Here is a 57,074-nt window from a genome sequence, read left to right as displayed (position 1 = left end):
CGCAATCGGGTGACACCCGTCGTGGGGCGGTGGGGGGACGCGGGGTCAGGAGGCGCGGCTCGGTGCTTCCCGTCGGTCCCGTCGTCCGCCACGATGGGGGCATGACCGCCGCCCCCGCCTCCGTCACCGCCGCGACCGCCTCCGTCACCGCCGCGACCGCCTCCGTCACGGCCCCGACCGCGTCCGTCACGGCCGTCTGCCGGGTGTCGGCCCTGCTGCCCGACTCGGGCACGATCGGCGTGACCGCCATCGACAAGCGCCCCGTGGACGGGCCCGTCCACGTGCGCCCCCTCGGCCTCCGCGCCGACGTGCAGGCCGACCGCAAGCACCACGGCGGGATCGACCAGGCGGTGTACGCCTTCGCCGACGAGGACGCCGTCCACTTCGCCGAGCTGCTCGGCCGCGAGGTGGTGCCGGGGCTGTTCGGCGAGAACCTGCGGACGTCCGGGGTCGACGTCACCGGCGCGGTGATCGGCGAACGCTGGGCCGTGGGCGGCACCCTCGTGCTCGAGGTCACGAAGCCTCGCGTCCCGTGCGGCACGTTCGCCCGCCGACTCGGCGAGGCCATGTGGGTCAAGCGGTTCTACGCCGAGGGTCGCCCCGGCACCTACCTGCGGGTGGTGAAGGCGGGGCCCGTCCAGGCGGGTGACGGCGTCACGGTGCTGTCACGACCGTCGCACGGGGTGACGATCGGCGAGGCCTTCACGGGGCTCCGGCCCGACCGGGCCGAGGCCCTCCTCGCAGCCGTCGACGGACCCGACCGCCTGAGGCTCACCGACGAGGTCCGGGGCTTCGCCGAGAAGGCCCTGCGAGGGCGCGTCCCCGCCTGAGCGCCGGCACGCACGCTCCACTAGCCTCGACCGAGAGGGCCCGGACGGGGCCCGCGCCAGAGGAGGCACCCATGTTCGAAGCCGAGAACATCCGCGACTGGATCGGCATGCCGGTCGTCGACCCCGACGGCGACAAGGTCGGCTCGCTCGAGAGCATCTACTTCGACACCGCCGCCGACCAGCCCGCCTTCGCCACCGTGACCGCCGGACTGCTCGGCCGCTCGCGCCTGGTCTTCGTGCCGCTGCAGGGTGCCGTCGTCGCCCCCAAGCACCTCAAGGTGCAGTTCGCGAAGAAGCTCGTCAAGGACGCCCCGTCGATCGAGACCGACGGCGAGCTCGAGGCAGCCCGCGAGCCCGCCGTGTTCGAGCACTACGGCCTCGTGTACCAGACCGGCGCGGCCGGCGAACGCCGCCTCGGCCGCCGCTGACCGCCGCCGCTCCCGACCGCGAAGGGCCCCGCCGCATCGGCGGGGCCCTTCGGCGTCCGCTCGGGCGATGGTGCGCGCACGAGTGCAGAACGTGCAAAAATCAGGAGGCGCGGGTCGGTGACCCGCGCCTCCTGCGTCGTGCGCCCGCCCCGACGCCGCCGCCACGTGCTCCGGCCTCGTGCCGCCCCTCCCCCCTTGCCTCGCTCCCGTCGCCTCGCCTCACGCCCCCTTCGCCTCGCCTCACGGCCCGTGCCGCTGCCCGAAAGGCCACCCCATGACCCACGCCCCCGCCCCGACCGGCGCCACGTCGCCGTCCTCCCCCGGAGCGGGCCCCGGCCAGCCCGCCGGGGTGCCGCGTCACGCCTGGTACGCCCTCGTCGCCCTGCTCCTCGGCATGTTCATCGCCCTGCTCGACACGACGATCGTCAACGTCGCCCTGCCGACGATCCGCACGACGCTCGACGCCTCGGAGTCGACCCTGTCGTGGATCATCTCGGGGTACGCCCTCGCCTTCGGCCTCGCGTTGATCCCCGCCGGGCGCATCGGCGACCGCATCGGCCACAAGTGGGTCTACTTCACGGGAGTCCTGCTCTTCACGCTGGCGTCGCTCGCCTGTGGCCTCGCCCAGGACGACACCCAGCTCGTGGTGTTCCGCGTCGTGCAGGGCCTCGCCGGCGGCATCTTCGTGCCGGCCGTCACGGCGTTCATCCAGTTGCTGTTCCCCGGTCGCTCGCGGGGCAAGGCCTTCGCCATCATGGGCGCCGTCATCGGCGTCTCGTCGGCGCTCGGTCCGATCATCGGCGGCCTGATCATCCAGGCCTTCGGCGACGAGAACGGGTGGCGTCTCGTCTTCTACGTCAACCTGCCGTTCGGCATCATCACCCTCGTCGCCGCCGCCGTCCTGCTGCCCAAGCGCGACGAGTCGGTGCCCCGTCCCGACCGCGGGCTCGACTGGATCGGCCTCGTGCTGGTCTCGGGCGCCTTCGTCGCCCTGCTCGTCCCGCTGATCCAGGGGCAGGACGAGGGCTGGCCGCTCTGGACCTACCTGACCATCGCCGCCGGCGTCGTGCTGCTCGCCCTGTTCGGCCTGTGGGAGGTCGCGTACACGAAGCGCGGCAAGACCCCCCTCGTACCGCCGAAGCTGTTCGCGCACCCGTCGTTCACCGGTGGCGTCGTGCTCGCGCTCGTCTACTTCGCGGCCTTCACGAGCATCTTCTTCACGATCTCGCTGCTCTGGCAGTCGGGGCTCGGCCACAGTGCATTGGCCTCGGGCGCCGTGGCGATCCCGTTCGCGGTGGGCAGCATCATCAGCTCGTCGCAGAGCAACCGCATCGCCGCCCGGCTCGGTCGCGGCGTGCTGATCCTCGGCACGGCCCTCGTCACCATCGGCCTCACCTGGATGTGGCTCGTGCTCGTCACGGTCGACGCCTCCGACCTGACCAACTGGATGCTGCTGGTCCCGCTGCTGCTCGCCGGCCTCGGCAACGGCTTCTTCATCGCGCCGAACGTCCAGTTCATCGTCGCGACGGTCGACCGGCAGGACGCCGGCTCGGCCAGCGCCGTCATCTCGGCGATCCAGCGCATCGGGTCGGCCGTGGGCATCGCGATCATCGGCAGCGTGCTCTTCGGCACGCTGACCATCTCGGGCCGCACGCCGGCCGACGTCGCCACCGGCTTCACCGACGCGGCGGCCCACGCCATGCTCGTCAGCGCGATCTTCGCCCTGGCCTCGTTCGTGCTCGTGTTCGCCCTGCCGCGTCGCGTCCCGCAGCAGCGCGGATAGCGCCGTCCGGGCGCCGCCACGCGCGGGTGGGGCCGGGATGCGAACCCGGCCCCCTCGTTCGGGCGGCACCAAGGAAGGTGAGGCACACTGCAACGATGCCCTCAGCCCTGCCGACCACAGAGCCGACCGTCCGCCCCGTCTCGACGACCCGTCGAGACCGGGTGCTGCCGCTCGACGGCCTGCGCACGCTGGCCATCGCCCTCGTCGTGCTCTACCACCTGCACGTGCCGGGCTTCGGCAGCGGGTTCGTGGGCGTCAACGTCTTCTTCGTTCTGTCGGGCTACCTGATCACGACGTTGCTGCTGCGCGAGCACGCGTCGACGGGACGCATCCGGCTCGGCCGGTTCTGGGTCCGCCGCCTGCTGCGGCTCTACCCGACGCTGCTCGCCGTCGTCGTGGTGGGCGTCTCGCTGTGGTGGCTCGTGGGTGACTACCAGGGCTCGACCCTCGGCCCGGTCGGTGCCGCCCTGATCGCCCTCACCTACACCGGCAACGTCGCCCGGGCGTTCTTCGACACCTCGCAGGGCGTCTTCGCGCCGATGTGGAGCCTGTCGATGGAAGAGCAGTTCTACCTCGTCTGGCCGCCGGTGCTGGTGCTGCTGCTCGCCGTCGCGGTCAGGCGCAAGGCCCTGGTCGCCGGCCTCTCGGTGGTCGTGGTCGCCTCGGCCGTCGCCACCTGGTTCCTCTACGACCGCCCCTCGGGCGGTGCGACCCCCGACATCTACTTCAGCCCCGTCCTCAACGTGGCCCCCCTGCTGATGGGCTGCGTGCTCGCGGTCGTCCTGCGGTCCGACCGCGTGCGGGCAGCCCTCGCCGGCCGCTGGGGAGCCCTCGCCACCTGGCTCGGAGTCGCCGGGGTCGTGGGGTCGCTCTTCGTCATCGGATCGGGGTGGCAGCAGAGCGTCCTCACCTTCGCGGTCGCGTTGCCCGCCGTGGGCCTGGCCTCGATGCTCCTGATCGGTGGTCTCGTCACGGCGTCGTCCCCCGTCGCCTGGGTGCTGTCCCTGGCACCGGTCGCCTGGTTCGGACGGGCCGTCTCGTACCCGCTCTACCTCTGGCACGTCGTCTTCATCGCCCTCGTCGAACCGTACGTGCAGGGTGCGCTCGGCATCGTCCTCGTGCTCGCGGCGGCGATCGGCACGTCCGTTCTCTCGCACCACTTCGTGGAGAAACCGGCCCTCGCGCTGAAGGGCCGTTTCGAGCCCCGGGAGCCTCGCCGCGCCTCCTCGACCGTCTCACGCGACCGCGAGCTCACGAACGCCTGACGCCTGACTTCGGGCGCCTGACGCCGGGTGCGGGCGCCTGACGCATGGCGCCTCGCGCCGGGCGGGCCGGGGTCAGAGCCAGCCACGCTCGCGCGCGACCCGGGCGGCGGTGTGCCGCGACGAACTGCCGGTCTTCTGCATCGCCGACGACAGGTAGTTGCGCACCGTGCCGGACGCGAGGTGCAGCCGGGCGCTGATCTCGCGCACCGAGAAGCCGTCGGTCGTCAGTCGCAACGTGTCGAGCTCGCGCTCGGTCAGCGGGCAGTCGTCCATCATCGCCGAGGCCGAGATGTCGGCGTCGATGTAACGGCGGCCGTCGTGCACCTGCACGATCACCCGTTCGAGCTCGTCGGGGTCGACCGACTTCGGCAGGAACCCCCGCACCCCGGCACGGAGGGCACGACGGAGCACGCCGGGGCGGCCGTGACGGGTCAGCAGCACGACCGCCTGCTCGGGTCGTCGACCCAGGATCGCGATCGCCGCGTCGATGCCGTCCATGCCGGGCATCTCGAGGTCGAGCAGCACGACGTCGGGCTCGTGCAGCGCGGCGAGGGCCACGGCCTCGGCACCGTCGGCGGCCTGGGCGACGACGGTGATCGTGTCGCTCAGGTCGAGCAGGGCGGCGATCGATCGACGCAGCAGGGTCTCGTCGTCGGCGAGCAGCACGCGGATCATGCGGACCTCGTGCCGGTCGACGCCCCCGGGGCCGCCGCGGGGGCCGCCCCGGCCCGTGTCGCCGTCGGCCGGGATGCTCCGCCGGCTCCCGTCGCCGTCGCCCTCGCCCTCGCCTCGACCCGGAACCGGCCGTTCTCGAGCCGGGTGGTCACCGTGCCGCCGACCGCGGCGAACCTCTCGCCGAGACGGGCGAGGCCGCTGAGTCCGCGCAGGGGCTCGGGGGCACCGTCGTTGACGACCTCGACCGACTCGGGGCCGAGCACGATGGAGACCCAATCCGCCTGGGCGTGACGCAGCACGTTCGTCGTGGCCTCACGCATGACGTGGCCGAAGAGGTCGTCGGCCGGGTGACCGACGGGAGGGACGCCCGTGACCTCGAGCTCGATGCCCGCCGCCCGGATCAGTTCGGCCGAGTTGGCCAGTTCGCCGGCGAGCGTGAGCGTGCGTTCGCCGTAGGCCAGCCGACGGGTCTCGGCGATCGTCTGCACGATCAGCTGCTCGGCCTCGCGGAGGTGCCGTCGCGCGGCGGCGGGGTCGCGGTCCAGGGTCTTGTCGGCCAGCTGCAGCTGCAGGCGACCGACGTGCAGGGCCTGCCCCTGGATGTCGTGCAGGTCGACCGAGAACCGGTACCGCTCGCGCATCACGGCGAGCTCGGACTGGGTCTCGCGGGCCGCGTCGATCTCGAGGTACAGGTCGAACCCGTACCGGTTCAGCCGACAGATCCCGTAGAGCGACAGCAGGCCGATCACGACCATCGTCGACAGCCCCACGAGCGGTGCGGCCGCGTCGACCTCGACGACCACCACGGGCACGAGCGCCGCGACCACGGCGGCGACGACCCATCGCCAGGAGGCGGACGGGGGCGTCGTCGCCAGGTACCCGACGGTGAGGCCGAAGGGGAAGATCAGCAGGGCGTTGTGCCCGCCGAGCGGGACCGCCAGCCAGACGAGGTACGAGACGACGAGACCGGCGACGGCCAACGGCACGGGTGGGCGGCGTTCCCAGAAGAACGAGTGGGCCGTGACGAGCGCCCCCGCGGCGCCGGAGGCCGCCACCAGCCACCAGGAGGCGCCCTCTGCCACCAGCGTCACGACCAGGACGAGGGTGGTGAAGAGCGCGAGCGCCACGAACGACCACGTGACGTACCGCCGCATGCGCGCGAGCGGGGGCAGGTGGCCGCCCGGTCGAGGACGCACGGCCAGCGGGAGGTGGGGCATGCGACCACGCTAACGGAGGCCGCCGACGCACGGAGGTGCCCGATGTCACGGCCGAGCATGACCGATGTCACACGGCACGGGTGGCACGCCGGCACTACCCGTCGTCCGCCCGGCACGAGATCGTCGAGGTCATGACGAACTCCACCGACACCACGCCCCGACCGGCCGTCGCGCCCGGCTCCGCCGAGCGCGGCGACGCCGTCATCTCGACGCACGGCCTCCGCTGTTCGTACGGCTCGTTCACCGCCGTCGACGGCCTCGACCTGACCGTCCACCGCGGCGAGCTGTACGCGCTCCTCGGCACGAACGGTGCCGGCAAGACCACCACGCTCGAGGTGCTCGAAGGGCATCGCACGGCCGACGCGGGCCGGGTCGAGGTGCTCGGCGGCGATCCGACCGACCGGGGGCGCATCCGACCGCGCATCGGCACGATGTTGCAGGACTCGGGCCTCGCCCCCGAGCTCACCGTGCGCGAGAGCGTCCAGCTGTCGGGCGCCGTCTCGGGTCGCGACGACGACGTCGACCGCGTGCTCGGCCTCGTCGGCGTCGACCACAAGGCCTCGGCCCGGGTCGCACGGCTCTCGGGCGGCGAGCGGCGGCGGGTCGACTTCGCCGCGGCCGTCTGGGGCACGCCCGAGCTGGTCTTCCTCGACGAACCCACCACGGGGCTCGACCCCGCGGCACGGGACGCGCTCTGGGCCGTGGTCGCCGGACTCCGGGAGGCGGGGGTCACCTTCGTCCTGACCACCCACTACCTCGAGGAAGCCGCCGAGAACGCCGACCGCATCGGTCTGATGCACCGCGGGCGCATCCGTCGCGAAGGGACCGTCGCCGACCTCACCGCCGGCAGCACGACCTCCATCCGCTTCGTCGCCCCCGGCCCGCTGGACGGCCTCCCGCTGCAGGTCGCCCGGACCGAGAACGACCTCGTCGTGATCGAGACCGACGACGCCCAGCGCGACCTCGGGGCGTTGCTCGGCTGGGCGACCGACGCCGATCGCCCGTTGGCCCGTCTCACGGTGCACGAGTCGGGACTCGACGACGTGTTCCGCGACCTCGGCCGCGCCTCCTGACCGTCGACCGTCGCCGACTCCGCTCCCCACGCCCATCCCCGAAAGGACATCCCATGACCACCGTGACCCGTCCCTCCCCCACCCGGTCGGCAGGCTCGCGACGTCGTTCCGGCCCGCTCGCCATCGCCCTCGCCGAGCTGCGCATGCTCGTGCGCAACCGCACCGTCGCCCTCTGCGCCCTGCTGCTGCCCCTGGGCTTCGGGGCCCTCACCTACGCCTTCGACTCGTACGGCACGGCCGGCATGCTCGCCGGCGTGCAGATCATCGGCATGGTGGGCCTCGGCGTCTACGTCACCGCGACGACCACCCTCGCGGCCCGTCGACAGTCCCTGTACCTGAAACGGTTGCGCAGCGGGTCCGTCGGCGACGCGGGCATCATCGCCGGGCTCGTGCTGCCCGTCGTGGCGGTCAGCGTCGCGCAACTCGTCATCGTGCTCGGCGTGCTCGCGCTCCGCGAGCCCCCGGTGCACCCCGGGCTGCTGATCGTGGCCGTCCTGATCGCCGAGGCCATGTTCGCCGGCTTCGCCCTGGCCACGGCCGGGTTCAGCAACTCGCCCGAGCACGCCCAGTACACGACCATGCCGCTCTACCTGATCACGCTCGGGGTGGCGATCTGGTGGACGGTCACGGGTGCCGACGACCTGCTCTGGCTCAAGCGCATCCTGCCGGGGGGCGGACTGATGGAACTGATCACCCTCGCCTGGAACGGCGGCGACCTGTCGCTCGTGTCCGTGCTGCTGGCACCGACGCTGGTCTGGGCCGCCCTCGGGGCCCTCGCGGCCACGAAGGCCTTCCGATGGGAACCCCGGCACTGAGCGGCCCCGACCTCGTCCCGAGGGCCGATGCGGCCTCGTCAGGGCCGGCGCGGCCGGGCGACGGCGGGCACGCCCACCGCGACCGACCCGGCCGGGACGTCCTTGGTCACGACCGCGTTGGCCCCGACGACGCTGCCGCTGCCCACGGTGACGCCGCCGAGCACGGCGGCCCCGGCACCGATCATCACGCCGTCACCGACGGTGGGGTGCCGGCGGCCGAGCGCGCCTCCGCGTCCCTTGCCCCCGAGGGTCACTCCGTGGAAGATCGTGCAGTCGTCACCGACGACCGCGGTCTCGCCGATGACGACGCCCATGCCGTGGTCGATGAACAGGCGGGCCCCGAGGCGAGCCCCGGGGTGGATCTCGACGCCGGTCAGCGATCGGACCATCTGCGACAGCAGGCGGGCGGCGAACCGCGAACACAGGAGGCGCGGTGCCGGCCCCGCACGCCACAGTCGGGAGGTCACGCGATGCGCCCACACCGCGTGCAGGCCCGAGTAGACGAGGGCGGTCTCGAGGCGTCCTCGGGCAGCCGGGTCGCGCCTCCGGACGGTGTCGAGGTCCTCCCGGAGGCGTGCGACCAACTGCACCCTAGGCGTCCGCGAGGTCCTGGAACAGCACGGTCGACAGGTAACGCTCTCCGGTGTCGCAGACGATGGCGACGATGCGCTTGCCGGCGTTCTCGGGTCGCTTCGCGATCTCGAGCGCGGCGTGGATGATCGCCCCCGACGAGATGCCCGAGAGGATGCCCTCCTTCGTGGCGAGGTCGCGTGCGACGCGCAGGGCGTCGTCGAGCTGCACGGGGAACACCTCGTCGATCTGCGAGCGGTCGAGCACCTCGGGCACGAAGTTCGCCCCGATGCCCTGGATCTTGTGCGGGCCGGCCTTGCCCTCGCTCAGCAGGGGCGAATCGGCGGGCTCGACCGCGACGACCTTCACACCGGGGACCTTCTCGTGCAGCACCTGACCGACGCCCGTGATGGTGCCGCCGGTCCCGACGCCCGCCACGAAGAAGTCGATCTTCCCGTCGGTGTCGCGCAGGATCTCGGGCGCGGTCGTGCGGCGGTGGATCTCGGCGTTGGCCTGCGTCTCGAACTGCTGGGCCCAGATCGCGTTCTCGGTCTCGGCGGCGATCTGCTTGGCGCGTTCGACGGCGCCCTTCATGCCCTCGGGTCCGGGGGTCAGCACGATCGTCGCGCCGTAGGCCTTCATGACGGTGCGTCGTTCGACGCTCATCGTCTCGGGCATCGTGACGATCACCCGGTAGCCGCGGGCGGCGCCGACCAGGGCCAACGAGATGCCCGTGTTGCCACTCGAGCCCTCGACGATCGTGCCGCCGGGCTTCAGGTCGCCGGAGGCCTCGGCCGCGTCGACGATGGCGACGCCGAGACGGTCCTTCACGCTGGCACCCGGGTTGTAGAACTCGAGCTTGGCCAGCACCTCGGCCCCGCCCTCGGCGGGCAGCGAGTTGAGCTTGACGAGCGGGGTGTTGCCGAAGGCCGAGGTGATGTCGGCGTGGATTCCGGGCATGCGCGGGTCTCTTCCGTGAACGGGGGTCTGTGCGGACGGATCGATGCTCATCTTAGGCAGCCGTCCTGCACCGTCCCCCTGTGTGTCCCCGAGCGACGTGTGCGTCCCCCGCCGCCTGCCACCCCACCGCCGCCGTCCCGCCGCGCCACCCCGCCACCCCGCCACCCCGCCACCCCGCCACGAAGTAAAGATTCCGCCACACAATTCGATGGTGTTGTGTTTACTTCGTGGCGGCGTGCTTCGTGGCGGCGTGCGTCGTTCCGGCGCCGCCCCGCCCCGGCCCCGTCCGGCCCAGCCCGGCCCCGCGCATCGCCCGTCACGACCGACGCCGCAACGGCACACCGAGGTCTCGCATGATCTGCGCGAGTGGCGCGCGCTCGCGGACGTCGTCGGCGTCGCACCGGCCGATGCGCGTCACCTGGCCAGTGCGCATCAGCCGCCTCTCGCGTGCCTTCTCGGCCTTCACCACCGCCGACGGCGTCAGCCCGCCCCGGACCGCCTCGTGGTCGTACTTGACCTTGCCGTCGAACTCGAGCACCGAGCTGCCGAAGACGAAGTCGCACCGCCCCGCGAGTCCCTGTGCGTCGTGGAACTCGACCTGCAGTCCCGGGGGCGGGGCCCCGAGCTCGTGCAACGCGATGCGACAGAGCGATTCGCCTCCGTTCTCGGACCACGGCGAGGCGAAGGCGACCACGCGTCGAGCGGCCTCCGCCCCCCGCGTTCCCGTCGTACTGCCGAGGCGCGCGCCCAGCTCGTGCCGGGCGCCGTTCGCCGCGCGTTCGACCCGGGCTCGATGTTCTTCGTAGCCGTCCTGAGGACGCGGGTCCTGCCAGCCGAAGCACCCTGCCCCGACCGCCGCGCGCCGGAGGACCCCGTCGGTGCACAGCACCCCGTCGGCGAACGAACGACCTCGGGCGATGTCGATCGCCGTCCGCGCCTCGGACGTGGTCAGCACCCCGTCGACCTCGACGACGTCCCCGGCATCCGTCGAGCCCGGATGCCGGACCACGCGCTCGCTCGTCCGCACCCGATCCCGACGGGGGTCCAGGACGTGCACCCGCGTTCCCGCGCCCCGGACGGACGGCAGCCCGTGGACGGCGACGGCCGACTCGTGCGACACGACGGTGCCCGGCGGCAACCCGGCCAGGACGGCGCGCACCCTGACCAGCTGCCGGTGCCGCGCCGAGAGACGCGTCCAGTCCTCGCTGGGCACGTACGCACCGGGATGCACCCGGACGACGAGGCCCCGTCGGGTGTCACGTCTGAGCGCTTCGGCCTCGCGACTGTGGGTGCCGTGGGTCGACACGAAGGTGATGGCGGGCAGCGGTTCCGACGACATGCCCCGAGCGTCGCGCACCCATTCTTGGCCCGCTCGTGCGCGCTCGTGGCCTGTGGAGGCATCACGCCGTCCGATGTCTGTGCCCGAGGTGTCGCCGACACCGCCGCGTGCATCACCCCGCCACGAACTAAACAACCCGCCACACGTTTGCGTGGCGGGTTGTTTACCTCGTGGCGGGGTGCGTCGGCGCGGCGGCCACGGCGCGGCGGCAGCGCAGGAGGCGCGGTGCGGGACTACGCGCCCGTCACCTTCCCGGGGTTGAACACGCTCCCCGGGTCGGCCGAGTCGAACAGCCCCTGCATGACGGCCACGCCCTCGGGCGAGACGTCCTGCGCGAGCCACGGCTGGTGCTCGAGCCCGACGCCGTGGTGGTGCGAGACGGTCGCCCCGGTGTCGATGAACGCCTGCTGGATGGCGTGCTTGACCACGTCGTACTCGGCCTCGGCGTCGTCACCGTGCTCGAAGGCGAAGGTGAAGTACAGGCACGCGCCCGAGTGGTACGAGTGCGACAGGTGGCCCATGATCCAGCCCTGCTTGCCGATGCTGTCGAAGGCCTGGTTCGCCGCGGCGTAGACGCGCGACGACACGAGGCGCAGCTTCGACCAGGGGGCGGCGGTCTCGGAGACGTCCGCCGCGCCTCCGTGGTCCATGAAGAAGTCGCGCAGGTAGGGCGTGTCGAACTTCTTCTGGTCGTAGAGCTTGCCCGGTCCCTTGCCGACGCTCATGCCCTTGTTCGCCTTGACGATCTTGGCGACGGCCTTCTGGGTGTGGGCGACGTGCTCGGGGCTGCCCTCGTAGCCGATGAACGACAGGCACATCGCGTCGACGTCCCAGCCCTTGGCCTTCAGGATGGTCGGCAGCAGGTCGGTGACCTTCTGCGAGATGCCCTTGCCCGGCTTCGACGTGGCGAACGAGAAGGCGGTCTCGTGTGCGTCGCTGACGCGGGTGACCGACGGGCTCACGTCGCTCTCGGCGATGGCCTGCATGGCGGCGAGGCCGTCGTGCCACGACGGGAACAGGTAGGCGAGGATCTCGCGCTTCTCGGGCAGGCGGTGCACCTGGGCGGTGACCTCGGTGATGACGCCGAGACGTCCCTCGCTGCCGATGATCATCTCGCGCAGCGACGGACCCGTCGACGCGCTCGGCACGGCGCGGATCGAGAGCACGCCGCCGGGGCGCACGACCCGCAGCCCCTTGGTGATGTCGGCGATGTCGCCGTACTTGTCGCTCTGCATGCCCGACGAGCGGGTGGCGACCCAGCCGCCCATGGTCGAGTGGGTGAAGCTGTCCGGGAAGTGTCCGAGGGTCCACCCGCGGGCGTTGAGCTGCTCCTCGAGGTCTGGGCCCTGACCGCCGGCCTGGATGCGCGCCAGTCCGCCGTCCTCGTCGATGCCGAGCACCTTGTCGAGCCGGCCCATGTCGAGCGATACGATCGTGCGCTCCTCCGCGGGCAGCGGTTCGAGGCTGCCGACGATGTTGCTGCCGCCGCCGAAGGGGATGAGGACGAGGTCGCTCGCGACGGCCAGGTCGACGATGCGCTGGATCTCGTCCTCGTCGGCCGGGTACACGACGACGTCGGGCACCCGGTCGAGACGTCCGGCGCGGATGCGGATCAGGTCGCGGATGCTCTTGCCGTAGGTGTGGACGACCCGGTCGTGGTCGTCGGTGACGACCTGGCCGTCGCCCACGATCTGCACGAGCGAGTCGAGCACCTCGGTGCCGACCCGGGACGAGGGGACGTCGAGGTCGTCGAACGAGAGGCCGGTGTCGTGCCCCTGGGACAGCTCGACGCCCACGATCTTCTTGACGAAGGGGGCGAAGGCGGGCTTGTCGTCGTGGTGGAAGGCGACGCCCTCGACGCCCCAGCCCCACCACTTCATGTGCTTGACGCCGTCGACGGCAGGACTCTTCTTCTGTTGGACGTCGGTCACGGGCGTTCTCCTTCGAGCGGGTCTGACGGGCCCAGGATGCGGGCGGTGTTGGCGTCCTTCAGACGCAGGATCTCGGTGCGCACGCGCGTCGAGAAGTCGGTGACGGACTCGCCGTCGTGGGGCCGCATCGGGTCGCCGAACGCGACTCCGACGGGCAGTCGGCCGGGCCGGGGCCAGCTGCGGCCGCGCGGTTGGGCGATGTTGGCCCCGATCAGGGCGAGCGGCACGACCGGCACGCCGCAGGCCGAGGCGAGGGCGGCGGCGCCGGGCTTGAAGGCGGCGACGGTGCCGTCCTTCGAGCGGGTGCCCTCGGGGAACACCAGCACGGGGTAGCCGCGCTGCAGCAGCGATCGAGCACTGACGGTGGGCTGCCCCTGGCGCCCGCGGGCGGCCGCCTTGGCCGCGGCACGTCGGCGGGCCGAGCTCTGCGGCGTCGACCCCGCCGACGCACCGGACGAGGAGGCGCGGGTCGCGTCGACCGCGGAGGCCGGGGTCCCCGAGCCCCGCTGCACCGGGAACGCGTTGAAGAACAGTTCGGTCAGCTGACGCCGCCAGGGCACGTCGAAGAAGTAGTCGGCCGCGGCGCCCGTGGCCAGGTAGCGCGCGAGCTTGCGCGGCAGGGCACCGAGGATGAGCGGCGCGTCCAGGTGGCTCGAGTGGTTCGCGACGACGATGAAGCCCCCGGTGAGGCCCTCGACCCGGTCGCGGTCGATGACCGTCACGTCGGTGATCGACCAGATCGTCGGCTTGAGCACCATGCGCTGCGCGACGTAGCGGGCCATCGCGTGTCGCCGCGAGCTGAAGCGGTCGCGGACGTCGCTCGCGACGTCACCGGCACGCTGGGCGACGCCACCGGCCCGCTGGGCGACGTCCCCGGCTCGCTGGGCGACGTCGGCCCTGACGTCGTCGACCCGCTGGGCCACGGCGTCGAGGCGGGCGTGTTCGCGGCGTCGTTCTCCGTCGTCCTTCACGCTCACTGCCCCACCGGCTTGCGGCGGCTCGACGAGATCGCGCCGGACGCGGCCCGGACGGCGCCCTTGGGGGCGTGCCGGACCAATCCCATCAGCACCTTGTACCGAAGCGTGGGCATGGAGATCACCTTGCCTTTGTCGACGTCGCGCAGACAGGCGACCACGAGTTGTTCGGTGCTGAGCCACAGGGCGTTGGGTATGGACGACGACTTTATGCCGGCACGCTGATGGAACTCCGTCCGCACCCAGCCCGGCAGGAGGGCCGTGACGCCCACGCCGGTGCCCTTGAGCTCGACCGAGAGACCCTCGCTGTACGAGGTCACCCACGCCTTGATCGCCGAGTAGCTGCCCATGGCCATCAGCCCCGCGGTGCTCGACACGTTGACGATGCGACCGCGGCCGCGCTCGCGCATGGACCTCGCCGCCGCACCCGAGAGCACGAGCACGGCCCGGCACATGACCTCGAACGCGAGGTCGTGCGCGGCGACGTCGGTGGAGGTCAGCGGGGTGTGCATGCCGAAACCGGCATTGTTCACCAGCAGGTCGACGGGGCGGGTCGGGTCGGCCAGCCGTTCGGCCACCCGGTCGACGTCGCGACGGTCGCCGAGGTCGGCCGCGAGCACCTCGACGTCACGGCCGAGCGCGCGCAGGGCGGTCGCCGTCTCGTCGAGTCGGGTGAGGTCACGAGCGACCAGGACGATGTCCCAGCCGCGCATGGAGAGTTGGCGGGCGAATTCGGCTCCGATGCCGGACGTGCCCCCGGTGACGAGCGCTACAGCCATGCCGCTTACGATACGGTGCTGAGAGCAGACTGCGCGCATCGAGACACGTTCGAGGCCCTTCTCGCCTCGTCCACTTCTGCCCCGGAGGACCCCCTGTCATGACGACCAGAGATGCCCCGCGCGCCGACCCCGACTTCGACATCCGCGAGTTCACCAAGACGGCCCAGGGCAACTGGCGCCCCGACCTCGACCTGTCCGGCTTCGCCGACCGCCCCCTGGGCCCCGACGCCCTGCGCCTCGTCCGCCATCTCGGACGTCTCGAGAGCGCCACGATGGAGAACCTGCGCAACCTCCTGGTGACGGCCACCCACAAGGACACGAGGGTCACCGCGTTCCTCGTGACGTGGGCGTTCGAGAAGTTCTGGCTGGCCGACGCCCTCGACGCCGTCCTCGAGGCCCACGGCGAGCCCCGCAACCGCGACGTGACCGAGGGGCCCAAGCGTCACGCCGCCTCCGAGGCCGTCGAGCGCCGTGGCCCGATCACCCGGGCCCTCCAGGCCATCACCGTCGGGTCCCCCATCGTCGCCGTGCACACGACGACGGGGGCCGTCGACGAATGGGTGCTCCGAGAGGCATACGACCGCCTCGACGAGCTCGCGGCACACCCCACGCTGACCACCGTGATCGACCGTGTGAGGGTCGTGAAGGGTCGTCACGAGCAGTTCTTCGCGAGCGAGGCCGACTGGCGCCTGCGCGACTCGCGCCGGTCGGTGAAGATGACCCGCGCCTCCTTGCTGACGGCCGTCTGGCCGATCGGCGCCGTCGAGCGCGCCGACTCCGAGCGCACCTTCTTCGACGCCACCGTCTTCGGCGGGGCCGAGGGCCACCTGCGCGCCGACCGCGTGGGCGCGCAGGTCGCCGACCTGCCGGGCCTGGACGCCTCCGTCGGGGCGGCCGTGACCAGAAAGCTGACCGCATGAGCTCCACCCCCGGCCTCGCGCTGCCCGACCAGACCCCGGGTGCCACCCGAGTCGACCTCGGCGGCTCGCACGTCCTGCTCACCGGCGGCACCGGCTTCGTCGGCCAGGCGATCCTCGAGCGTCTGCTCTCGTCGCACCCCGGCACGACGGTCACGCTCCTCATCCGACCGAAGGCCGGCACCTCGGCCGAGGGGCGTCTGCGGCACCTGCTGAAGAAGCCGGTCTTCGCCTCGTGGCGCGAGGCCGTCGGGGCCGAGGGCGTCGAGAAGGCCCTCGCCGAGCGGCTCCGGGTGATCGAGAGCGGTCTGGGCGACCTGCCCGACCTGCCCGACGACCTCGACGTCGTCATCCACAGCGCGTCCACGGTGTCGTTCGACCCGCCGATCGACCAGGCCTTCGAGACCAACGTCGGCGGGGCGGTCGGGCTCTACGAGGCCCTGCGGAAGACGGGCACCGACCCGCACGTCGTGCACGTGTCGACCGCCTACGTCGGCGGCATCCGCAAGGGCGTGTTCCCCGAGGCGTCGCTCGGCCACACCGTCGACTGGCGTGTCGAGCGCGCCGCCGCCGCCGACGCCCGCGCCCGGGTCGAGGCCGCCTCCCGCCAGCCCGAGACGCTTCGCACTTTCCTCGCCCAGGGTCGTGCGGCGCACGGCAAGACCGGTCCGCAGGCGGTCGCCACGGCCGCAGAAGACGCCCGCGTCGCCTGGGTCAAGGCCCGTCTCGTCGACTACGGACGCACCCGGGCCGAGACGCTCGGCTGGACCGACGTCTACACGCTGACCAAGGCCTTCGCCGAGCGCGCCGCCGAAGAGCTCTGGGCCGAGGCCGGGCACCGCCTGTCGGTCGTGCGACCGGCGATCGTCGAGAGCGCCCACCGGCACCCCTACCCCGGCTGGATCGACGGCTTCAAGGTCGCCGACCCGCTGATCATGTCGTACGCCCGTGGGCTGCTGCCCGAGTTCCCCGGCGTGCCCGACAGCGTGCTCGACGTGATCCCGGTCGACTACGTCGTCAACGTCATCCTCACCGTCGCGGCGAACCCGGTCGAGGCCGGCAGCCCCCAGTACTTCCACGCCAGCTCGGGCGGCAGCAACCCGTTCTCGATCCTGCGCATGTTCGAGAACCTCAAGGCGTTCTTCACGGCCAACCCGCTGCCCCGCGACGAGCACTCGTCGATCGAGGCGCCGCACTGGAACTTCCCGGGCGTGCGCAAGGTCGAGGGCGCCATCCGCACCGCGAACCGCGTCAACGACGTCCGCGAGGCCGTGCTCACCCGACTGCCGAGCACGCTGCGCACCCGGACGGCGCTGGCCGGGGTCCAGACGCGGCGGGCCGACCTCGAGTCGCTGCAGAGCCTCACCGACCTCTACCGCCACTACGTGCAGTCCGAGATCATCTTCGACGACCGACGCACCCGGGCCCTGCACGCCGGACTCCCCGCGGGCTCGCCCGCGGACATCGGCTTCGACGTGACCGACGTCGACTGGGAGGCCTACTTCCAAGAAGTGCACTTCCCGTCCATCACCTCGATGACCCGGGCGTTCTCGGTGCGACCCGCCGCGTCGGCCGCCGTCGCCGACACGCGGGCCCTGCCGCCGCGCGACGACGTCGTGGCCGTGTTCGACCTCGAGGGCACGGTGCTCGACAGCAACATCGTCGAGCAGTACCTCTGGGTGCGCTCGGCCGGGTTCCGCAAGGCCGCCTGGCCCGGCGAGGTCGCCAGCCTGCTCACCTCGCTGCCGCGCTACCTCCGGGCCGAGGGTCGCGACCGCGGCGAGTTCATCCGTACGTTCTCCCGACGGTACGAGGGCATGCCCGTCGCGCGGCTCTCGGGCGTGGTCCGGTCACGCGGCTACGCCGACACGGTCCTGCGCCACACCCTCCCCGACGCGCTCGCCCGACTGGCCGAGCACCGTGCCGCCGGGCACCGCACGGTCCTGGTCACGGGCTCGATCGACACCCTGACGACTCCCCTGGCACACCTCTTCGACGACGTCGTCGCCAGCACGATGCACCAGCGCAGCGGCGTCTACACGGGTTACCTCGCACAGCCTCCGCTGGTCGACGAGGCCCGCGCCGCCTGGCTGCGCCAGTACGCCCAGGCGAACGACATCGATCTCTCGGGGTCGTACGGTTATGGTGACTCGTTCGCCGACCTCGCCTGGCTCGAGATGGTCGGCCACCCGAACGCGGTCAACCCCGACAGCAATCTGGCACGCGAGGCGCTCCGAAGAAGATGGAGCATCCGCGATTGGACTCGCAGCGGCCCCCACGGCAGAAGCGGCACCAGCACCACGAGCGGCACCAGCAGCACCACAGCGAAAGGAGACGGAGGCAGGGCCTGAGCCCGCGCCTCCTGACATCACATGGCCTTCGACATCGACAAGTTCGCCGCGACCTCCGAACGCCTGAGCTGGGACGACCTCGACCTCGACCACTTCCGGAAGAACCCGCTCTCGGCCGACTCGCTGCGGACGCTGCGCTACATGGCCGACGTCGAGTACCACACGGTCTGCTACACCCGTGACCTGCTCACGACTCCTTCTCACAAAGAGAACGAGATGACCACGTTCATGACGATGTGGAACCGCGAGGAGTTCTGGCACGGCGAGGCCCTCGCCGCGATCCTCGAGGTCCACGGCATCACGGTCGACTACGACCAGCTCCGCGCGAACCGGCTCAAGCTCGGCTGGCGTGAGCGCCTCGACCCGGTCAAGCAGGGTCTGCTCGGCAAGATCGTCGGCTCCGACTTCGTCGCCGTCCACATGTCGTGGGGCGCGGCCAACGAGTACTCGGCCGTGTCGGCGTACAAGCGCATGGCCGAGCTCGAACAGGACCCGGTCCTCGCCGAGTTGCTGAAGCGCATCGCCAAGCAAGAGGCCCGCCACGTCGCGTTCTACGTCTCGCAGGCCCGTGAGCGTCTGCTCGCGAGCAAGAAGGCGCAGAAGCTGACGCGGTTTCTGTTGTCGAAGGTCTGGGCCCCGGTCGGCTCGTCCATCATGGAGGTCGACGACGTCAAGTTCGTCTTCGGCCAGCTGATGAGCGGCGAAGAGGGCCGCAAGGCCGCCGTCAAGCTCGACCAGAACATCTCGAACCTGCCGGGCATGAGCGGTCTGACGATCTTCCAGAAGGCCCTCGACGGCCTGGGCATCCGTGCGGACTCGGTCGGCGGCTCCTCCGCCGGTTCGGTCGCCACGGCGTGAAGACCAGCCACCTGAGGCACTTCCTGGTCGCGGCCGACGTGCTGCACTTCCCGGTGGCGGCCGACAAGCTCGGCATCTCGCGCCAGAAGCTCGAATCGTCGATCGAGGCCCTCGAGCTCGAGTTCGGTGCGAAGCTGTTCGACCGCGACGTCACGCCGTACCGGTTGACCAAGGCCGGCAAGGCGGCGGTGGTCGTCGCCGAGGACGAACTGGCGAGTCCTTCCACCCCGACCCCGCCGCCACCCCCGCCGGCCGGCGGCAAGGCCAAGGCGTCCAAGGGCAAGGGCCGTACGCCCGCCGTCAAGGGCCAGCCCAAGCCGTTCAAGAAGCGCCAGGGCCGCTAGCAACGCCGGAGGCGGGCCGCCCGACCGCCACCGCATCACACCACACCACGAAGTGGACGCGGCACCGCGTTTTCTCCTGGTGCGGTGTCCACTTCGTGGCGGAGTGCGCCTCATGGCGAGATGGTCAGTTCGTGGCGGCGTCGGGCCCGACCGTGGCGAACCAGTCCGCGTACCGCGTGTTCCGTGCCATGCGGCGGGTCTCGTCGGGGGCGTCGTCGTCCCACCACACCGGGCCGCGTTCGCCGAGCGACGTCTTCGCGGCGTCGACCCGGGCCCGGGCGTCCTCGACGGCGGCAGCGTCGTCGGCGGCCAGCGCCGTCTTCTTCGCGCGCCGCGCCTCCATCAGGTCGTGGACCAAGGAGGCGCGGGTCGCCTCGTCGAGGCGAGGATCGGTCCGGCGCCACAGCCGGCCGCGGACCACGAGGTACCGGCCGTCGGGCGTGACCAGGGGTTCGGCGCTCATCCGTCGCGTCGGTGACGCTGCACGAGGGAGTGCAGGAGGGGAAAGCTCCGGGTCACGGTCTGCCAGAGGGTCTCACGGTCGAGGCGATCGTAGTGATGGACGACGAAGTCGCGATTCTTGGCGGCGAGTGAGAACTCGACCTCGTGGAACCTCGTGCCGTCGTACGCGACCAAGCGCTTGCTCAGGTCACCGGCCCGGTTGGCCAGCGCCTCGAACGCCAACGGAAGCGCAGGGTCGCCGTCGAACGCCTCGCGACCACGGGACACGAGCTCGGCCGAGGCCGCCAGGGTCGCGTCGAGGTCGACCAGCCAACGTTCGGCGCGGTCCGGAGAGGGGTTCACACGGGCACCGCTTGTGTCAGGATCTCGCGGTCGGCCTCGGGGTCGAGCCCCCGCCGGGACACGACGTCGACCGGACGCTGGAACACGGCTTCCATGTCGATCTCGAACTGCGCGAAGTCGAAGTAGGTCGCCTCGGCCCCCGGATCGACCAGGAGGTCGATGTCACTGTCGTCGGTCTCGGTCCCGCGAGCGACCGACCCGAAGACGCTGACGGCGTCGATGTGGCTCAGGCCCGCGAGGCGCCGGACGAGACCGGCACGCGAGGTGATCTCGTCCAGCAGCGAAACGCCCTCTCGACCAGACGGGGGACGCTCGGACATCTCGACGAAACGGCTCCACGGCACGATGACGACCTCGGGGCGGCGGTGCGGCCCCACGGCAACGGCCGGACGGTCGGGGTCGAGCCGGAAGTCCCTCATGAGGCGGCTGAAGCCGCTGCGGGCATCAGCCACGGCGAGGACGTCGGCGCTTCGGATGGAGGTCTCCATGGAGACGATGCTAGCGCGGAGCCCCTCATCGTGTACATCTTTCTGTACATCTGCTCTCAGGCCCGCGCGACGGCCTGCCTCGCGAGCTCGCGCTGCACGCTGAGGGCGAGCTCGCGCAGCATGACGAGGTCGACGCTCTCGACCGTGCGGGGCTCGGGGTCGGCGACGCAGAGCGCTCCGATGCGGACGCCCTCGGGGCTCTCGACCGGGTAGCCGGCGTAGAACCGCGCCGGCGCCTCGACGCCGAACCGTTCGTCGGCCCAGGCGTCCTCGACGATGAACGGCTGGCCGCCGGCGACCGTGTGGGCGCAGAACGAGAGCGCCATGGGCAGCTCGCGGTCGCCGCCCCCGGCGAGGGCCTTGTTCCAGTGTCGGTCGGCGGTGACGAGGGAGAACGCGGCCCCGCTCGCGCCGAGCAGGGTCCGCGCCCGTTCGACGATGTCGTCGAAGCGTTCTTCGGGGTCGGTGTCGAGGAGGCCCAATGCCCTGATCGCCTCCACGCGGTCGACCTCGGCCTGAGGGGCGTGCCGGCGCGCCCGGGCCACGCCGCCGCCGGCGGACATCTGCGCGTCGAGCATGGGCGCGAGCATCTCGGCCTGCGCCTCGCCCCAGCGGGCGTACTTGGCGATGAGCTTGTCCCGGTCGTCGTGGCCCGAGAGCGGCGACGGAGGCATGAGCACGTGCACCCGGGGGTGGGTCGAGCAGACGTCCCGGATGGTCTCGTTCAGCTCGGCCGCGTGTCGGTCGACGAGGCCCCCGCCGGCGATGCGGAACACCGTCACCTCGCTGGGCGACTGGACGCCCGTGACGAGCACGGGACTGCTCGCGCCCCCGGTCTCGGTCTCGATGTGCACGAGCAGGTCGACGAACGCGCGCCGCCACTTCGTGACGTCGGTCATGGCGAGGGCGTCGTTGATGCCCGTCACCACGACCACGGCGTCGTAGCGCGTGAGGTCGCGGTGTCCGAGCACCCGGCGGGCGGACACCGTCCCCATCGAGGGGTCGGCCACGACGTCGACGTCGACCCCGCGACCCGTGGCCTGCGAGACCGCCCGCGCGAGGTGACCCGCGAGCCCCAGGTCGTGGCTGCGGACGCCCCACCCGACGGCGGGCCCGCTGCCGAACAGCAGCACGCGATCGGGGCTGACGCCGGGAGCGTGCGTCCGGGCGACGCTCTCGGGCCTGGGCAGCCCCAGGCGTCGGTCGAACCAGCGGTTGCGCTGGCGGATCATCCCGCGCACGAGCGGGCTGACGAAACGGTTCATGCCGGGTTCCTCCCACAGCGGTGGCCTGATCGACGAGGGCTCCGCGTGGTGAGGGCCGAGCGGTGTCCCTCCATGCTCTCGCCCGGGTACCGGGCGGGACAGCCCCAGGTCGGGGGCCGCCGGACGGCGCGTCCGTCAGACCGCGCGGGGGCCGTCCGACCCCGGCGGCGGCTGGGCGAGCAACCGCGCAAGGTCCACGTCGACGAGATCACGGAGGCGCTGGTCGCGTTCGTCGGGATACGCCGGGTCGACCGCCTCGACGGCCGACACCTTCGTGACGATCGCGGCCCCGACGTCGCCCCAGGCCCGGTCGACCGCCGCCGCGACGATGTCGCGCACGAAGTCGTCGTCGGACTGCAGCTCGTCCAGCCGGTCGGCCACGGCCGTGTAGGTCTTCTCCCGGAACCAGAGGGTGTCGTCGTCCCCGCGCCGGTAGTCGTGCTGGTGTCGCGACCGGCCCTTGGCCTTGAGGGCCTTCGCCCGTTCGCCGCCGATCCGTTCGTTCTGCTCGCGTTGTTCCGCCGCGAGGCGACCGAGGATGGTGCGCACGGCCTCGCGGGTGCGCTCGTGGTCGAAGTGCTCGTCGTCGCGGAGGGCACGGATGACGATCGAGTTGGCCACCGAGACGACGGCGGCCGCACGCGAGATGAGCACCCCTTCTGCGACGGCGCGCTCGAGGGCGGCGGGATCGGGCGTCGCCGGCTCGGAGGGGGCCCCGCGCGTCTTGCCGAACTTCATCGCGCCTCTCTCTCGACCGGGTGGGCGCCGGAGCGCCGGGTGACGGACCGACGATGGCCCGACGTCCCATTAAAGACCCACGGCGGGGTCCGTCGCCCCGGGGGGGGGACGACGGACCCCGCCGCGACGGAGACGACGGATCAGGCCGTGGCGGCCAGCGCCGACGAGGTCTCGCGGACGAAGTCGTCGAGGTCGCCGGGGTCACGCGACGTGACGAGCGTGAAGCCCTGCTCGACGTCGGTCACCACCGAACGGTCGACCCAGCTGCCGCCGGCGTTGCGGACGTCGGTCTGCAGCGACGCATAGGAGGTGAGCTCCTTGCCCGTCACGAGGCCGGCCTCGATGAGCGCCCACGGGCCGTGGCAGATCGCCGCGATCGGCTTGCCCGCCGTGGCGAAGGCCTTCACCAGGTCGACGGCGTCGCTCTCGGTGCGGAGGGTGTCCGCGTTGATGGTGCCGCCGGGAACGAGCAGGAGGTCGTGGTCGGCGGCGTCGACCTCGGCGATGGTCGTGTCGGGGCGGACGGTCTGCCCCGGGTCCTTGTCGCCGACGAGCGTCTGGATCGGCTCGGTGGAGACGCCGGCGACGACGACGGTGGCGCCCTGCTCGCGCAGCTTCGCGACGGGGACGACGAGCTCGTCCTGCTCGACGCCGTAGTTGGTGACGATCGCGAGAACGCGGCGTCCGGTGAGTTCGGTGCTTGCCATGGTGATGCTCCTCTCGGGGCCGGTCGGGGCCCGGTGTGCGACGCCTCCCGTCTACGCGGGCGGGCTGGGTCGTGGCTGGCCCGGTGTACCCCACCCGCGCCTCCGGACCGCGGCCCCTCCGGCTCAGCTGGCCAGGAGCGCCCTGGCGGTCCCCTCGTCGAGGATGAGGTCGGTGACCAGGCCCGCGGCGAGCGCACCGCGGACGCTGACCACCTTGGCCTCCCCCGCGACGACGCAGACGCGACGCGGCGTGCGTCGGATGGTCGCCAGGTCGGGCCCGGTCGCGCGCCGGTTGAGCTCGATGTCGGCCGACGAGCCGTCCTCGCGGAAGAACACGGTCGCGACGTCGCCCACCACGTGGTCGTGGGCCAGGCTGTCGTGGTCGCTCTGCTCGAGGTAACCACCCGAGTAGACGTGGCTCGGCACGTGTGCCTCGCGCGAGCCGACGCCGAAGACGACGAGGTCCATGGCGCCCTGCAGCGAGAGGACGCGTCGGGTGCTGCGCTCCCGCCACAGGGCGCTCTTGGTGGCGGGGTCGTCGAAGAACGCGGGCACGGGAAACTGCTGGATCAGGGCGCCGTACGCGTGGCCGAACCGCCGCAGGATCTCGCTGGCGTACTCGATGCCGGTCGTGCGGGTGTTCGCCGCACCGTTGAGCTGGACGAAGACGGTGTTGTGCGTGGTCTTGGGCACCAGGTACCGGCTGACCGCACTGACGGTGGAGCCCCAGGCGACGCCGACGACCATGTTCGAGTCGACGTACTGGGTGAGCGTTCGTGCAGCCGACAGCGCGACCCGGTCGAGCCGGTCGACGTCGCTCGTCTGGTCGGGCACCGGGACCACGTGCGCGACCACGCCGAACCGCCGGTGCAGCCCGTCGCCCACGGCCGTCGGCTGGTCGAGCGGGGACTTGATCTGGATGTCGACGAGGCCCGTCTCGCGTGCTGCCTTCAGGAGGCGCGACACCGACGAGCGGGACGTCTGCAGTTCGTGCGCGATCGCCTCCATCGTGAGGTCCTGCATGTAGTAGAGGTGCGCGGCGCGCAGGGCCTCCTGCGTGCGTTCGGACGTGTCGCCAGCGACCAACGGGACCTCCTTGCACGTTCGTGCAGATACGTTGCACCTTGTGTGCATCGGGACGACGATGAATCTACCGGCCCGCAGGACGAGTCGGTCACCACCACCTGACATCGCATCTCGAAAGAAGCAGTGACCATGTCGAAGAAGACAGACTCGATCCGTCCCAACGTGCAGCGCATCGTCGACCGCCCGACGGCACAGGTGCTCGTCGTCGGCGGTGGCATCAACGGCATCGCGACCTTCCGCGACCTCGCCCTCCAGGGCGTCGACGTCGTGCTCGTCGAACGGGCCGACTACGCGTCCGGCGCGTCCGCCGCGTCGTCCCACATGATCCACGGCGGCATCCGCTACCTCGAGAACGGCGAGTTCCGCCTCGTCCGCGAGAGCGTCGAAGAGCGCAACGGCCTGCTGAAGATCGCCCCGCACTACGTCAAGCCGCTGCAGACCACGATGCCGATCTTCTCGACGTTCAGCGGCATCATGAACGCCCCCTTGCGCATGCTGACGCACAAGCAGCGCTCCACGAAGGAGCGCGGCGCACTGCTGATCAAGGTCGGCATGACCATGTACGACTCGTTCTCGCGTGACGGCGGCTCGGTGCCCCGTCACAAGTTCCTCGGTCGCAAGAAGGCGCTGGCCGAGATGCCGCACCTCAACAAGGCCCTCAAGTACACGGGCACCTACTACGACGCGTCGGTGCACGAGCCCGAGCGCCTCGCGCTCGACGTGCTGAAGGACGGTCTGGCCGCCGGCGACAACGCCCGCAGCGCCAACTACCTCGAGGCCGTCGGGACCGCCGACGGTGGCGTGACCCTGCGCGACGTCGTCAGCGGGACCGAGTTCACGGTGAAGGCCGACGTCGTCATCAACGCGTCGGGCCCCTGGACCGACCTCACCAACAAGGCCTTCGGTGCCGAGTCGCAGTACATGGGCGGCACCAAGGGGTCGCACATCGTCGTCGACAGCCCCGAGTTGCTCGAGGCCACGAACGGTCGCGAGATCTTCTTCGAGAACAACGACGGCCGCATCGTCCTGATCTACCCGCTCAAGGGTCGCGTGCTCATCGGCACGACCGACCTCGAGGCCGACATGGCCGAGCCGGCCGTCTGCACCGAAGAAGAGGTCGACTACTTCTTCGACCTGGTGAAGCACGTCTACCCCGACATCGAGCTCAACCGCGACCACATCGTCTACCGCTACTCGGGCGTCCGCCCCCTGCCCAAGCACGACGACCTCGCCGCGGGTTTCGTGTCGCGCGACTACCGCATCGTCGAGACCGAGGTCGCCGAGCTGCCCGGCACGGCCGTCCTCAGCCTGGTCGGCGGCAAGTGGACCACCTTCCGTGCCCTGTCGGCGCACCTCTCCACCGAGGCGACGACGAAGCTCGGCGTGAAGCGCACGGTCGACACCACCGGCATGGCGATCGGCGGCGGCAAGGGCTTCCCCACCACCGAGGGCGCCCGCACCACCTGGGTCGCGGCCCACGCCGACGGGCTCGACCGTGACCAGGTCGACCGTCTGCTCACCCGGTACGGCACCCGCGCCTCCGACGTCATCGAGGTGCTGCTCGACCAGCCGTCGCAGGCACTCCAGGCCGACTCGACGCTGACCACGGCCGAGATCGCCTACTTCGCCGAGCACGAGGACGCCGTCCACCTGGCCGACGTCGTCCTGCGCCGCACGAACCTCGCGTTCGTCGGGGGCGTCACCATCGAGTTGCTCACCGAGATCGCGGACGTCATGGCCCGCTCGCTCGAATGGACGACCGAGCAGCGCGACGACGAGATCGAGCAGACCCTGACGACCCTGCGCGACTCGCACGGCGTCGAGGTCCACTCGCAGCACGTGCCGGCGGCGACCCCCGCCGCGGCGACGAACTGACGACACCGACCCGATCGAGAAGCCCCGCCCCTCCCTCCGAGGGGCGGGGCTTCGTCGTCGTCGCCGGGGATGTCGTGACCTGACATTGACATGTCGACTTCGCTGCCCATCGGGCAAAATGTGACGTTTCCGTATTAGGATGCTGGCCGGGCACACGCCCGTGAGGATCTAGGAGGCCGCATGCCGATTCCCGTCACTCCCCCTGCCGCCGAACGACAGTTGCTGCGCGACACGGTCCGCAGCCGCATCCGTGACGCGATCATCGACGGCACGCTCGAACCGGGCGAACGCCTGCACGACGACGAGCTGATCGCCTGGCTGCAGGTGTCGCGCACCCCGATCCGCGAGGCACTCGGCGACCTCGTGCGCGCCGGCCTCGTCGAGATGGCGCCGAACCGCTACACGAAGGTCGCGACGCCGAAGGCCGAAGAGGCCGTCCAGGCGGTCCAGACCCTGGGCGTGCTCTTCGGCGGCGCCGTCCGGCTGGCCGTCCCGAACCTGCCGGACGCCGTCAAGCGAGAGATCGTGCGGGCCATCGACGTCTGCCTCGGCGACCTCGACCGTGAAGACGCCCCGGCGTTGAACGCCCACGCCATCGCGCTGTTCTCGACCTACGTCGACCACTGCGGCAATCCGTCACTGGTCAAGGTCTGCACCGACGTCACCGACGGCCTCGCCTACAAACTGCGCGTGCCGAACATCGTGCAGGTGCTGCAGTGGGACTCGATGGCCGACTCGTTCGCCGCCCTGCGCGAGGCGACCGAGGCCGGTGACCCCATCGCCGCCGAACTCGCCGCCGAGGACCTGCACGCCCTGCCCGGCCAGCGCCCCGTCGCCTGAGCGGGCGGGCGCGGCCGACCGAGCGGGCACGGGCGACCGAGCGGGCACGGCCGACCGAGCGGGCACGGCCGACCGTCCCTCGACCCGTCAGACCGCCGTGACGTCGTCGACCTCGCCGACGAGTTCTTCGATGATGTCCTCCAAGAACAGCACGCCGGTGGTGACGCCCTCGGGCGAGACGGATCGGGCGACGTGCGCGCCGACCCGGCGCATCGAGGCCAGGGCGTCCTCGAGGTCGGTGTCGCGGCCCACGGCGCCCAGGCGGCGGATGCGCTTCTCGGGCACGGGTGCCTCGAAGGCCCCGTCGCCGGTGAGGTCCATGACGTCCTTGAGGTGCAGGTAACCCGTGGGCTGGCCGTCTCCGTCGGTGAGCACGTACCGCGAGTATCCCCGGGCCGCCACGGCGCGCTGCACGTCGGCCGGAGTCGACCCCGGCGCCAGGTGCACCATCTCGTCGAGGGGCACCTCGACGTCGCGCACCTTGCGGGTGGTGAACTCGAACGCCGCCGACAGGGTGCCCGACGAGTCCGTCAGCGTGCCCTCGCGGGTCGACTGCTGGACGATCGTGGCGACCTCGTCGAGCGTGTACGAGCTCGTCGCCTCGTCCTTCGGCTCGACCCGGAAGAGCCTCAGCACGCCGTTGGCGATCGCGTTGAGCGACCAGATGACCGGCTTGAACACCGTCGCCACGAAGACGAGCGGGGGCGCCAGGATGAGCGCCGCCCGGTCGGGCACCGAGAACGACAGGTTCTTCGGGATCATCTCGCCGACGACCACGTGCAAGAACGTGACGAGCACGAGCGCCACGACGAACGCGACGACGCCGATCGCCTCGGCCGAGAGGCTGGTGAGACCGAGCGGGATCTCGAGCAGGTGGTGGATCGCCGGCTCCGAGACGTTCAAGATGACCAGCGAGCAGACGGTGATGCCCAACTGGCTGGTGGCCAGCATGAGCGTCGCGTGTTCCATCGCCCACAGGGTCGTCTTCGCGGCCTTGCTGCCGGCCTCGGCACGCGGCTCGATCTGCGATCGGCGTGCCGAGATGACGGCGAACTCGGCGCCGACGAAGAACCCGTTGACGATCAGCAGCACGACCAGCCAGACGATTCCGGGCAGGTACTCGTTCATCGGTCGACCCCTTCGGTCAGCGAGGCGACCACGCGGTCGTGCTCGGTCGTGGGTGCGGCGGCGTCGAGGCCGCCGTCGGGTGGGGCCGGCACGAAACGCAGGCGTTCGAGGCGTCCGTTCGCGACGCGTTCGACCCGCAGGCTGCCGCTGCCGCTCTCGAGGGCGACCTCGTCGCCCACCTCGGGCAGGCGGTCGAGCCGGTCGATGACGAACCCGGCCACCGTCTCGTAGTCGCCGTCGTCGGGCACGCGGATGCCCGCCCGGTCGGCCAGCTCGTCGGGCCGGAGGGCACCGTCGAAGAGCACGGTGCCGGCCTGGCGCACGATGCCCACGCGGGCCCGGTCGTGCTCGTCCTCGAGCTCGCCGACGAGCTCTTCGACGACGTCCTCGAGCGTGACGAGGCCGGCGGTGCCGCCGAACTCGTCACGCACCACGGCCATCTGCAGGCCGCCGTGGCGCAGCAGGCCGAGCAGCGAGTCGGTGCCCATGCTCTCGGGCACGAAGCGCGCCTCCTGCATGAGGGCGGTCGCGACGACGGAGGCGCGCCCGGCGAGCGGGACCGCGAACGCGTGCTTCACGTGCACGACCCCGACGATGTCGTCGCTGTCGTCGCCGATCACGGGGAACCGCGAGAAGCCCGAGGTGAGGGCGGCCTCGACGACGTCGGCGGCCGAGCCGGTCGACGCGATGGTCGTCATGCGGACGCGCGGCGTCATCACCTCGGAGGCGTCGTGCTGCGAGAAGCGCAGGGTACGGCCCAGCAGGGTCGCGTGGTCCTGGTCGAGTTGGCCCTCGAGGGCCGACCGGCGCACGAGCGAACTCAGCTCTTCGGCCGAGCGCGCACCCGACAGCTCTTCTTTGGGCTCGATGCCCATGGCGCGGATGGCCGCGTTGGCGGTGTTGTTGAAGAGCAGGATGAGCGGCTTGAACACCGTGGTGAACGCGGCCTGGAACGGCACGACGAACTTCGCGGTGGCGAGCGGCAGCGCGAGGGCGAAGTTCTTCGGCACGAGCTCGCCGACGACCATCGAGAAGAGGGTGGCGAGCACGATGCCCGCGACGCTGCCGACGACCGGGACGGCCGCGGCGGGCACGCCGAGCGAGCCGAGCGGACCGCTCAGCATCGAACTGATGGCGGGCTCGAAGGTGTACCCGGTCAGCAGGGTGGTCAGCGTGATGCCGAGCTGCGCACCGGAGAGGTGCGTCGAGGTGATGCGCAACGCCTTGATCGTGGGACCGAGGCGTTTCTCGCCCCGGTCGCGCCGCGCCTCCAGCTCGTTCCGGTCGAGGTTGACCAGCGAGAACTCGGACGCGACGAAGAAGCCGGTGCCGACGGTGAGCACGAGGCCGATGCCGACCATGACCCAGTCATTCATGTCGCCCCTCCCCGTCTGTGACGACCGCGCGGGCGGTCAGGCGTGGGAGAGGCCAGGGCATGTGAGAGGGAGGTTCGTCCATGACCGAGAACAGTAAGCAGATCCCCCGACCGATGCCTGAGAACGTGCAGTCGATGCAGTCGACCCGCCCTCGAGCCGAGGAGGCGCGGGTCAGGCCGGAGGGGCCGCCGCCGTCGAGGTGGTCGGCGTGGGGGCCTCCGGCGTCGAGATCGCGGGCGTCGGGATGGTGGGCGTCGGGATGGTCGGCGGCAGGGCGGGCGGAGTGGCCCGCAGGTCGGCCACGCGGTCGGCCGGCTCGGTGCGGGCGAGGAACCCGATGCGCGACTCGCGCACGTGCCAGCCCATCAGCTCGGCGGCCCCGGCCTCGTCGCCGGCGTCGATCGCCGCGAGGATGCGTCGGTGGTCGGGCCAGAGCCGCTTGCCTCGCGAGAAGGTGTCGAGGGCGTACAGCCACTCGATCTTGTTCGACAGCTGGCGCAGCAGGGTGGCCAGGGTGGCGCTCCCGCTCAGCTGCGCCACGCCCACGTGGAACCGGTCGTTGAGCTCGACGAGACGGTCGAGGTCGCCGGCCTCGACGGCGGCGTCCCCGTCGTCGAGCAGCTGGCCGAGCACGCGCCGCGTGCGCCACCAGTCCTCGGGCGGCCGCGGCTCGCCGAACAGCTCGCGGGCCCGCAGGGCGGCGCGTCGCGCGGTCGAGATCTCGAGGGCCTCGCGGACGGCGAAGAGGTCGTCGGCCTCGTCGACCGGGATCGCCGCGACCCGGCTGCCCACGTGCGGCGTCGACTCGACGAACCCCTCGGCCTCGAGCGCCCGCAGCGCCTCACGCACCGGGACGCGCGAGACGCCGTGGCGGCGAGCGACCGACGCCTCGGTGATGCGCGTCCCCGGCACGAGGGCGCCCTCGACGATCTCGCGACGCAGGGCGTCGACGAGGACGACGGGCGTCGGGCCCTCAGAGGGCGAGGCTGGCACCGGGGATGGCTCCCAACAGTTCGGTCGTGTACTCGGCACGGGGCGACAAGAAGATGTCGTCGACGCTACCGCGCTCGACCACGGCGCCCTTGCGCATCACCACCACGTCGTGGGCGATCTGCCTCACGACCGCCAGGTCGTGCGTGATGAACAGGTAGCTGAGGCCGAGCCGACGCTGCAGGTCGCCGAGCAGCTCGAGGATCTGCTCCTGGACGAGCACGTCGAGCGCCGAGACGGCCTCGTCGCAGATGAGCAGCTCGGGCTCGAGCGCCAGCGCCCGGGCGATGGCCACGCGCTGACGCTGCCCGCCGGACAACTCGTTCGGACGGCTCTGCGCGACCGACCGCGGCAGGGCGACCTGGTCGAGCAGCTCGGCGACCCGGTGCCGACGCGAGGCACGGTCGCCGACGCCGAAGATGCGCAACGGCTCGTCGATCAGCCGCTCGACGCTGGAGGTCGGGTCGAGCGAACCGTAGGGGTCCTGGAAGACGGGCTGCACCCGGCGACGCAGCGCGCGACGGGACGCACCGCGGCTCGTCGTGATGCTCTCGCCGTCGATCAAGGCCGACCCGCTCGTCGCCGACTCGAGGCCGAGCACGATGCGGGCCACGGTCGTCTTGCCCGAGCCGGACTCCCCCACGATCGCCGTCGTGGTGCCGCGCGGCACCTCGAACGAGACGTGGTCGACGGCCCGCACCTGCTCGCCACGGCGACCACGGAGGCGGAACTCCTTGACCAGGTCGGTGACGGTCAGGATCGGGTCGACCCGCGCCTCCTTCGCGTCCGTCGCCTCGTCGAGGACGGTCTCGCCGCGACGGAGGGCGGTGGCCGAGGCCAGCGTCGGCGCCGCCGCGACGAGGCGCTTCGTGTACTCGTGCTGCGGGCGACGCAGGATCTGCTCGGGCGTGCCCTGCTCGACGACGCGTCCCTCGAGCATCACGACGATGCGGTCGGTGCGGTCGGCGGCGAGCCCCAGGTCGTGGGTGATGAAGAGCAGGGAGGTGCCACGGCTCTCGACCAGCGTCTGCAGGTGGTTCAGGATCTGCCGCTGCACCGTCACGTCGAGCGCGCTGGTCGGCTCGTCGGCGATGAGCAGCTGCGGCTCCCGTGCCAGGGCGATCGCGATGAGCACGCGCTGGCGCATGCCGCCCGAGAACTCGTGGGGGAACTGCCCCGCCCGGCGCTCGGCCTCGGGGATGCCCGCCTCGCTCATCAGCGCGACGACGCGGCGCTGGACCTCGTCGTGGCCGCGGAGGCCGTGGGTGCGCAGCGCGTCGGCGATCTGCGCGCCGACCTTCATCGACGGGTTCAGGTTGGTCGACGGGTCCTGCGGCACGAGGCCGATCCGGGCGCCGCGCACCTGACGCATGGGGGCCTCGGTCGCCTGCGCGAGGTCGAGGGTGCCGCCGTCGGGCCCCGCCAGCTCGATCGTGCCACCCGTGATGTGACCGGCCCCGGGCAGCAGGCGCAGGATGGCGGCGACCACCGTCGACTTGCCCGAGCCGGACTGGCCGACGATCGCCACCCGCTCGCCCGGCAGGACGTCGAGGTCGACGCCGTGGACGGCGGGGGTGTCGCCGAACGAGACGCGGAGGTCGCGCACGCTCAGCAGGGGGGAGGTCGGGTTCTCAGCGTCCTGCGGCATAGGCCTGGGCTCCTCGGGGGTTGGCGGCGGCGGAGAGCACGCCGGTCTCGGGGTCTCGCGACACGCTGGACAGCCGGCCCAGGGACCAGCCGCCGGCGCGGGTGACGACGTGGCCGCGGGCGACCAGCGCGTCGATGACGTCGTCGCCCAGGCGGTCCTCGACCACGACGCCTCCGGGCTCCCAGGTGCGGGGCCAGAAGCTGCCCGGGAACGACGTGGTGTGCAGGGCCGGGGCGTCGATGGCCTGCTGCGGGGTGTAGCCGCCGACGATCGTGCGCAGCAGGTAGAGCAGCTGCCACTGGTCCTGCTGGTCGCCGCCGGGCGAACCGAGCGCGACGACGGGCTCGCCGTCCTTCAGCACGAGCGTGGGCGTCAGCGTGGTGCGCGGCCGGGTGCCGGGTGCGAGCGTCGACGCCGTGCCCTCGTCGAGCCACGACATCTGCAGCCGGCTGCCGAGGCAGAAGCCGAGCTCGGGGATCGTCGGCGACGACTGCAACCAGCCACCCGACGGGGTCGCCGACACGACGTTGCCCCAGCGGTCGACGACGTCGAGGTGGCAGGTGTCGCCGCGCGTCTCGCCGGTGGGCTCGGTGAACGGCTCGGCCAGACGGTCGGCAGGAGGCGCGGTGGCGGTCGCCGGGGCGTCCTCGGTCGGTACGACGGGTGCGTCGGGTGCGTCGGGTGCGTCGGCTGCGTCGGCTGCGTCGGCGCGAACCGGTGCCCGACCGGGGGCGGCGACGGTGGGCTCGCCGACGCCGGCGGGTGCCTCGCTGAGCGCGGGTGGCAGGTACTCGGTGCGCATCGTGGGCAGGGCGAACGGTTCGCGCCCCGGGACGTCGCCCGGTCGCAGCTCGTGCGACGCCCGCTCGCCGATCAGGGCGCGACGCCGGTCGGCGTAGTCCGCGGACAGCAGGACGTCGAGCGGCACGTCCCCGGGGCCGTACCAGGCCTCGCGATCGGCCATCGCGAGCTTCTGCGCCTCGACGATGGTGTGGGCGCCGTCGGCGGTCGACGGGTCGAGCAGGGCGTCGTCGAGCGGCTCGAGCAGCGCCAGCACCTGCAGCAGGGCGGGACCCTGACCCCAGGCGCCGGTCTTGGCGACGGTGTGGCCGCGGAACTCGATCGTGGTCGCCGGCTCGGTCGTGGCCCGGAAGGCGGCGAGGTCGGCGGCCGTGACCACGCCCGCGTGGTCGGTGCCCGACGAGTGACGGTGCGGAGTGCGGACGAACGCGTCGATCGCCTGCGCGACGTGTCCGCTGCCCCACTCGACCCGCGCCTCCTCGATCTTCGACTCGCGGGACGCGTCGGGGCCGAGGGCCTCGCCCGCCGCGACCAGCTCGTCGAGGACGGCCGCGTAGGCCGGGTTCGTCAGCAGGTCGCCCTCACGCGGCACCTCGCCACCCGGCATCCACTGGGCGGCGGAGGTGGGCCAGTGCTCGGTGAACAGGTCGGCGACGGTCTCGATGGTCGACGCCACGCGCGCCACGATCGGGTGGCCGTCGCGGGCGTAGCCGATCGCGTAGGCCAGGACGTCGGCCAGGGACCAGGTGCCGTGCTCGGCCAGCAGCTTCAGCCAGGCGTCGACGGCACCGGGGACGGCGGCCGCGAGGGCTCCCGACCCGGGGACGAGCTCGAGGCCCTCGGCAAGGTAGTGCTCGCGGGTGGCCCCGGCCGGGGCGGGGCCCTGGCCGACGAGCACGGTCGGCGCGTCGGGGGCCTCGGCCGTCGCGTAGATCGCCGTGAGGTCGCCGCCGGGACCGTTGAGGTGCGGCTCGACGACGTGCAGGACGAAGGCGCCCGCGACGGCCGCGTCGAAGGCGTTGCCGCCGCGCTCGAGGACCGACTGGGCCGAGGCCGTCGCCAGCCAGTGCGTCGACGACGTCATGCCGAAGGTGCCGCGCAGGTCGGGGCGGGTGACGAACTCGTCAGGGGTGGTGTAGGTCACGAGGGGGTCACTTCCGGTCGCTGGCGGTGGGGTCGAGGGCGTCGCGCAGGGCGTCGCCGAACAGGTTGAAGCCGAGGCAGATCACGGCGATCGCGAGACCCGGCACGACGGCCGCGAAGGGCGCCTTGGCCAGGTACTGCTGCGCGTCGCTGAGCATGATGCCGAGACTCGCCGTCGGCGGCTGGATGCCCAGCCCGAGGAACGACAGGAGGGCCTCGCCGATCACGGCGACCGGCATGATGACCGTCGCCTGGACGATGATCGCCGAGACGCAGTTCGGCAGGACGTGCTGGAAGATCACCCGCAGCCCCGAGGCGTCCATGGTCGTCGCGGCGAGGACGAAGTCGGTCGACTTGATGCGGAGCGTCTCGCCGCGCACCACGCGGATCATCGTCGGCACCTGCGCGATGCCGAGGGCGACCACCGCGTTCGTCAGGCTCGGACCGCTGATCGCGGCGAGCGCGACGGCGATGATCAGGAACGGGAACGCCAGCATGACGTCGGTGAGGCGCGAGATCACGCCGTCGAGCCACCGCCAGTAGCCGGCCAGCAACCCGAGCGGCGTGCCGACCACGACGGCCAGCAGCACCGACAGCACGCCGACCTGCAGCGAGACGCGGATGCCGTAGACGGTGCGCGAGAGGATGTCGCGGCCGAGGTCGTCCGTGCCGAGCACGTAACCGACCGTGCCCGGCACCTGGAACGGCAGCTCGAAGTTCACCCGGGTCGGGTCGTACGGGGCGATGAGGGGCGCGGCGAGGCCGGCCACGAGGACGACGAGCAGCATGACGCCGCCCGTGACGCCGAGCTTGTTGCGGACGAGGCCGCGCCAGACGCGTCCCCGCCCCGACCCGAGGCCCGCCCCTGCGGCGGTGGGTGTCTCGATGACGGTCACGATGCGCCTCCTACCCTGATGCGCGGGTTGATGACGGAGTACAGGACGTCCACCGCCAGGTTGATCAGGATGTAACCGACCGTGATGATCAGCACGACGGCCTGGATCACGGGGTAGTCACGGGTGAACACCGAGTCGAGCGTGAGCTTGCCGAAGCCCGGCAGCGCGAAGATGCGCTCCGTCACCACGGCGCCCGAGATCAGGCCGCCGAGTTGCAGGCCGACGATCGTGACGACCACGATCATCGAGTTGCGCAGGCCGTAGCGCATCAGCACCCGCCCGCGCCCGAGCCCCTTGGCCCGCGCGGTGCGCACGTAGTCGGTCTTCATCGTCTCGATCATCGAGGCCCGGGTCTGCCGCATGATGACCGCGGCGAGGCTCGTGCCGAGGATCAGCGCCGGCAGGGTCAGGTGGTAGAACGCGCTCGCCGGGTTCTCGGCCACCGGCACGTAGCCCGACGCCGGGAACAGGCCGAGGCCCGCCGCGAGCCAGAGGATCGCCAGGATGCCGAGCCAGAAGTTCGGCACCGACAGACCGACCAGGGCGGCGGCGTTGGCCATCCACTCGGGCCAGCGTCCGCGGTAGCGCTCGGCGACGACGCCGAGGGCGACGCCCACGACGACCGCCACGACGATGGCGTAGAGGGCGAGCCACAGCGTGACCGGCAGGGTGGCCCCGATCAACTCCGTGACCGGGGTGCCGGTGCGGGTGGACTCACCGAAGTCGCCGCGGACGAAGTTGCCGACGAACCGGCCGTACTGCACCAGCAGCGAGTCGTCGAGGCCGAGGTCGGCCCGGATCGCGGCGACGCGCTCGGGCGTCGCCTCTTCTCCGGCGAGGGCCAGCGCCGGGTCGCCGGGCAGCTGGCGCACGCCCCAGAACACGACGATCGAGGCGATCACGAGCGTGACGGCCGACTGCCAGAGCCGGGTGAACAGGTAACGGGTCATCAGGTCACTCCCCCTCGACGAACGCGGCGTTGCTGAGCCGCACGACGCCGTCGGCGTAGGTGGACACCCCGGCGACCTCGTTCGTCAGCGCGGTCAGGCTGCGGGTGCGGTACAGGTAGATCAGCGGTTCGTCCTCCTGCACCTGCGTCACGGCCTCGCCGTAGAGCGCCGCACGCTCGTCGACGTCGATGGACGCGGCGGCGTCGGCCAGCAGCTCGTCGACCCGGGGGTTGCTGTAGCCCGAGTAGTTGTTGCCGCCACCGGTGCGCAGGAAGTTCACCATGTTGCCGTTCGGGTCGACGCGGCCCGACCAGCCGAGCTGCAGCGCGTCGAAGTCGCCGCGCGACTGGACGTCGAGCAGGGTCGAGTACTCGACCGGGGTGATCGACAGGCGGAACCCACCGTCGGCGACCTGGGCCTGCAACGCCTGGGCGAGGCGCAGCGTGTCGGCGTTGTTGCTGGCCTGGATCTCGATCTCGTAGGGCGTCGTCACCCCCGCCTCGGCGAGGAGGCGCTTCGCCCCCTCGGGGTCGTAGCCCGGGCAGGCGTCGCTGGCATCGGTGGCGAACGGACTCGTCGGCGGGATCGGCGAGCAGGCGGTGTCGTTCCACCCGCCGAACACGCTCTGCACCAGCGCGTCACGGTCGATCGACATGGCCAGCGCCTGACGGACGCGCACGTCGCTCGCCAAGGGGGTGTCGATCTGGACGGGGTCGGTCCCGACGCCGTCCTGGTTGCCGATGTTCACGGTGATGCCCTGGTAGCCGAACGAACCGACCTGCAGCACCGTGAGGCCGTCGTCCGCCATGAGGGAGTCGACGTCCATCGTCGACATCGAGTCGGCGACCTGCACGTCGCCCGCGCGGACGTTCGCCGCACGGATGCTCGCGTCGGTGATGATGCGGTAGGTGATCGAGTCGAGGTGCACGTCCTCGGCGTCGTAGTAGAGCGGGTCGCGCTCGACCGAGATCGAGGTCTGCGGCACGCGGTCGACGAACTTGAAGGGGCCCACGCAGACCGGGGCGTCGCCGAAGTCGTCGCCCTCGGCCTCGAGCGCCGTCGGGGACATGATCATCCCCGCGCGGTCGGCGAGGGCCGCGGTCAGCGGGGCGAAGGGGCGCTCGTAGGTCAGGCGCACCGTGTCGTCGTCGAGGGCCTCGACCCCGGTCACCGGGCCGAGCTCGCTGGCCCGCGACGAGTCGGGCTTGTCGAGGTGACGACGCAGCGTCGTGACGACGGCCTGGGCGTCCAACGGGGTGCCGTCCGCGAACACGGCGTCCGTGCGCACGGGGATGTCGACCGTCAGCCCGCCGTCCGACAGCGTCGGCAGCTCGGTCGCCAGCAGCGGCACGAGGTCACCCTCGGCGTCGATGTCGTACAGCTTCTGGCACACGGTCTCCATGACGTAGCGCGTGTAGAGCGACGACGACGTGGTGGGGTCGAGGGCGTCCGGCTCGGCGGACAGCGCCATGACCAGGTCGCCCCCCTCGACGATGGTCCGGTCGCCGATCGGCGCGGTGGTCACGTCGGTCTTGTCGGGCGGGTTCGTCCCGGCGGGTTGCTGCGGGACGCAGGCCGTCAGGGCGAGCGTCGCGGCAGCGGCGAGGGCCGGCAGCGCGAGGGCCCGGCGCAGGCGGCGACGCCCGGCCGGGGAGCTCGCGGCGCGGGCCGTGCTCGCGGCACGGGCCGGGCTCGCGGCACGGGCCGTGCTCGCGGCGCGGGACGCGCCGGCGCTCGCGGCGCGGGTCGGGCGGGGTGGGCGGGCCATCGGGCCTCCGATGCTCGGGTGGTATCGGTCTGCGCGGCGTGGATTGCATACAATTCTGCCGCAGGCCCCAGTTTTGTATACGAATTGTTTCGCGCGGGTAAAACGTGGCCCCGCCACCGGCTCGTCTCGCCTAGAAACGCACCGCCCGCACCCGCACCCGCACCCGCACCCGCTCCGAGGTCGCACCACGATCGCGTCACGGAACCACACTCGGGGTTGGTTCGACGACTCGGAAGTGGTGCGACCTGAGCGTCACGGCAAGGGCAGCCCTGCTGAGCGGAGGTTCGCGGCCAGGCGGGGTGGGTGCGACAACTCGTCCCAGACCGTTCGCGCGAATCCGTTGACCTCGGGCCGGTTGCGGATGCGGTCCTCTCGGATCTTCTCGTCCACGACGACTTGTCCGAGCGACCGGCCCTTCTTCCACCGCCCTTTCCCGTACTTGATCCGTCCGTCGAATTCGAGCACGACGCCGAACCGGGGCCACCAGAAGTCGACGACGTCGGCGAAGAGGCCGCCGTCTCCCCAGGTGAAACGCTGCTGGAGCACCGGAGGAGGCGCGCCCAGCTCGTGCAGGACGACCCGCGTCAGCGACTCCCCCGGGGATTCGGCCTCGGGCGTCGCGAAGGCGACGGCACGGCGTGCACTCGGCATGCCTCGTGCCGACCCACGTCCGTCGAGGACGTGCCGCACGTCATCCGCGGTGGCGAGCCCCCTCCGCACGAGGGCATCGAGGGCGACCACCGCGTCACGGAACGACGACGTGAGGGCGAGATCGGCTGCTGTTCGAGCCGGAGAGGTGAGGGAAAGTGGAGGGAGCGACCGCACCTCCTCACCGGAGAGCGGTCCCGGGTGCCGCACGACGTTCGCCGTCGTCTGGGTCGTGCGGCGGTCCGGGTCGACGACGTGCACGCGGCTCGGCCACTCACCGAGGGCCGGCAGCTCCCAGCATGCGGCCGCCGACGCATGAGACACCACCATCCGCGAAGCGAGCCGCGGCATGACGGCGAGGACGAGGATCAGGTGGCGATCCCGAGAGGAGGCCCCTCGCCACGCGGCAGCGTCGACGGCTGCCCCACGACGGACCCGGACGAACTCACCCCGCTCGACACCACGACGCACGGCCTCGGACTCCCGCCGCCCGTGCTCGAGCCGGTCGGACCGGATGATGTGGGGCAGATGTTCGATCACAGGGAGAGACTGCCGTCACATGGCGGCCCGCCAGTGGTCGTCCACAGGCAGGGCGACGACGAGGTCACACCACGTCTGCGGCATCGAACCGCCCGACGGGGCAGTTCGATGACTCGACGGTGGTGCGACCTCGTGCAGAGCGGGGCGAAGAAGCCGCGAGGAGGCGAGGAGGCGCGGGGCGGCTACTCGAGGTTGGCGTGACGGGGCCAGAGCTCGTCGGCATCGGCACCCGAGCGCTTCCACAGCGCGTGGAAGACGGCGTCGCCGAGCAGCACGACGGTCTGCTCGAACAGCCCGCCGGCGTACTGCGACGACGCGGCTCCCGAGCGGTCCTGCTTGTCGGCGGCGGGCACCACGAGCACGGCCTCGGCCAGGTCGGCCAGCGGCGAGTCGGCGGCGGTGGTGATGGCGGCCACCCGCGCGCCGGCGTCGACGGCCGTCCGGGCCGCGGCGACGATGCCGGACGTCGTGCCCGAGCCGCTCGCGGTGAGCAGCACGTCCCCGTCGGCGATGGCCGGCGTCGTGACCTCGCCGACGACGTGGACCTCGAGTCCGAGGTGCATCAACCGCATCGCGGTCATGCGGAGGGCGAGACCCGAGCGACCCGCACCGTGGACGAAGACGCGCTCGGCGTCGTCGAGCAGGTCGGCGAAGGCGTCGAGCTGGCCGGACGTGTCGGACGAGTCGTCGCCTCCGGCGTCCGCGTCGAGCACCGCCGAGACGGCGGCGTCGACCTCGTCGGCCACGAGCTCGAGGGCGGTGGCGACGGAACCGTGGTCGTCGTCGGGGGTCGTGCTGTCTGCGGGGGTCACGCGTACCAGCCTGCTCGCCCCGCGCCTCCGGCGTCCAGGTTCGGGCCGGGGGTCCGCGTCGACGGGCTCCGGGCGGCGGTGCGACCAGAAGGGGGGCCACCGTCGACCCGCACTGGGGGCAGCCCGGCTGCCGACCGCTGCCTAGCCTGGGACAGGGGGACGAGACACCGAGAGACACCCGAGGAGCACCACGTGACCAGGACGGTCGACACACCCGCGCACCCGACGCGCAGCTACGAGCGGCTGAGGCCTGCCATGCGCCTGTTCTACCTGTGGACGCTCTCGCGTTCCCGGCACGTGCCCTCGCCACGCGGACGGCCGACCTACCGGGCGGACTCCCCCGACCCCGACACCGTGCTGCTGATCGGCACGGGTCCGACCCACGGCTTCGGCGTGACGAGCCACGAGCAGGCGCTCACCGGTCAGATCGCCAAGGAGACCTCGAAGAGCACCGGTCGCGCCTGCTCGGTCGACTACATCGGCGACGAGATGATGAACGCCGGTTCGGCCCGTTCGTGGATCGGCGACCACGACCTCAGCCTGTACGACACGGTCGTCGTCATGCTCGGCCTCAACGACGCCGTCATGCTCACCCCGCTCGAGGGATGGCAGCGTGACGTGACGACACTCGTCACCGACCTGACCCGCCGCGTCCACCCGACCGCCCGCATCGTGCTGGTCGGCGTGCAGCCCGTGCGCTCGGTCACGCGGTTCGACAACCCGTTCGGATCGGTCGCGGATCGGCACGCCGCCCGCATGAACGAGATCACCGAGCGGATCGCCGCACAGCACCCGTCGGCCTCGTACTTCCGGCTGCCCTCGGGAGAGCTGCAGCCCGGTCGCCCGCACGGCTGCGAGACGATGTACCGGAAGTGGGGCTCCGTGGTCGCCGACCGGGTGGCCCCGACCCTCGACGTCGTGCGCCGCGGCGAGACCGTCGAGCACATCGGACGCACGTCCGTCGCACCCGTCGTGCCCGAGCGGGTCGCCGCCCAGCTCGAGGTGGCCCGACTGGCGGCGTCGGTGGCCGCACCGGCCCCGGTCGACCCGGTCGTCGCGCAGCTGGAGGCCGCGCGGGCGGCCGTCGCCCGACTCGAGGCCGAGCAGGCCCTCGCGCGTCTCGAGGCCGAGCAGGCCGTCGCGGCACGCCCGGCGGACGCACCCGCGTCGGCACGCCCGGCGGACGCACCAGCGCCGGCCCCGGCGGACGCACCCGCGACCGCTCTCGGAACCGGGGCCACCCCGTCGACCGACACCGCGCCTCCTGCCCGTCCGCGTCGGGCCCTCCCCGAGCCGACCTTCGAGTGGTCGGGAGCCGAGAAGCTGGTCGAGCTCGCGAGCAGCGGCGGGTCGGACACCCTGCAGGACCTCGCCCGCCGAGCCGAGAAGGAGTTCGGCGTCGACGTCGCGGTCGTCTCGCTGCTCGACGGCAAAAAGCTCTACTACGCGGTCAACACCGAACTGCTGCCGGTCTCGATCCCCCGCGAGCTGACGTTCTGCGACGTGACCGTCGCGGCCGACGCGCCCGTGATCGTCGAGGACGCCCGCAAGGACGACCGGTTCAAGGACAACCCCTACCTCGACCTCAACCACGGGTACTTCTACGCCGGGCACCCGATCCACTCGTCGTCCGGCGAGGCGATCGGCACCTTCTGCCTGCACAACACGCGGCCCCGCAAGGCGAAGAGCGTGTCGTCCGCGAAGCTGGCCGAGTTCGCCCGGCTCGCCGAACTCGAGCTGCAGAGCTACGAGACGGCCGAGGGCGGTCACGACCTGCCGACGATGTACGAGACCCGGGAGGCGGCGGTCGCGGCGGCCGTGTCGGGTCGCGCACCGCAGGCGGCCGCGCTGGCACGGGGCGTCGCCGACGCCGCGGGCGTCGTCGCCGCGCCCCAGCCCGTGGCCGCGCCCACGACTGCGCCCACGGCTACGGCTGCGGCTGCGGCTGCGGGCACGGTCCCCGTGGTCGCCGCTGCTGCCGCATCCACCCCGGCCCCCACGCGCGTCGGGCGCCACGCCGCCCCCTGACCGCGACCTGCGGGCGAGGACGCACCACGTCCGCGTCGTCGAACCACCCGAGAGCGTGGTTCGACGACGCGACGGTGGTGCGACCGGCACGCCGTCACACCGCCACACCGGCACACCGGCACACCGTCACGCCGTCACGCCGTCACGCCGTCACGCCGTCATGGTCGGTGACGCGCCCTTCCGCTGCTTCAGCCACAGCACGAGCACGAAGCTGAAGATCACGAGCACCATCCACGAGCCGATCTTGCTGGGGTGCACGAGGCTCCAGCCGTCGACCTGCGAGGCGTAGGTCCAGGCACCGAGCAGGGTCGCGGCGTTCTCGGCGATCCAGATGAACAGCCCGATGAGGGCGAACGACACGAGCAGGGGCATGCGGCGGTCGACGCCCCGCACGCGGAAGGTCACCGACCGCCGGGCGATCAGCAGCGCGGCGACGCCGAGCAGCACCCAGCGCAGGTCGGCGATCCAGTGGTTCGTGAAGAAGTTGACGTAGAAGCCGACCGCGACGGCCATGGTCGCCGCCATCGGCACGGGGTCGACGCGGAGGTCCAGCCGGCGCCACGCCTGGCAGATGTAGCTCGCGACCGCCGCGTACATGAAGCCGCTGTAGAGCGGCACGTCCCCCAGGCGCAGCACGCCGGGCTCGGGGTACGACCACGAGCCGATCGCGACCTTGAAGACCTCGAGCCCGAGCCCCAGGACGTGGAAGACGCAGATGACGAGCAGCTCGTCCCGGGTCTCGAGCCGCGTCGCGACGAGGACGACCTGCACGAGCAGGCACCAGATCAGCATCGCGTCGTAGCGCGGCACGCCCACGTCGACCACGCGGGTCAGGGCGAGCCCGGCGAAGATCGCGACGGCGAACGCGCACGAGAGGGCCTGGGCGCGGCCGAAGGCCAGCAGGTCGAGCAAGAACTCTCGCGCCCGGGTGACGCGACCCGGACCGTGGCGCGGGACGACCTCGACTGCGGACACCGTGCCTCCTCGGTTCGTCGTCGGTGCCGGCCGGGTGGCCGCACCGTCGCGCCCCGTGGGTGCGACCTCGTCCACGCTACGAACCCCGAGGAGGCGCGGCGTCCGCCCCGAGAACCACCCGCCTCCTCCGCGGGTCGCGGCCGCGGACACGCGAGAGCCCCCTCGCCGTGGGGCGAGGGGGCTCTCGTGGGGTGCTCGTCGGCGTCCCGCGCTGCGGGTCGCTGGTACGCACCGTCGACGGGCCGGGCGTCAGCCCGTCCGAAGTCGTGCACCGGGCCGGGGCCCGGGACGGTCAGATCTGGTCGTCGTCCACCAGGCCCGCCACGAAGGGGTAGCGGTCGGCCACGTACTCGTGGAGGTCGGGGTGGACGAGGGTGTCGAGCGAGGGAAGTGAGGAGGTCATGGTCGGGCCGTTCAGTCGAGGTCGTCGGTGTCGTCGAGGGCCGTGTCGAAGTACGACACGTGGTCGCCGACCTGGTCGGCGAGGATGCGCTGGGCGAAGGTCACGACGCGCGCCTCAAGCCGACATCGCGTGGGCCGGAGCGGCCACGAGGAAGTCGGCGTAGGTGGGCTCGTCGACCCGGGCGACGGCCGAGACGGCTGCCGAGATGGGGGCGGCGAGGGCGACGGCCGCGACTCGCGCCCGACGACGACGGGGGTAGGTCTCGATGCGGACGGCCGGGACGCGGGGGTCGCGGCGGTAGAGGCCCGCGTCGACGCGACCGGTGGTCGGGCGGGTCGCCGCGGGGCGGGCCGAACCGACCGTGCCCCGGACGAGGGAGACGAGTTGCTCGTGGCCGAGGCCCTGGAGCGAGGTGCTGCTGGTGTTCATGTTCTTCTCATTTCTGGTGACCCTGCGTCGCCTGAGGAACCTGCTGGAACTCCGGCACCGCCCGTGAAGTCGGTGCCCGTACCGCCGTGAACCGGTACGTGCACCACTGTGGCAGGCCGATTGCTAGATGAACTAGCCAGATCGGGAAGAGTGCGCATTGCGGACATGGCTCGGTCCTCGCCTGCGCGATCTGCGTTCTTCTTCGTTTTTCTGCTTTTGTCTTGTTTTCTCTGTGGAAGCGACGTACAGTCGGCCCACGCCGGCAGCACGCGTGCCGGCAGCACCGCGAGACGACGAGGAGGTCGCATGTACGCCACCGAACGGCACGAGTCGATCGCCGAAGCCCTGCGCTCGGCTGGTCGGGTGTCGGTCAGCGATCTCGCCCTGCGTCTCGACGTCACGGCCGAGACGGTCCGCCGAGACCTCGACGCCCTCGAACAGGCGGGCCTGCTCCAGCGCGTGCACGGCGGTGCCGTCGCCGCCGGCCGCTCCAGCGTCAGCGAACTCAGCCTGAGCGAGCGCGAGACCCGGCACAGCCCCGAGAAGACCTCGGTGGCCCAGGCCGCCGCGCACCTCGTGCCGCCGACGTTCACGGGCTCGATCGCCCTCGACGCCGGCACCACCACCGCCGCCGTCGCCGCCGAACTCGCCCGCTGGACGCCGGCGACGCCCGGCACCGTCCTCACCGTCATCACCAACGCCGTCCCGATCGCGGCGCTGCTGCAGCACAGCCCCCACGTCGACCTGCACCTGCTCGGCGGACGCGTCCGCGGGCTGACCAGCGCCGCCGTCGGCACCAGCACGGTCGAGCAGATCCAGGCGCTCCGCCCCGACATCGTCTTCGTCGGCGCGAACGGCGTCAGCGCCGGCTTCGGGCTGTCGACCCCCGACGAGTTCGAGGGCGCCGTCAAGTCGGCGTACGTCCGTGCCGGACGCCGCGTCGTGGCCGTGGTCGACCAGACCAAACACGGCGAGGAGGCGCTGGTGCGGTTCGCTCGCCTGGCCGAGATCGACACCGTGGTCACCGACGCGCCCCCCGCGCCCGACCTGGGCGAGGCCCTCGATCTCGCCGACGTCGAGGTGATCGTCGCATGAGCGCCCCGACCCCCACGCCCCGCCCCGTCGTGGCCCCGATCGACACCGCCCCGCAGCCAGGAGGCAGCCGCATGATCCTCACCGTCACCGCGAACCCCTCGCTCGACCGCACGATCGAGCTGCCGGGCACCCTGCAGCGCGGGGCGGTCCAGCGCTCGGTCAGCACGACCGACGAGCCCGGCGGCAAGGGCGTCAACGTGTCCCGGGCCCTGGCGGCGTCGGGTGCCGAGACCGTGGCCCTGCTGCCCGGCGCCCTCGACGACCCGGTCCTCGTCGCCCTGCGCGAGCGGGGCGTGCCCACCGTCAACCTGCCGATCGGGCAGCGCCTCCGGGCCAACGTCACCCTGACCGAACCCGACGGCACGACCACCAAGATCAACGAGCTCGGCCCCGACCTCGGCTCCCACGTGGACGAACTCACGGCCCTCGTCGTCGAACACGCGGCCCTCGCCTCGTGGCTGGTGCTCGCCGGCTCGCTGCCGCCCGGCCTGCCGACGACCTGGCTGGCCGACGTCGTCCGGGCCGTGCGCGCCTCCTGCGGTGACGCCGCCCCGCGCATCGCGGTCGACTCGTCGGGCGAGCCGTTCGCGGCCCTGATCGCGTCGGGCGTCGGCATCGACCTCGTCAAGCCCAACGCCGACGAGCTCGCCGAGATCGTCGGCGGCGACCCCGAGGCGTACGAGGCCGACCCGGCCTCGGCCGTCGCCGGGGCCCGACGCCTGCGCGAGCTGGGCGTCGAGACCGTGCTGCTCACCCTCGGCAGCGCGGGCGCCCTGTTGATCGACGACGAGGGCTCGTGGTTCGCCGCCGCCCCCGTCATCACCGCCCTGAGCACGGTGGGCGCCGGCGACTCGTCGCTGTCGGGCTACCTGCTCGCCGAGACCGCCGGGGCCCCCGCCCCGGCCCGCCTCGCCCAGGCCGTCGCGTCCGGAGCCGCCGCCGCGGCCCTGCCCGGCAGCATCGTCCCCCGCCTCGACCAGACCTTCCCTGACGACATCGACGTCGTCCCGGTGGCCCCCGCGGCCGTCGGGCACCTCTGAGCAGCGTCGCCCAACCCCAAGGAGCAGAACAGCATGTCATCCCTCATCAGCACCGACCTCGTCGGTCTCGACGAAGACCTGGGCGGCACGTCGACCGACGTCATCCGCGCCCTGGCCGCGCGCGTCGCGGCCTCGGGCCGCGCCGGCTCGGCCGATTCGCTCGCCGACGACGCCATCAAGCGTGAAGCCTCGGTCGGCACCGGCGTCCCCGGCGGCATCGCGATCCCCCACGCGCGGTCGGCCTCGGTCACCGAGCCCACCCTCGCCTTCTCCCGGCTCGCGCGCACGGTCGGCTTCGGTGCCCCCGACGGCGACGCCGACATCGTCTTCATGATCGCGGTGCCCGAGGGCGCCGACGGCGACCACATGACGGTCCTCTCGACGCTCGCCCGCGCCCTCATCCGCGACGACTTCACCGCCGCCCTCCGCGCCGCGAAGACCCCGGCCGACATCGTGCAGCTCGTCGACGACGAGGTCAGCGGCGAGGTCGCCGAGACGCGCGGCGCCACCGCCGCCTCCGCGGCCGGGGCGACCAGCGCCTCCTCGTCCGCGGCCGACGCGACGGGCGACGGCGCGCGGCGCCCGAAGCTGGTCGGCGTCACCGCCTGCCCCACCGGCATCGCCCACACCTTCATGGCCGCCGACGCCCTCGTCGCCGCGGCGAAGCGCCTCGGCGCCGACCTGCAGATCGAGCCGCAGGGCTCGGGCACGGTCACTCCCCTCGATCCGGCCGTCATCGCCGAGGCCGACGCCGTGATCTTCGCCGTCGACGTCGACGTACGCGACCAGGGCCGCTTCGCCGGCAAGCCCGTCGTCCGCGGACCGGTCAAGCGCGGCGTCGACGCTCCCGACGCCATGGTGAAGGAGGCGCTGGCCGCCGCCAAGGACCCGAACGCCGCCCGCGTGGGCGGCACGGCCGGTGCCGCCGGTGCCGCCGCGGGTTCCGCCACCGAGAAGCAGGGCTTCGGCTCGTCGCTCAAGCGCTGGCTGCTGACCGGCGTCTCGTACATGATCCCGTTCGTCGCCGGTGGCGGCCTGCTGCTCGCCCTGGGCTTCCTGCTCTCGGGTTACGAGATCGCCGGCAACGCCGCGACCGTGCTGACCGACTACTCGCTGTTCAACCTGCCGCCCGAGGGCCTGCCGTACTTCCTCGGTGCCGCCGCGTTCCAGATCGGCAACTTGTCGATGGGCTTCCTCGTCGCCGCCCTGGCCGGTTACATCGCCTACGCCATCGCCGATCGACCCGGCATCGCGCCCGGTTTCGTCGCCGGTGCCGTCGCGGTCTTCATGGGGGCCGGCTTCATCGGCGGTCTCGTCGGTGGTCTGCTCGCCGGCTTCGCCGCCTACTGGATCGGCAAGCCCGACGTGCCCCGCTGGCTGCGCGGCCTGATGCCCGTCGTGATCATCCCGCTGCTCGCGTCGATCTTCGCCTCGGGTCTGCTCGTGCTCGTGCTCGGCGGCCCGATCGCCGCCCTGACCGTCGCCCTGACCGACTTCCTCAACGGCCTCAGCGGCACCGGGGCGATCGTCCTCGGCGTCATCCTCGGCCTCATGATGTGCATCGACCTCGGTGGTCCGGTCAACAAGGTCGCCTACTCGTTCGCCGTCGCCGGCCTGTCGGCGGGCTCCATCAGCGACAACCCGGCCCCCCTGATGATCATGGCCGCCGTGATGGGCGCCGGCATGGTGCCGCCGCTGGCCATGGCCCTCGCGTCGACCGTCCTCTACCGCAAGGGCTTCTCGCAGGTCGAGCGCTCCAACGGCACGGCCGCCTGGCTGCTGGGCGCCTCGTTCATCTCCGAAGGCGCGATCCCCTTCGCCGCGGCCGACCCGCTGCGCGTGATCCCCGCCAGCATGGTCGGAGGCGCGGTGACCGGAGCCATCTCGATGGCCGCCGGCGTCACGTCGCAGGCCCCCCACGGTGGCATCTTCGTGTTCTTCGCGATCGGCAACCTGGGCATGTGGGCGTTGGCGATCGTCGCCGGCACCGTCGTGAGCGCGTTCGTGCTCGTCCTGCTGAAGAAGTTCGTCCGCCGGGGTGCGGCCGCCGGGGCCGACGCGTCGGCCGAGGCCGCCGAGGCCGGTTCGGTCGTCGGCCAGCGCAGCCCCGTCGCCGCGTAGCAGCGACGCCGCCCCGCACCGACGCCGTCGAGGCGACCACACGAGGAGGCGCGTTCCGGGAAGTCCCGGAGCGCGCCTCCTCGGCTGTGGACGGGCCGCGGACGGGCGGCCGCGTCCTCTACCCTGGCGTGAGCAACCGATTGGACCCCACGCCGTGACCGACATGAGCCTGAGGCTCCCCACCACCCATTTCCGTGCCGTGTTCGACCTGGGCCAGCGCCCGGCCGCGCAGACGCCGCTGCCGACCGCGCTCGGCAAGCCCAACCTCTACGCCGAGTACGACGACGACGACCTGATCACCGCCCTGTACGTCGGCTACGAGACCGGACAGGTGCACCTCGAGACCACGCCCTCGGGCGACGTCGAGCACCACTTCCACCTCGCGAACGGCGACGACAGCGACCTCAGCCCCTTCGGCGTCGCCGACACGCGGGTGCTCGTCGAGTGGTCGACCCGGCTGATCGTCGACCTGCACCGCCGCATGCCCGACCTGCTCGACGAGGTCGACGAGGCGGCGGCCTGGCACGACGCCGGCTTCGACCTCTACGTCTGCGAGGTCGAGGAACCACGCAAGCTCGACCTGGTCGAGGTCGACATCGAGGGCGAGTTGCTGACCCTGCCCTGGCTCGGCTCGGGTGCCGTCGAACACGACCACATCGAGGGCGACGACCACCCGATCGCGCTGGCCTGGACGCCCCAGGGCGCGTCCGAGGGCGTGCCGATCGCCGAGGCCTGGCTCGACCCCCGGACCGACCAGCCCCGGACGAAGGCCCTGCCCGGCGTCGACTGGGAGGCCGTGGGCTGGGGTCGCGACGAGGTGCTGCCCTGGCTCGAGGCGATCTACATGAACCACCACGTGCTGCCCGACGCGGCCGGCACGATCCTCACGGGCGTGCTCGAACGGCTGGGCGGGATCGACGGCACCGACTAGCCGGGGGGCCTTCGGCCCTCGGCCCTTCGCACCGCGTTTCGTGCACGGCACCGCGTCTCGTCGCGGTGCCGTGCACGAAACGCGGTGCGAAGCGGTGCGGTGCGGTGCGGCCGGGGCTGCCAGGATGGCGCGATGAGCGACTCGCCCGCACCGCGCCTCCTGAACCTGTTGCTCCTCGACGTCACCGACGAGGCCCGCGACGACCCCGCGTTCGAGCGAGAGCTCGACGCCCTGTCCACCTCGGTGGTCGCCGCCGCCGAGCAGGTCGGGTTCACGGTGCGCCGGGTGCCGGCCAACCGGCTCGGCGACGTGCACGCCGCCCTCTCCGAGGCGGACGCGGTGCTCGTCACCGGTGGCGAGGACGTCGACCCGAGCCACTACGGCGGTCCCCTCGACCACCCGGGGCGGGGCCAGACCTTCGCCGACGCCGACCGGGTGCAGATCGAGGTGGTGCGCGGGTCCGTGGAGGCGCGGCTGCCGCTGGTCGGCATCTGTCGCGGCATGCAGGTGGTCGACGTCGCCCTCGGCGGAGACCTCGTGCAGCACCTCGACCACCCGGGCCACGTGAACCCCGACAGCGTCGAGGACAGCATGGTCGACCACCCGGTCCGGCTCGCCGACGGCAGCACGCTCGCGACGATGCTCGGTACGACGTCGCTGGTCGTGCGCAGCTCGCACCACCAGGCGGTGGGGCGCCTGGGCGAGGGGCTGCGCGCGGTCGCCTGGGCCGACGACGGCACGGTCGAGGCCGTCGAGCACGTCACGGCTCCGGTGTGGTGCGTCCAGTGGCACCCCGAGGACCGCGGGGCCACCGGCACGGTGCTGACCGACCTGCTCGTCGCGGCGCGCGACGCCGCCCTGGTTCGTCGAGAGGACGTTTGATCCGCTAACCATGGCTAAGGTGGGTGGCATGCCCCTGATTCCCCCGCCCTCGTGGCCGCGGGTCGAGTACGAGAGCCACCCCTGGGACGACGACGAGGACGCCCCGCTCTCCCGCCGAGCTCGACTGCGGTCACGCGGCCCGTACGAGGCCGCCGTCACCCCGGCCATCGCCGGGGCGGCCGCGCCGAACCTGCCCGCGGACCTCGTGGTCGACTGCGAGGACGCCGTCGCCGAGCTGGCCCGCTTCGACGCCGAGGTGGGCGCGTTCACCGCCCCTTTCGCGGCGATCCTGCTGCGGAGCGAGAGCGCGTCGAGCTCCGAGATCGAGAACCTCACGGCCATGCCCCGTGGCATCGCCCTCGCCGCCCTTGGCCGGAAGGCCGGGACGAACGCCCGGCTCGTCATCGCCAACGCGCACGCGATGGAGGCCGCCGTCGCCCTCGCCGACGACCTCGACGACGCTGCCGTGATCGCGATGCACGCGGCCCTCCTGGGCGACGAGCAACCGCATCACACGGGCCGCTGGCGCGATCAGCAGGTGTGGATCGGCGGCACGGCAACGAGCCCGCACACGGCGGACTTCGTGCCGCCCCGCGCCGAGAGGGTGCCGCGAGCCATGGACGACGTGCTCGCCTTCGCCCGTCGTGACGACCTGCCGGCCCTCGTGCACGTCGCGCTGACCCACGCGCAGTTCGAGACCATCCACCCCTTCCCCGACGGCAACGGCCGGACGGGTCGCGCGATCGTCCACTCGATGCTGAGACGGCTGGGCGTCATGCGTCAGGTGACGGTGCCGGTCTCGGCCGGCCTCCTGCGGGACGCCTCGGGGTACTTCGACGCACTCGGGGCGTATCGCGACGGCGACGTCGAGCCGATCGTCCGCGCCTTCACCCGCGCGACCGTCGAGGCGGTCGACAACGGCCGTTCCCTCGTGATCGACCTGACCCGGCTCCGCCTGCAGTGGGACGAACTCACGACCGCCCGCGCGGGGTCGGTCGGTCGACGTCTGCTCGACGTGCTGCAACGCCAGCCCGTCGTCGACGTGCCGTCGGTCGCCCGCGAACTCGGGGTCGCGACGAACAACGCCCGGGCCGGCATCGAACGACTCGTCGACGACGGCATCGTGCGGCCGATCGGTGAGGCACGCCGCGGACGCCTGTACGAGGCGCCCGACGTGCTCGTCGCCCTCGACGCGTTCGCCGTGCGGGCCAAGCGCGGCCGACGACCCGGGCCCGGCGCCTAGCGCTCGCGGACGATAAGGGCCGAGGCCGCGGTCACGAGTCGGCGGGGCAGGAAGCGGTGCGCCTGGGCACCGATCGCGTTGCCGAGCCCGCTGACCACCACGGCACGGCGACGGCGCACGGCCCGTAGTGCCGCGGTGACGACCTGCTCGGGGGTCTGGCGACCGCTCGTGAGGAAGTCGCTCCCGGTCGCGGCGAAGAAGCCGGTCTCGGTCGCCCCCGGGCAGAGGGCCGTGACGGTGACGCCCGACCCCCGCACCTCGGCGTGCACCGCCTCGCTGAACGAGAGCACGAACGACTTGGTCGCCCCGTAGACCGCCATCGTCGGGATCGGCTGGAAGGCCGCGGTCGAGGCGACGTTGACCACCGTGCCGCGGCGTCGCTCGACCATGCCCGGCAGCAGCGCGCGCGTCAGCGCGACCACCTGCGAGCAGTTGAGGTGCACCTGCGCCTGGACGGCGGCGGGGTCGGACTCGACGAACGCCCCGTGGGAGCCGACGCCGGCGTTGTTCACCAGCACGTCGATCGCGCGGTCGCCGACGGCGGCCAGCACGGTCTCGACCCCGTCGGGCGTCGACAGGTCGGCGACCACGGCCGTGAACGACCCGGAGGCGCGGGTCGCCACGAGCTCGGCCCTCACCTGCTCGAGACGGTCGCCGCTGCGCGCCACGATCACCACGTCGTGGTCGGGGGCGAGCCGCCGGGCGAACTCCGCGCCGATGCCGCCGGAGGCGCCGGTGACGAGTGCGGTGGGCAGGGACGTGGTGGGTGCGGGCATGTCGCCCATCCTGCCGCGCCCGCCGTCGGAGGAGGTCGCACCACGCTCGCGTGGTCGAACCACCCGGGGGGCTGGTTCGACCACGGGAGCGTGGTGCGACCGGCCCCTGCGGCTGGGCCCCGCAGCCGGGCCCCGCGGCCGCGCCCCGCAGCCGGGCCCCGCGACACACGGCGTCACGCGGCGACGCATGACGTGACACGTCCTCGCGAACGCGACCCGCGCCTCCTTATGCTCGGCGACACCCCGAACCCACCACCTCAGCCGACACCCTGGAGCCCCCATGATCAGCCTCGAGCAGCTGACGAAGGTCTACGAGACCGGATCGCACCGCACGTCCGTCCTCGACCGCGTCGACTTCCGGGTCGACACCGGCGAGATCGCCGCGGTCGTCGGCCCGAGCGGCGCCGGCAAGAGCACCTTGGCCCAGTGCGTGACGCTGCTCGAACGACCGACCTCGGGCTCGGTCGTCGTCAACGGCGACGACCTGACCCGGCTCGGCGAGCGCGACCTGCGGGTCGCCCGCCGTCGGATCGGCACGGTGTTCCAGTCGGACGGACTCTTCGGCCGTCGGACCGCCGCACAGAACGTGGCCCTGCCGCTCGAGTACCTGGGCGTGACGAAGGCCGAGACGAGGCGTCGAGTCGCCGAGCTGCTCGACCGCGTGGGGCTCGGCCACCGTGCCGACGCCCGGCCGCACGAGCTCTCGGGCGGCCAACGCCAGCGCGTCGGCATCGCCCGGGCCCTCGCCCTGCGGCCGACCGTGCTGCTCTCGGACGAGGCGACGTCGGGCCTCGACCCCGCCTCGACCACCTCGATCGTCGACCTGCTGCGCGAGTTGCGTGACGACCTCGGCCTGTCGATCCTGTTCGTCACCCACGAGATGGACACCGTGCTGCAGATCGCCGACACCGTCGCGCGCCTCGACCACGGACGCATCGTCGAACGGGGTCGTGTGCTCGACCTGCTGCGCGACCCTGCGTCGGCGCTCGGTGCGGCGCTGCGACCGACCCGACCGGCGGCCGGCGCCCCCGACGGCTGCCGCACCTGGCGGCTCGACTACGTCTCGGCCGACGTGCCGACCGACTGGCCGACCACGCTCGGATCGGCCCTGGGGTCGCCCGTGTCGCTGCTCGGAGCCTCGATCGAGACCCTGGGAGGCGCGACCGTCGGGCACGCGACCGTCGCCGTCCCCGAGGCGGTCGCCTCGCGCCTGCCCGGGGTCGCCGCCGCACTCGGGCTCACCGCCCGCTCCCTCGACCCGTCCCCGGCGCCCACGCCCACGTCCACGCTCACGCCCGAACAGGAGCTCGTCCGATGACCGTCGTCAGCACCGTCGCGCCGATCGCGACGACCGTCCTCGCGTCGGGCACGAGCCCGTCGACCGCGTACGACAACTCGGTGCCGTGGGCGCAGATCCCCGCCCTGGTGCTCCCCGCACTCGGCGACACGTTCGTGATGGTCGGCATCGTGATGGCGATCGTCGTGCTGGTCGGGGTGCCGCTCGGGGCCCTGGTGCACAACCTCGGCCCCGCGGGCCTCGTGCCGAACGCGCCGGTGCACACGGTGCTCAGCGCCGTCATCAGCATCGGACGCTCGCTGCCGTTCTTGATCCTCATGGCGTCGATCGTCCCGTTCACCCGGTTCGTGACCGGCACCAACATCGGCATCGCGGCCGCGGTGGTGCCGATGTCGATCGCGGGCATCGCCTTCTTCACCCGCATCGTCGAGAACTCCCTGCGGAGCGTCCCGAGCGATCGGGTGCGCGTGGCGACCGCGAGCGGGGCGTCCCGCCTGCAGATCGTCCGCACCGCACAGCTGTCCGAGGCGCTGCCCGGCCTGATCGGGGGTCTCACGATCAACACGATCGCGATGATCGAGTACTCGGCCATCGCCGGCACCATCGGCGCCGGCGGCATCGGCTACGTCGCCGTCACCTATGGCTACCAGCGCTTCGACCACACCGTGATGATCGTCACGATCGTGTTGCTCGTCGCGACGGTCGCGGCCGTCCAACAGCTCGGCGACCTCGCCGTGCGGGCCACGAGCCCCGAGCCGGTCCGCCGGCGCCGCTGGTGGCGGCGCCGCGCGACCGACCTGCCCCCGGTGGCCGCGGCGGTCTGAGCCGCACCGCGCCTCCCCGTTCCCCTCTGCGGTCCCGCACCGCGCCTCCTCGTTCCCCCCTGCGGTCCCGCACCGCGCCTCCCCCACCCACAGGCGCCGCCTGCCCCTCCCGAAGGACAGCCATGCCCGAGAACACCCCCACCCCTGCACCCCGCACCGCGACCGTCACGGACGACCACGGCTTCGAGCTGAGGCGTCGCCGCCGTTGGCCCTGGATCGCCGGAGGCGCGGTGGCGGTCGTCGCCGTCGCCGCCGCGATCGTCGTGCCCCTGACCGCGCCCGCCGGGCCGGCCGTCGCCGAGGCCGGGGCGACGCTGACCGTCGCCACCGCCGAGGGCAACGCGTCCGAGCAGGCCCTCGTGCAGTTCGTCGCCGACGAGGTCGCCCCGAAGTACGGCATCACCGTCGCCTTCACGGGCCTGAGCGACAGCAACACGATCAACCGGGCCGTCAGCGAGGGCGAGATCGCCGGCACGGTGTACCAGCACGAACTGTGGCTGGACCAGGTGCTCGCCTCGAACCCGGACTTCCGGGAAGAAGCGGCGACGCCGGTGTTCCGCTGGGGCTTCGGCCTCTGGTCGTCGAAGTACACCGATCCCGGCCAGCTGCCCGACGGCGCCACGGTGTCGCTGTACTCCGACCCGGCCAACGAGGCCCAGGGGCTCTGGGTGCTCGAGCGCGCCGGCCTCATCACGCTGAAGGACGGCGTCGACAAGGCACACGCCACCCAGGACGACATCGCCTCGAACCCGAAGGACCTGCAGTTCACCCTGCTCGACTTTGCCGCACAGTCGCGGGCCCTGCCCGACCTCGACGCAGCCGTCGGCTACACCGAGTACTACCTCGCCGCCGGCGTGCCGATCGAGCAGCAGATCTTCGCCCCCGCCGCACCGGACGAGTTCGCCGGCCAGCTCACCATCGGCAGCGACTACGCCGACGAGGACGCCGTGAAGAAGCTCGTCGCCGCCTTCCAGGACCCGGCCGTGCAGGAGTTCCTCGCGACCGACCCCCGCGTGAAGGGCATCCTGCTGCCGCTCGACGCGGAGTAGGTCGCACCGCGGAGTAGGTCGCACCGACGGGTCAGGCGAGCACGACCTCCCAGGCGCGAGCGGAGGGCCACAGGGCATGACGGGGCAACACGTCGGGACCGCAGGCCCGCGAGCCGAGTCCGTGCTGCGCGTCGTCGAGGTAGAGGTGCAGCGCCGTGGGCTCGGGCAACTCGTGGGGGTGCGCGGCGAGGGCGACCTGCTGTGCCGTGTGCCTCGCGAGCTGGAACCCGCACCGGTGCCCCGCTCCGTCGGGCACGGTCGTCACCGACAGCACCGGGCCCCCCGCCGACGCAGCGACGCCACCCGGACCCCCGAGCGTCAGCGACCGCAACCCGGGGCGGTGCCCGGTCTCCTGCGGCCGGGCGTACTCGACCGAGAGCCCGTCGACGCTCGACGTGAACCGGCCCACCCGGGCGGCCGCCGCGCTGTCCGCGTACGACTCGGCGGGCCCGGTACCGAGCCAGTCGACCGGCGACGACGCGAGCGACAGCGGCAGGTCGAACCGGGCGCCGACGCGCGGCCAGGTGCAGTCCCACGGCCCGAACGGCACGGCCTCGGTGCGCAGCAGCACGCCGTCGGCGGTCGCCGTCCAGCGGAAGGTGACGTCGACGCCGGTGCCGGTGTGCGCGGCGGACACCCGCACGCGCTGCTCGAGCCCGTGGTCGGACCGGCACACCGACAGCACCCGGTGCACGAGCCGGTGCAGGCCGCGCTCGACCCAGCGCTCGGCCGAGGGCGGGGTCTCCTCGGCCCCGCGACCGTGGGTCAGTTCGGGTTCGGCGAGCTCGTACGAGCCCTGGCCCGCCCCGCGGTCGTTGTCGGTCGGTGCCCGCCACAGTTCGAGGCGGGGCCCCGCCACGGGCAGCCCGTGCCACGAGGTCAGGGCGCCCCGGGCGTCGAAGGTGAGCGCACCGAGCGTGTCACCGCTCCAGGCCCCGGAGGCGCGGGTGCGGGCCGCCGGGCGACTCGCCACGAGCGCCTGGTCGCGCCCGAGCACGTGGCCGGCCCCGGCCCAGGGCAGGTCGTGACGCGTCACCGCCGTGACGGTGAGGTGGGCCTCACGGACGGTGGCGGCGTCGCCTGCCGCGCGCGCCTCCTCGGGGACCTCGACCGTCGCGGTCGACTGCGCGGTCAGCGTCGGCACGTCGAGCACGCCCGAGGCGACGACGTGACCGTCGTGCTCGAGCTGCCAGCGCACCTCGACGTCGTCGGTCGACGCGGTGTGCCGTCGGTTCTCGACGGTGACCAGTCGGGCCGCGTCGAGCAGACGCACGCGGACCGGGGTGATCACGGCGGCGAACTCGGCGAGGGCCGGGGTGGGCGTGCCGTCCGAGAGCAGCAGGCCGTCCATGACGAACTGACCGTCGTGCACGACCTCGCCGAAATCGCCGCCGTAGGCGAAGTACGGCGTGCCGTCGGGGGTGCGGGTGGCGATGCCGTGGTCGCGCCACTCCCAGACGAAGCCTCCGTGCAGGCTCGGCCAGCGGTCGACGGCCGCCTCGTAGTCGGCGAACGAGCCCGGGCCGTTGCCCATCGCGTGGCCGTACTCGCAGAGCACGAAGGGCTTCTGCCGCTGCCGGGCACCCTGGGCGCCCTCGGTCTCGTGGATCGTCGTGGCCGGTTCGCCGCAGACCGACGCGATCTCTTCGAGGGTCGGGTACATGCGCGAGTAGACGTCGGTGTACTCGCCGGCCAGGTCGCCCTCGTAGTGCACCGGTCGGGTGGCGTCGCGCCCGTGCAGCCAGGTCGCCATGGCGGCGAGGTTGCGCCCCGTGCCCGACTCGTTGCCGAGCGACCACATCACGATGCTCGGGTGGTTCTTGTCGCGTTCGACCGTGCGGGCGATCCGGTCGAGGTAGGCATCGCACCAGGCGGGTTCGTCGCTGGGGTTGCCGCGCCACTCGACGTCCCAGAAGCCGTGGGTCTCGAGGTCGCACTCGAGCACGACCCAGAAGCCGTACTCGTCCGCCAGGTCGAGGAGTCGCGGGTGCGGCGGGTAGTGCGCGGTGCGGATCGCGTTCACGTGGGCCCGCTTCATCAGCTCGAGGTCGGCACGCGCCTCGGCCTCGTCGAACACGCGTCCTCGCACCGGGTGGGACTCGTGGCGGTTGACGCCCCGGAAGGTCACGCGGCGGCCGTTGACCTCGAACGAGTCGCCCACGATGTGCACCGTGCGGAACCCCACCCGCAACGAGACGGTCTCGCCCGGCGAGGCGACGGTCGCGTCGTAGAGGCGCGGCACCTCGGCGCTCCACGGCTCGACCGCGGGCAGGTCGACGGGAGCCACGTCGGCCGGGGTCGCCCAGGTGACGTCGACGCCCAGTGCCGGCACGCGCAAGGTCACGGGGAACGCGCCGACCACGTCGAGG

Annotated in this window: 51 protein-coding genes (1 of these 51 running past the window's edge); 22 read left to right on the top strand and 29 right to left on the bottom strand. The window is 72.3% G+C overall.

The window, feature by feature from the left end; translation table 11 throughout:
* The first annotated feature begins 101 nt into the window (after window positions 1-101).
* The 4 genes from IFT79_RS12040 (at window position 102) to IFT79_RS12025 (ending at window position 4,306) form a co-directional block, all read left to right on the top strand.
* Window positions 102-830, top strand: coding sequence for an MOSC domain-containing protein (locus tag IFT79_RS12040; protein ID WP_192124383.1), 729 nt, complete (start codon window positions 102-104; stop codon window positions 828-830).
* Between the two features lie 71 nt (window positions 831-901).
* Window positions 902-1,258, top strand: a complete 357-nt coding sequence (locus IFT79_RS12035) for a PRC-barrel domain-containing protein (protein ID WP_043596802.1) — start codon at window positions 902-904, stop codon at window positions 1,256-1,258.
* 274 nt (window positions 1,259-1,532) lie between these two features.
* A complete protein-coding gene (locus tag IFT79_RS12030) occupies window positions 1,533-3,041 on the top strand; it encodes an MFS transporter (protein ID WP_056046829.1) in 1,509 nt (502 codons plus the stop codon).
* A gap of 95 nt (window positions 3,042-3,136) precedes the next feature.
* Window positions 3,137-4,306, top strand: a complete 1,170-nt coding sequence (locus IFT79_RS12025) for an acyltransferase family protein (RefSeq protein WP_192124381.1) — start codon at window positions 3,137-3,139, stop codon at window positions 4,304-4,306.
* 72 nt (window positions 4,307-4,378) lie between these two features.
* Here IFT79_RS12025 and IFT79_RS12020 read toward each other — a convergent pair whose 3' ends face one another.
* Together IFT79_RS12020 and IFT79_RS12015 are read right to left on the bottom strand one after the other, a co-directional pair.
* Complete coding sequence (locus IFT79_RS12020) at window positions 4,379-4,981, bottom strand: response regulator transcription factor (protein WP_173151602.1); 603 nt, start codon at window positions 4,979-4,981, stop codon at window positions 4,379-4,381.
* A complete protein-coding gene (locus tag IFT79_RS12015; RefSeq protein WP_192124379.1) occupies window positions 4,978-6,198 on the bottom strand; it encodes a sensor histidine kinase in 1,221 nt (406 codons plus the stop codon). Before IFT79_RS12015 ends, IFT79_RS12020 begins: the two co-directional genes overlap by 4 nt.
* A gap of 131 nt (window positions 6,199-6,329) precedes the next feature.
* On the opposite strand from IFT79_RS12015, the gene IFT79_RS12010 reads away from it, so the two are divergent.
* Both IFT79_RS12010 and IFT79_RS12005 read left to right on the top strand, forming a co-directional pair.
* The gene (locus IFT79_RS12010; protein WP_173151606.1) at window positions 6,330-7,271 is read left to right on the top strand and encodes an ABC transporter ATP-binding protein; all 942 of its coding nucleotides are present in this window, start codon (window positions 6,330-6,332) and stop codon (window positions 7,269-7,271) included.
* 53 nt (window positions 7,272-7,324) lie between these two features.
* A complete protein-coding gene (locus IFT79_RS12005) occupies window positions 7,325-8,086 on the top strand; it encodes an ABC transporter permease (protein WP_199859675.1) in 762 nt (253 codons plus the stop codon).
* A 38-nt stretch (window positions 8,087-8,124) separates the two neighbouring features.
* Here the strand turns inward: IFT79_RS12005 and epsC are convergent, their stop codons facing one another.
* The 6 genes from epsC to IFT79_RS11975 form a co-directional block, all read right to left on the bottom strand.
* A complete protein-coding gene (gene epsC, locus IFT79_RS12000; RefSeq protein WP_192124377.1) occupies window positions 8,125-8,676 on the bottom strand; it encodes a serine O-acetyltransferase EpsC in 552 nt (183 codons plus the stop codon).
* Window position 8,677: 1 nt separating this feature from the next.
* Entirely contained in the window at window positions 8,678-9,616 is a 939-nt protein-coding gene (gene cysK, locus IFT79_RS11995) for a cysteine synthase A (RefSeq protein WP_056046838.1), read from the bottom strand.
* Between the two features lie 316 nt (window positions 9,617-9,932).
* Window positions 9,933-10,955, bottom strand: coding sequence for a hypothetical protein (locus IFT79_RS11990; RefSeq protein WP_192124375.1), 1,023 nt, complete (start codon window positions 10,953-10,955; stop codon window positions 9,933-9,935).
* A gap of 233 nt (window positions 10,956-11,188) precedes the next feature.
* Window positions 11,189-12,886, bottom strand: a complete 1,698-nt coding sequence (locus IFT79_RS11985) for an FAD-binding oxidoreductase (RefSeq protein WP_342211838.1) — start codon at window positions 12,884-12,886, stop codon at window positions 11,189-11,191.
* A complete protein-coding gene (locus IFT79_RS11980; RefSeq protein WP_159825840.1) occupies window positions 12,883-13,863 on the bottom strand; it encodes a lysophospholipid acyltransferase family protein in 981 nt (326 codons plus the stop codon). The genes IFT79_RS11985 and IFT79_RS11980 overlap by 4 nt, the downstream gene beginning before the upstream one ends.
* A complete protein-coding gene (locus IFT79_RS11975; RefSeq protein WP_056046842.1) occupies window positions 13,860-14,639 on the bottom strand; it encodes an SDR family NAD(P)-dependent oxidoreductase in 780 nt (259 codons plus the stop codon). The genes IFT79_RS11980 and IFT79_RS11975 overlap by 4 nt, the downstream gene beginning before the upstream one ends.
* A 98-nt stretch (window positions 14,640-14,737) precedes the next feature.
* Here IFT79_RS11975 and IFT79_RS11970 point away from each other — a divergent pair, with 98 nt between their 5' ends.
* From IFT79_RS11970 to IFT79_RS11955, 4 genes are read left to right on the top strand one after another with little or no spacing between them, the layout of a single operon-like run.
* Window positions 14,738-15,559, top strand: a complete 822-nt coding sequence (locus IFT79_RS11970) for a hypothetical protein (protein WP_159825838.1) — start codon at window positions 14,738-14,740, stop codon at window positions 15,557-15,559.
* Entirely contained in the window at window positions 15,556-17,907 is a 2,352-nt protein-coding gene (locus tag IFT79_RS11965) for an SDR family oxidoreductase (protein WP_123570649.1), read from the top strand. The genes IFT79_RS11970 and IFT79_RS11965 overlap by 4 nt, the downstream gene beginning before the upstream one ends.
* A 21-nt stretch (window positions 17,908-17,928) precedes the next feature.
* Window positions 17,929-18,765 (top strand): hypothetical protein, encoded by an 837-nt coding sequence (locus IFT79_RS11960; protein WP_055970915.1) that lies wholly within the window; start codon window positions 17,929-17,931, stop codon window positions 18,763-18,765.
* Window positions 18,762-19,109 (top strand): helix-turn-helix domain-containing protein, encoded by a 348-nt coding sequence (locus IFT79_RS11955; protein WP_043595703.1) that lies wholly within the window; start codon window positions 18,762-18,764, stop codon window positions 19,107-19,109. Before IFT79_RS11960 ends, IFT79_RS11955 begins: the two co-directional genes overlap by 4 nt.
* A 124-nt stretch (window positions 19,110-19,233) precedes the next feature.
* Here the strand turns inward: IFT79_RS11955 and IFT79_RS11950 are convergent, their stop codons facing one another.
* From IFT79_RS11950 to IFT79_RS11920, 7 genes are all read right to left on the bottom strand, one after another.
* Window positions 19,234-19,572: a hypothetical protein gene (locus IFT79_RS11950; RefSeq protein ID WP_192124371.1), complete on the bottom strand. Its 339-nt coding sequence runs from the start codon at window positions 19,570-19,572 to the stop codon at window positions 19,234-19,236.
* Window positions 19,569-19,913 (bottom strand): HepT-like ribonuclease domain-containing protein, encoded by a 345-nt coding sequence (locus tag IFT79_RS11945; protein ID WP_056046849.1) that lies wholly within the window; start codon window positions 19,911-19,913, stop codon window positions 19,569-19,571. The genes IFT79_RS11950 and IFT79_RS11945 overlap by 4 nt, the downstream gene beginning before the upstream one ends.
* On the bottom strand, window positions 19,910-20,401 hold the full coding sequence (locus IFT79_RS11940) for a nucleotidyltransferase family protein (protein ID WP_056046851.1): 492 nt from the start codon (window positions 20,399-20,401) through the stop codon (window positions 19,910-19,912). The genes IFT79_RS11945 and IFT79_RS11940 overlap by 4 nt, the downstream gene beginning before the upstream one ends.
* A 56-nt stretch (window positions 20,402-20,457) precedes the next feature.
* Window positions 20,458-21,666 carry a GAF domain-containing protein gene (locus IFT79_RS11935; protein WP_159825943.1) on the bottom strand — a complete coding sequence of 403 codons (1,209 nt, stop codon included), beginning with the start codon at window positions 21,664-21,666 and terminating at the stop codon, window positions 20,458-20,460.
* Window positions 21,667-21,801: 135 nt separating this feature from the next.
* Entirely contained in the window at window positions 21,802-22,404 is a 603-nt protein-coding gene (locus IFT79_RS11930; RefSeq protein ID WP_192124369.1) for a hypothetical protein, read from the bottom strand.
* Window positions 22,405-22,544: 140 nt separating this feature from the next.
* The gene (locus IFT79_RS11925) at window positions 22,545-23,111 is read right to left on the bottom strand and encodes a type 1 glutamine amidotransferase domain-containing protein (protein WP_123570651.1); all 567 of its coding nucleotides are present in this window, start codon (window positions 23,109-23,111) and stop codon (window positions 22,545-22,547) included.
* Between the two features lie 123 nt (window positions 23,112-23,234).
* Window positions 23,235-24,134 carry a sugar-binding transcriptional regulator gene (locus IFT79_RS11920; protein WP_233568409.1) on the bottom strand — a complete coding sequence of 300 codons (900 nt, stop codon included), beginning with the start codon at window positions 24,132-24,134 and terminating at the stop codon, window positions 23,235-23,237.
* A gap of 192 nt (window positions 24,135-24,326) precedes the next feature.
* Between IFT79_RS11920 and IFT79_RS11915 the strand changes: the two genes are divergently transcribed.
* Together IFT79_RS11915 and IFT79_RS11910 are read left to right on the top strand one after the other, a co-directional pair.
* On the top strand, window positions 24,327-26,072 hold the full coding sequence (locus IFT79_RS11915; protein WP_192124368.1) for a glycerol-3-phosphate dehydrogenase/oxidase: 1,746 nt from the start codon (window positions 24,327-24,329) through the stop codon (window positions 26,070-26,072).
* A gap of 180 nt (window positions 26,073-26,252) precedes the next feature.
* Window positions 26,253-26,912 carry a GntR family transcriptional regulator gene (locus IFT79_RS11910; RefSeq protein ID WP_056046860.1) on the top strand — a complete coding sequence of 220 codons (660 nt, stop codon included), beginning with the start codon at window positions 26,253-26,255 and terminating at the stop codon, window positions 26,910-26,912.
* 87 nt (window positions 26,913-26,999) lie between these two features.
* Here IFT79_RS11910 and IFT79_RS11905 read toward each other — a convergent pair whose 3' ends face one another.
* From IFT79_RS11905 to hxlB, 10 genes are all read right to left on the bottom strand, one after another.
* On the bottom strand, window positions 27,000-28,040 hold the full coding sequence (locus IFT79_RS11905) for a hemolysin family protein (protein ID WP_056046862.1): 1,041 nt from the start codon (window positions 28,038-28,040) through the stop codon (window positions 27,000-27,002).
* A complete protein-coding gene (locus IFT79_RS11900; RefSeq protein WP_173151630.1) occupies window positions 28,037-29,416 on the bottom strand; it encodes a hemolysin family protein in 1,380 nt (459 codons plus the stop codon). Before IFT79_RS11900 ends, IFT79_RS11905 begins: the two co-directional genes overlap by 4 nt.
* Before the next feature lie 171 nt (window positions 29,417-29,587).
* The gene (locus IFT79_RS11895; RefSeq protein ID WP_199736224.1) at window positions 29,588-30,409 is read right to left on the bottom strand and encodes a GntR family transcriptional regulator; all 822 of its coding nucleotides are present in this window, start codon (window positions 30,407-30,409) and stop codon (window positions 29,588-29,590) included.
* Complete coding sequence (locus IFT79_RS11890; RefSeq protein ID WP_159825962.1) at window positions 30,390-32,054, bottom strand: dipeptide ABC transporter ATP-binding protein; 1,665 nt, start codon at window positions 32,052-32,054, stop codon at window positions 30,390-30,392. Before IFT79_RS11890 ends, IFT79_RS11895 begins: the two co-directional genes overlap by 20 nt.
* Window positions 32,038-33,999 carry a gamma-glutamyltransferase family protein gene (locus IFT79_RS11885; RefSeq protein ID WP_342211837.1) on the bottom strand — a complete coding sequence of 654 codons (1,962 nt, stop codon included), beginning with the start codon at window positions 33,997-33,999 and terminating at the stop codon, window positions 32,038-32,040. Before IFT79_RS11885 ends, IFT79_RS11890 begins: the two co-directional genes overlap by 17 nt.
* Before the next feature lie 7 nt (window positions 34,000-34,006).
* The gene (locus IFT79_RS16935; protein WP_236556928.1) at window positions 34,007-34,894 is read right to left on the bottom strand and encodes an ABC transporter permease; all 888 of its coding nucleotides are present in this window, start codon (window positions 34,892-34,894) and stop codon (window positions 34,007-34,009) included.
* The gene (locus tag IFT79_RS11875; RefSeq protein ID WP_056046871.1) at window positions 34,891-35,844 is read right to left on the bottom strand and encodes an ABC transporter permease; all 954 of its coding nucleotides are present in this window, start codon (window positions 35,842-35,844) and stop codon (window positions 34,891-34,893) included. The genes IFT79_RS16935 and IFT79_RS11875 overlap by 4 nt, the downstream gene beginning before the upstream one ends.
* A gap of 4 nt (window positions 35,845-35,848) precedes the next feature.
* A complete protein-coding gene (locus IFT79_RS11870; protein WP_192124366.1) occupies window positions 35,849-37,612 on the bottom strand; it encodes an ABC transporter substrate-binding protein in 1,764 nt (587 codons plus the stop codon).
* Between the two features lie 252 nt (window positions 37,613-37,864).
* On the bottom strand, window positions 37,865-38,800 hold the full coding sequence (locus IFT79_RS11865) for a hypothetical protein (RefSeq protein WP_192124364.1): 936 nt from the start codon (window positions 38,798-38,800) through the stop codon (window positions 37,865-37,867).
* Window positions 38,801-38,982: 182 nt separating this feature from the next.
* Window positions 38,983-39,612 (bottom strand): 6-phospho-3-hexuloisomerase, encoded by a 630-nt coding sequence (hxlB, locus tag IFT79_RS11860; RefSeq protein WP_056046874.1) that lies wholly within the window; start codon window positions 39,610-39,612, stop codon window positions 38,983-38,985.
* Window positions 39,613-39,804: 192 nt separating this feature from the next.
* On the opposite strand from hxlB, the gene IFT79_RS16930 reads away from it, so the two are divergent.
* On the top strand, window positions 39,805-41,640 hold the full coding sequence (locus tag IFT79_RS16930) for a GAF domain-containing protein (protein WP_192124362.1): 1,836 nt from the start codon (window positions 39,805-39,807) through the stop codon (window positions 41,638-41,640).
* 150 nt (window positions 41,641-41,790) lie between these two features.
* Here IFT79_RS16930 and IFT79_RS11850 read toward each other — a convergent pair whose 3' ends face one another.
* Together IFT79_RS11850 and IFT79_RS11845 are read right to left on the bottom strand one after the other, a co-directional pair.
* Complete coding sequence (locus IFT79_RS11850) at window positions 41,791-42,615, bottom strand: DUF817 family protein (RefSeq protein ID WP_199859673.1); 825 nt, start codon at window positions 42,613-42,615, stop codon at window positions 41,791-41,793.
* 517 nt (window positions 42,616-43,132) lie between these two features.
* A complete protein-coding gene (locus IFT79_RS11845) occupies window positions 43,133-43,447 on the bottom strand; it encodes a hypothetical protein (protein ID WP_056046878.1) in 315 nt (104 codons plus the stop codon).
* A gap of 306 nt (window positions 43,448-43,753) precedes the next feature.
* On the opposite strand from IFT79_RS11845, the gene IFT79_RS11840 reads away from it, so the two are divergent.
* The 6 genes from IFT79_RS11840 (at window position 43,754) to IFT79_RS11815 (ending at window position 50,759) form a co-directional block, all read left to right on the top strand.
* The gene (locus IFT79_RS11840; RefSeq protein WP_192124360.1) at window positions 43,754-44,542 is read left to right on the top strand and encodes a DeoR/GlpR family DNA-binding transcription regulator; all 789 of its coding nucleotides are present in this window, start codon (window positions 43,754-43,756) and stop codon (window positions 44,540-44,542) included.
* A gap of 71 nt (window positions 44,543-44,613) precedes the next feature.
* Window positions 44,614-45,582, top strand: coding sequence for a 1-phosphofructokinase family hexose kinase (locus IFT79_RS11835; RefSeq protein WP_159825498.1), 969 nt, complete (start codon window positions 44,614-44,616; stop codon window positions 45,580-45,582).
* 33 nt (window positions 45,583-45,615) lie between these two features.
* Window positions 45,616-47,703 (top strand): PTS fructose transporter subunit IIABC, encoded by a 2,088-nt coding sequence (locus tag IFT79_RS11830; RefSeq protein WP_192124358.1) that lies wholly within the window; start codon window positions 45,616-45,618, stop codon window positions 47,701-47,703.
* A gap of 154 nt (window positions 47,704-47,857) precedes the next feature.
* Window positions 47,858-48,634: a hypothetical protein gene (locus tag IFT79_RS11825; protein WP_192124357.1), complete on the top strand. Its 777-nt coding sequence runs from the start codon at window positions 47,858-47,860 to the stop codon at window positions 48,632-48,634.
* 132 nt (window positions 48,635-48,766) lie between these two features.
* Window positions 48,767-49,516 (top strand): gamma-glutamyl-gamma-aminobutyrate hydrolase family protein, encoded by a 750-nt coding sequence (locus IFT79_RS11820; RefSeq protein ID WP_192124354.1) that lies wholly within the window; start codon window positions 48,767-48,769, stop codon window positions 49,514-49,516.
* Window positions 49,517-49,544: 28 nt separating this feature from the next.
* Window positions 49,545-50,759 carry a Fic family protein gene (locus IFT79_RS11815; protein ID WP_192124352.1) on the top strand — a complete coding sequence of 405 codons (1,215 nt, stop codon included), beginning with the start codon at window positions 49,545-49,547 and terminating at the stop codon, window positions 50,757-50,759.
* Here the strand turns inward: IFT79_RS11815 and IFT79_RS11810 are convergent.
* Window positions 50,756-51,535: an SDR family NAD(P)-dependent oxidoreductase gene (locus IFT79_RS11810; protein WP_123570661.1), complete on the bottom strand. Its 780-nt coding sequence runs from the start codon at window positions 51,533-51,535 to the stop codon at window positions 50,756-50,758. The genes IFT79_RS11815 and IFT79_RS11810 overlap by 4 nt on opposite strands.
* Before the next feature lie 280 nt (window positions 51,536-51,815).
* Between IFT79_RS11810 and IFT79_RS11805 the strand changes: the two genes are divergently transcribed.
* The 3 genes from IFT79_RS11805 (at window position 51,816) to IFT79_RS11795 (ending at window position 54,705) form a co-directional block, all read left to right on the top strand.
* Window positions 51,816-52,853: a methionine ABC transporter ATP-binding protein gene (locus IFT79_RS11805; protein WP_192124351.1), complete on the top strand. Its 1,038-nt coding sequence runs from the start codon at window positions 51,816-51,818 to the stop codon at window positions 52,851-52,853.
* Complete coding sequence (locus IFT79_RS11800) at window positions 52,850-53,656, top strand: methionine ABC transporter permease (protein ID WP_192124349.1); 807 nt, start codon at window positions 52,850-52,852, stop codon at window positions 53,654-53,656. Before IFT79_RS11805 ends, IFT79_RS11800 begins: the two co-directional genes overlap by 4 nt.
* A 122-nt stretch (window positions 53,657-53,778) precedes the next feature.
* Window positions 53,779-54,705 (top strand): MetQ/NlpA family ABC transporter substrate-binding protein, encoded by a 927-nt coding sequence (locus tag IFT79_RS11795; protein WP_192124347.1) that lies wholly within the window; start codon window positions 53,779-53,781, stop codon window positions 54,703-54,705.
* A 31-nt stretch (window positions 54,706-54,736) separates the two neighbouring features.
* Here the strand turns inward: IFT79_RS11795 and IFT79_RS11790 are convergent, their stop codons facing one another.
* Window positions 54,737-57,074, bottom strand: partial view of a glycoside hydrolase family 2 TIM barrel-domain containing protein gene (locus IFT79_RS11790; protein ID WP_192124345.1) — the 3' portion only. It continues 668 nt past the right edge of the window; the window shows 2,338 of its 3,006 coding nt (coding positions 669-3,006); its start codon lies beyond the right edge, outside the window; its stop codon occupies window positions 54,737-54,739.

The sequence above is a fragment of the Frigoribacterium sp. CFBP 8759 genome, from assembly GCF_014841655.1.
Taxonomy (GTDB): Bacteria; Actinomycetota; Actinomycetes; order Actinomycetales; family Microbacteriaceae; genus Frigoribacterium.
This window is presented reverse-complemented; position numbering and strand designations above follow the sequence as displayed.

Bases quoted from the DNA above. Each gene is read 5' to 3' on its own strand.
- IFT79_RS11935 (WP_159825943.1), bottom strand. From the start codon at position 21,666: ATGAACCGTTTCGTCAGCCCGCTCGTGCGCGGGATGATCCGCCAGCGC.
- IFT79_RS11925 (WP_123570651.1), bottom strand. From the start codon at position 23,111: ATGGCAAGCACCGAACTCACCGGACGCCGCGTTCTCGCGATCGTCACC.
- IFT79_RS11830 (WP_192124358.1), top strand. From the start codon at position 45,616: ATGTCATCCCTCATCAGCACCGACCTCGTCGGTCTCGACGAAGACCTG.
- IFT79_RS11965 (WP_123570649.1), top strand. From the start codon at position 15,556: ATGAGCTCCACCCCCGGCCTCGCGCTGCCCGACCAGACCCCGGGTGCC.
- IFT79_RS11810 (WP_123570661.1), bottom strand. From the start codon at position 51,535: ATGCCCGCACCCACCACGTCCCTGCCCACCGCACTCGTCACCGGCGCC.
- IFT79_RS11900 (WP_173151630.1), bottom strand. From the start codon at position 29,416: ATGAATGACTGGGTCATGGTCGGCATCGGCCTCGTGCTCACCGTCGGC.
- IFT79_RS12015 (WP_192124379.1), bottom strand. From the start codon at position 6,198: ATGCCCCACCTCCCGCTGGCCGTGCGTCCTCGACCGGGCGGCCACCTG.
- IFT79_RS12030 (WP_056046829.1), top strand. From the start codon at position 1,533: ATGACCCACGCCCCCGCCCCGACCGGCGCCACGTCGCCGTCCTCCCCC.
- IFT79_RS11870 (WP_192124366.1), bottom strand. From the start codon at position 37,612: ATGGCCCGCCCACCCCGCCCGACCCGCGCCGCGAGCGCCGGCGCGTCC.
- IFT79_RS11795 (WP_192124347.1), top strand. From the start codon at position 53,779: ATGCCCGAGAACACCCCCACCCCTGCACCCCGCACCGCGACCGTCACG.
- IFT79_RS12035 (WP_043596802.1), top strand. From the start codon at position 902: ATGTTCGAAGCCGAGAACATCCGCGACTGGATCGGCATGCCGGTCGTC.
- IFT79_RS12010 (WP_173151606.1), top strand. From the start codon at position 6,330: ATGACGAACTCCACCGACACCACGCCCCGACCGGCCGTCGCGCCCGGC.
- IFT79_RS11840 (WP_192124360.1), top strand. From the start codon at position 43,754: ATGTACGCCACCGAACGGCACGAGTCGATCGCCGAAGCCCTGCGCTCG.
- IFT79_RS12020 (WP_173151602.1), bottom strand. From the start codon at position 4,981: ATGATCCGCGTGCTGCTCGCCGACGACGAGACCCTGCTGCGTCGATCG.
- IFT79_RS11890 (WP_159825962.1), bottom strand. From the start codon at position 32,054: ATGCCGCAGGACGCTGAGAACCCGACCTCCCCCCTGCTGAGCGTGCGC.
- IFT79_RS11915 (WP_192124368.1), top strand. From the start codon at position 24,327: ATGTCGAAGAAGACAGACTCGATCCGTCCCAACGTGCAGCGCATCGTC.
- IFT79_RS11990 (WP_192124375.1), bottom strand. From the start codon at position 10,955: ATGTCGTCGGAACCGCTGCCCGCCATCACCTTCGTGTCGACCCACGGC.
- IFT79_RS11950 (WP_192124371.1), bottom strand. From the start codon at position 19,572: ATGAGCGCCGAACCCCTGGTCACGCCCGACGGCCGGTACCTCGTGGTC.
- IFT79_RS11835 (WP_159825498.1), top strand. From the start codon at position 44,614: ATGATCCTCACCGTCACCGCGAACCCCTCGCTCGACCGCACGATCGAG.
- IFT79_RS11940 (WP_056046851.1), bottom strand. From the start codon at position 20,401: ATGGAGACCTCCATCCGAAGCGCCGACGTCCTCGCCGTGGCTGATGCC.
- IFT79_RS11910 (WP_056046860.1), top strand. From the start codon at position 26,253: ATGCCGATTCCCGTCACTCCCCCTGCCGCCGAACGACAGTTGCTGCGC.
- IFT79_RS11970 (WP_159825838.1), top strand. From the start codon at position 14,738: ATGACGACCAGAGATGCCCCGCGCGCCGACCCCGACTTCGACATCCGC.
- IFT79_RS11820 (WP_192124354.1), top strand. From the start codon at position 48,767: ATGAGCGACTCGCCCGCACCGCGCCTCCTGAACCTGTTGCTCCTCGAC.
- IFT79_RS11975 (WP_056046842.1), bottom strand. From the start codon at position 14,639: ATGGCTGTAGCGCTCGTCACCGGGGGCACGTCCGGCATCGGAGCCGAA.
- IFT79_RS11815 (WP_192124352.1), top strand. From the start codon at position 49,545: ATGCCCCTGATTCCCCCGCCCTCGTGGCCGCGGGTCGAGTACGAGAGC.
- IFT79_RS12040 (WP_192124383.1), top strand. From the start codon at position 102: ATGACCGCCGCCCCCGCCTCCGTCACCGCCGCGACCGCCTCCGTCACC.
- IFT79_RS11960 (WP_055970915.1), top strand. From the start codon at position 17,929: ATGGCCTTCGACATCGACAAGTTCGCCGCGACCTCCGAACGCCTGAGC.
- IFT79_RS12005 (WP_199859675.1), top strand. From the start codon at position 7,325: ATGACCACCGTGACCCGTCCCTCCCCCACCCGGTCGGCAGGCTCGCGA.
- IFT79_RS11930 (WP_192124369.1), bottom strand. From the start codon at position 22,404: ATGAAGTTCGGCAAGACGCGCGGGGCCCCCTCCGAGCCGGCGACGCCC.
- IFT79_RS11905 (WP_056046862.1), bottom strand. From the start codon at position 28,040: ATGAACGAGTACCTGCCCGGAATCGTCTGGCTGGTCGTGCTGCTGATC.
- IFT79_RS11920 (WP_233568409.1), bottom strand. From the start codon at position 24,134: ATGCAGGACCTCACGATGGAGGCGATCGCGCACGAACTGCAGACGTCC.
- cysK (WP_056046838.1), bottom strand. From the start codon at position 9,616: ATGCCCGGAATCCACGCCGACATCACCTCGGCCTTCGGCAACACCCCG.
- IFT79_RS11845 (WP_056046878.1), bottom strand. From the start codon at position 43,447: ATGAACACCAGCAGCACCTCGCTCCAGGGCCTCGGCCACGAGCAACTC.
- IFT79_RS12025 (WP_192124381.1), top strand. From the start codon at position 3,137: ATGCCCTCAGCCCTGCCGACCACAGAGCCGACCGTCCGCCCCGTCTCG.
- IFT79_RS11800 (WP_192124349.1), top strand. From the start codon at position 52,850: ATGACCGTCGTCAGCACCGTCGCGCCGATCGCGACGACCGTCCTCGCG.
- IFT79_RS11875 (WP_056046871.1), bottom strand. From the start codon at position 35,844: ATGACCCGTTACCTGTTCACCCGGCTCTGGCAGTCGGCCGTCACGCTC.
- IFT79_RS11805 (WP_192124351.1), top strand. From the start codon at position 51,816: ATGATCAGCCTCGAGCAGCTGACGAAGGTCTACGAGACCGGATCGCAC.